The following is a 51,376-nucleotide window of genomic DNA, read 5'->3' on the forward strand; positions in this document are numbered from 1 at the left end:
AACAAATATATGCTGTTTGTTGGATAAATAATGGACTCGGTGAAGCGTTAGCTGTAGTAGCATTTGAGAAAGTAATACTTGAACATCCTCAAATAAGAAAGTTCTTGTATCTCCTGGTGTTAATGTAATTATTACAATTCTACATGCCTAATAAGGAAAAGGTATACCGTATACTTTATACAGTTGGCTATTGTCAGGAATCATTTTGCACGAAAGAAAAGACACTCTATATGAGTGTCTTTTCCAATAGTTTTTAGCAGAAGCAAGAAGCTCCAACGATGATTAATAAAATGAATAACACAACTAATAAAGCAAAGCCTCCAGAAAAGCCACAACCGCCACAACTACCACCATAACCCATAATAGTTCCTCCTTTAGATAAGAAGGGAAAACTAAGGTTCACTCATGTATTTTAATGGATTCGTTTCATCTTATGTTTTTCCGCATTGATTGAGCAGGTCCTTTCGAAAACTATTCACATATTAACTATATTTTTAAAAATGAATAATTTAACTATAACAATAAATAGATAAATTAATATAATGTATTTATTCTAAAAGAAGGGAGGAATAGCCATGCAATTAGTTTGTTTTAAAATAGTAAGTGGTCAGTATTTCTTGTTTGTAGAAGGTATTCAAATTCCTGTACCAATTCCAGCAGTTGCTGCAGCTTTATTAATTGGTTTAGGAGTAATTCCACTTTGTTCTTAATGTAAAGAATTCGGATCATTCCTAACTTTCAATTGGAAAAGCCTCAAGTATATGAATACTTGAGGCTTTCTTTATATCAAAGAAAAAACACCTTATAGCGCTTGAAGACCTCCTGATTTAATTAATGCGGCCGTTACATCATCACCGAAAGTATTGAGACAGAATACTTGCTCGTCTACCTTATCCATCACTGTAGCTTCACCTATCACGCCACCTTGAAGTTTAATAAAATAGTTATGTTCTTCTACAATTTTACTAAAATCTCTATTTGCCCATCTTTCAGTAATTGCTAATAGCTCTTCTTTGTTCTTGAAATTGTTTCCGTTTAGAATATTTCTTACTTTCTCTGCATTCTTTTTGGACATAGGGGTTGCTCCCTTTCCTTCACACGCTTTTACTTTTTGATGAGTCATGCTATGCATAGCTGAAATAACTTCTTCTTCAGTAGAAGTTACTGTAATGTGAAGTTGTGCATTTGAACCTTTCACTTCTGCTTCATTCGATAGTATGTCTTCTTTATTAACCTCTGCAAAAACATGGTCCTCACTCCCCATTGGGACTTCAGCAAACTGTAATATTCCATAAGTCATACCAGTTGCAAGTACTACTACCCCTATAATAGATGCTAGCCAATACGTTAGCTTCTTGTCCATCTTCATTTCCCCTGTCTTCGTTTAAATATCTTAACTAAATAATACCATATTTAATTCCTTTTTATTGAAGAGTCTCTAATTTCTACTATTTAAAAATATTCTCATCGTCTAATGCAATACGATATAATCATTTTATAATACAAAAAAATCATATTCTCATTCCCTATTTTTTTGGAGGTGATTGTCTTGAATAAAAACATCAATCTACTTCTTCAAATAATAATTGGAATTATAATCATGATCGCACCTATTCTCATAACAGGATCTATATACGATGTCACTAAATCATTTGGTGAACTATTAGTGGCAGAACTTATTATAAGAACACTTTCTCTCATTATTGGACTTTTAGTTATTAGTACGGCTTTGCATCGTTATTCTCAATAATTATTCATGTTCAAAAAATACAAATATTTTACATACCAATTCTTATGTATAAAGACACCCAAAACAAGTGTTACGAAAAAAATATAAAAAAGACATCTTTTCTAGGGAAAGATGTCTTTTTTATATAAACCTTAATGTTCGTTCTGTAAAACCCTCGCTGCCTTTACTCCTTCTTTCTCTTCTTTTAAGAATAACGATACGATAAATGCAACAATAATAAAGATTAACCCAAGTGCAAATGCACCTTGGAACCCTGACGTTAAACCGTTTAACTTCTCTACTGGATCCAGTGGATTTGCGGAGCTTTCCATATAGCTAGTTGTTCCTGAAGACATTTTCGATATGAATATAGCTGTACCAATTGCGCCAGCTACTTGTTGCAACGTACTAAATAGTGCTGTTCCGTGCGGATATAAATCTGGTGTTAATTGATTTAAACCGTATGTTTGTGCTGTCATGACAAACATGAGTCCAACCATTAATACGCTATGCATGACAATAATTTGTACCATTGATGTATCAGGAGTAATGCCTTTAAATAAGAACATTGCAATTCCTACTAAGACAATGCCGGGAACGATAATAACTTTCGGACTAAATTTATCAAATAGTTTACCTGCGATTGGTCCCATTATGGCGCTAATAACACTTCCCGGAAGCATGATAATTCCTGATTTAAAAGCTGTAACGAGTAAAACGGTTTGCAGGAACATCGGTAATAAAGTCATCGTTGAAAATAGCGACATCATCACAATGACAATTAATCCAACTGATAATGTAAACATCGGAACTTTAAATGCTCGTAATTCTAAAATTGGATTCTCAACTTTCAATTGTCGAACGGCAAAAATACATAATGAGATAAGCCCAACAATTAAAGTGCCATACACTTTTGCATCGGACCATCCTAAATCACCCGATGCACTAAAGCTATACACAAGCCCGCCAAATCCTAATGTCGATAAAAGGATAGATGGGTAATCTACTTTTGGCCTTGTTAACTCTGAAACATTTTGAATGTACTTCATCCCAATCATAATGGAAATGATCACGATAGGAATAACAATATAGAATAACCAGCGCCAATTTAATGAATCCACAATTACTCCAGATAATGTAGGACCAATTGCCGGAGCTGCCATCATCACAAGTGCGATTAATCCCATTGTCGCACCACGTTTTTCAGGCGGACAAATAATTAAAATCGTATTCATTAATAACGGTGTAATTAATCCCGTCGCTACAGCTTGGACGATACGGCCGACTAATAAAACGGAAAATGTCGGTGCGAATCCCGCAATTAATGTACCGACTAAAAACGTTACCATAGCAATCAAAAACATTTGTCTCGTTGTGAGCCATTGCTGAAGTAACGCTGTAATTGGGACTAAAACCCCAACTACTAACATGTAAGCTGTAGAAAGCCATTGAATCGTTGAAGCTGTTACACCAAATTCTTTCATTAATACTGTTAACGCATTACCAAGTAACGTTTCGTTTAATAATGCAACCATTGCCCCTAAAAGTAATGCAATTAAAATGGGGGTATGTTTCATATTAGAAGTATCAACTTTGCTACTTGCTGGGCTCTTAGTTGTCATATTCATTTGCAAATTCTCCTCCTGTTTCTTACTAAAAACTTTAAATACACCAGAACACATGTAATATAATATACATATGTAGATTAAAAAGGGAGAATCAATTTTCAGCCACTGTATATTTAATCTACAAAAAAGGAGAATTGTAGATGAACGATAATGAAAAACAAATTGATTTACGTATTAGACGTACACATAAATTACTATGGAATTCCTTATTTGAATTAATGACACAATCAAAACAGAAATATAGTACGATCACAATTAACCAAATATGTGACCGCGCGATGGTACACCGAACAACCTTTTATAAACACTTTGAAGATAAAGATGCTTTATTAGCATTTGGATTTAAACGATACAGTAAGATGATTGCTGAAATACCCGTTTCAGATCGATTAAGTAAACCATTTCAAGTAATGGAACAATTTCTACACCATGAAGAAATCGGTAAAATATTAGAAACGCAAATGTCTGATGAACAATTTATTAACCGGACACAGTATTTAAGTCACGAAACGAGAAAACAAGAAATAGAAGCGTTACATCAACTGCGCAAAAATCATACGATGCCAAACGATTTAATCATTGAATTTTATTCAGGGGCAATCACCTCATTAAGCACATGGTGGTTTAAAAATGAAAGAAGCGTTTCTGCTGCTGAAATGGATAGGTATCTTCACCAACTCATTAACCGGGATATTTTTCAGTTTGAAGAGGAATAAGACTACACCTTTTCAATCATGCAATCAAATTGACCACAAAATAGGAATATGATATATTTTCCGTAGAATACTATATAAGTGTGACAGCGAATAAATTGGCATATAATAAAAAGAAGAGATGCGCTAACATCTCTTCCTTAACTGCTACCGTATAGGGTGGTGGTTATTATACGTTATTATTTTTTTACGAAACCCACCCTTTTGCTTCCTACGGCGCGGAGTGGTTTTTTGTTGTCCTTACCCAGAAGTTGCTTCCGCAAAAAATACGCTGAAACTTCACGTACAGTCGCTTTCAGAAACTCTTTTACAAGATTAATCAAAAACTCCATATTATCACCCCCTTTCCTTCCAAATGGAAAGAAGGGATAACCACCCACCCTCACAATATGCAGTTACATATATTTTATCAAATGATTGTAAAGATATTATGTAAACAAAACAAATGAAGTTTTACATAGAAAAATATGAGTTTATATTATTTTCATTCTCTTCAATTAGATTTTCTTTTTAGATGCTATCTTCAAATAAGGTAGCATCTAAAAAACGTTAAAAGGAATTTTCTCCCTAGTGTCTTCTTATATTTTATGTAATCTGCGTATTTAACCTTTTCTACGTTCTTTAATTACTTACTGAATATAGTCATACAGATTTTTCGCTAACAATAAACAAGTTACTGTAATGAAAAGAGCACGAACATACCCGCTTCCTTTTTTTATAGCGAATTTGGAGCCAACAATCCCTCCAGCAATTTGAGCAATCCCCATTATAAAACCATACACATAGTTTACTTGCCCTACATACATAAACATCAACAATGCACCAACGTTACTTCCTAAATTAAGAAACTTCGCAGTACCTGCTGCTTTTAAAAAATCATACCCAATAAATAAAAGAGAAAACATTAAAAATGAACCTGTACCAGGACCTAAAAAGCCATCATAAAAACCAATAGCAAAAATAAAAAAGGTAAAAATAATGACGTGTCGACCAGACAATTTCTTATGAGTGGAAATACTTCCCCAATCCTTCTTGAATATCGTATAAATAGCGACCACACCAAGCATGATCAGCATTAATGGCTTCAGTACTTCTGGGTTCATTAAATGAACGGTCCATGCCCCTATTATGGAACCTATAAAAGTGATTGGAAATAATTTAAACGCCGATTTCAAATCAAGATTACCAGAACGATAAAACACAATATTACTAGTTGCACTTCCCATTGTCGATGCTAGTTTATTCGTAGCTACTGCACTTGCTGGATTCAGTCCTGTAAATAATAAAGCTGGTAAAGCAATGAGTCCACCACCACCTACAACTGAATCAATAAATGCAGCTACAAATCCAAAAACAATCAAAATCATTAATACGGATGGGTCTAAATAAAAATCCATACTAGTAGCCTCCCCTTTAGTCACTATTCGAATAGTAACTAATAATTTGCTAAATGTAAACAGTTATTGTAACGTTAAAATATAAAAGCAAACATCGGAGGACGAAAAAAGTGGACTACATAGTGCAACAACTAATAACTAATAATTTGCTAAATGTAAACAGTTATTGTAACGTTAAAATATAAAAGCAAACATCGGAGGACGAAAAAAGTGGACTACATAGTGCAACAGCTTAAAAAAATTGGTTTCAATGAATATGAAGCTAAATCTTATGTATCTCTTGTTAAACAAGGGCCTGTCACAGCCTACCAAGTGAGTAAAGATTCGGGTGTCCCAAGAGCGCGAATTTACGAGATTTTAGGTAACCTTGTAGAAAAAGGAATTGTCATGAAGGAAGAAATAAATGACACCACTCGCTATTCACCTCTACCTGTTGAAATCTTTTTACAGAAAGCTCAATCAGAATGGCATTCTACTTATGAAGGAATCAGTGATTCATTAAAAAAACTCGAAACTTCCGAGGAAAAAACGGATAATCGAGTGATTACTTTAAAAGACAATCAAACAATCATTAGCTATTGTCAGGCATTAATAAAAAAAGCAGAACAACGTATTGTCATTTCAATGTGGGATGAGATGTATGAAGCGTTAAAAGAGGAACTATGTGAGGTAGCTGATAAAGTTTCAGTACAAGGTATTACCTTACATGTTGAAAATCCAATTAAAAATCTAGAAGCTCATCGTATCACACCTTATACAGAAACCCTCTCTACAGAACATTGGTTTATTGTATCGATAGATTCTAAAGAGATGATTTATGGACCATCAATTGAAGAGCGTAATATTGCTTTTTATACAGATGACCCCGTTCATATATACTTACTTGAGGATTATGTATGGCATGACGTTTTAGTAAATCGACTTGTCCGACGTAGCCAAGATGACTTGCAGCAGTGGATTACTGCAGAGAGAAAGTCTTTCTTTATGGGGAAATGAGGAACATATTCAAGAGCAAACCAAAAGATTTGCGTATTAAACCTAACAACTTCTCCGTACAAAAATAGCCGACTATTATATAATAAATATTCGGCTATTTTTGTATAAATTTATACAGACGCTGCCATTACCCCAGCGATTAATGAGATAAACGCTTCTCCCACTCTTTCACCTTTTCAATTGTTACATCTAATTTTTTAGCTATTTCTTCTACACTCATTCCTTTAAAGAGCATTCCAGCTGCCGAAAGTGCTTTATCAATTTCTTCTTGCTTCTCCTGTTCATATAAACGACCCACTTTTGTCATCCGTAACCACTCCTTTACTTTTTTCGCGTAGTCTTCATCAATAAATTTATCTGTAGCTACAAGAATTCCGGCAATAACTTGAATTTGTTCTTGCTCATCGGAGATACATTTTGCTACTTCTATCGTCTTCTCAATTAAAATTTGTCTTTTTTCTCTGCTATGCATAAGTGGTACAAGTATCAATTTCATGGTTTCTTCATCCGTCAAAGATTTTCCTTCTTCCATTTTTTTAATAACCTTTTGAAGGATAGCATCACCATTATATTCGCTTAGTAAAACCGCTTTGGAATTTAAACGTATACTAGATACATCTATTTTTTCTATTGGATTCATTACCTCACTTGTATAAATAACCACGATTCGAATATCCGGTAACTCTTTATTCTTATTATAATAACGATACATAATTTGATTTGCATAATCCATATACTTCAAATGGTTTTCAAGGAAACGGGTATTACTTTCATACTCTAACATTAAAATTGAACCATCTTCCATTTCAAATAAAGTATCTGAGCGCCTTTGATCTGCACGAACTCTCGAGAATTCATTTAATAACAGCTCTTTTATTTTTGGAAAGCCTTTTAATCCATATGCTTCAAGCCCTTTATCCCTATAACATTCACTTAAAAACTTCATAAGAATATCTTTATTATGATAAGAAATATCATTCCCTGCCAATAGCTAATCCCCCTTAACTATTAGTTACCATTTTCTTTATTATATAACTTATGAAATTAGCATTACAACTTTGGTTCACATGCAGATACTATTTTCAAAACAACTTGCCCTTTCACTACTTTATCCCCTCCACAAACTGCCCAAACTCCTTCAAAAACCTCAATTTAAAACTCCCCACAGGCCCATTCCGATGCTTTGCCACATGAATCTCCGTCATCTCTTTCTGCACCGTTTCCTTATCATAATAATCCTCGCGATACATAAGCATAATAACATCCGCATCTTGCTCAATTTGTCCTGTCTCTCTTAAATCAGATAAAAGAGGGCGCTTATCTTGCCGTGCTTCTACCGAACGAGATAATTGTGACAATGCTACTACACAAACATTTAATTCCCGCGCTAATAACTTAAGCTTACGAGAAATCTCACTAATCTCTTGAAATCGATTTCCCTTATGCTTCGGATCACCCGTAATAAGCTGCAAGTAATCTACAATAACTAAAACCTTCTTATCACCGTGCTTCCTCTTTAACTTACGAGTTTGCATCCAAATATCTTGCACCGTAACACCTGCGTTATCGTAAATCTCAAATGGTAATTCCCCGATTTCCGCAAACGCCTTACTCACCTTTTCCCAGTCCTCTATCGCAAAACGATGCTTCGGATTTTTTAGCCTACCTCCTGACACTTCACCTATGCAAGAAGCCATCCTTTTTAACAATTGCTTACTACTCATCTCTAACGAAAACAATCCAACCGCCGCTCCAGACTTCGCCGCATGCAGTCCAACATCTAGTGCAAACGCAGTCTTCCCCATAGAAGGACGCGCACCAAGAACGACAAAATCACCTTCCTGCAATCCGCACGTCATTTTATTTAACGATGTATAACCAGACTCAATACCAGTAATCTCTTTCACATCTTGATGAAGCTCTTCATATAAATCAACTAACGCATCCTTCAAATCAAACTCACATACACAGTCCTTCTCCTCTAACTCACAAAGTGCCGTAATCGTCTCACCAATAATTTTCTCATTCTTCTCCGCAATAAGACGCTCCCCCATCTTGTGCCCGAGAACACCCGCCTGATACATTTTCCAGGCACCTCGAACAAGCCCCTCATAATAAGAGAAGTTGGCAGTCGTAGGCACACCATCCATTAACCCTATAAAATACTCCATTCCCCCGATCCCCTCTAAAAACTTCGGATCTACCCTAGAAATGAACGTCACAAGATCAATCGGTTGCCCCTCTTCTTCCATTTTTCGCATTAACTGAAATATAGACTTATGCACTGACAGAGAAAAATACTGCTCCGTCAAACGGCACTCCTTAATAAGCTCTCCATCAAGTAATAGAGAACCTAACACCGTCTTTTCCGCCTCCACATTTTGAATACTCATGGACGCCACCCGCGCTCCGCTAAAAAGCGCTGCAACTCTTCCTCAGACGGCGCATTCTTCTCCCACTCCTCACACCTCGCCAAAAACTCCTCCGTCTCCCCCGTACTAACAGCCGACTCCTTTTTCCTAAAGCTCGCCGTATCCGCCTCAACCTCAGAAACTTTCGTAAATCCTTTCCCGTGCCATCCTCTCAAAATGCCCTTCACATAAGCAACCGTCCGCTTATTATTCTCAAACGCAATTTGAAGAGCCTTCAGCACAAGCTCCTCTGACAAATCTTCCATCCACGCACTCAATTCCTCCACCGTATGAGGGGACAAACTACCAAAATGCTGCTCATAAAAAGAAAACACGCGACTCCCCGTCTCTTCCTCTATAACCTCTTCTTCCTCTGTCTCCTCACAAACTGGCTCAACATCATCCACAGCCAAATCACTCGGCATACCGAAATGCGCTAAAAGCATCGGAACATTCAGCTCCTCCTCTACGCACTTCTGAAGAAACATATGTACAAACTCCTTATTCTTCACACCCTTCAGCTCACGAAGCACACACTTCTCCACATTCGTATTCGTCACTGGATTATAACGAAGCCAATTTAAAACGAATAACTCCCGTGTCTCCGCATCATAAAGAATCTTCCCATAATCAACAAAGCGCTGCACAAGCTTATCAACAGTCTCCCGATTATAACCCGTCTCCATCTCAGCTAATCGCTTCGGAAAAGGAAAAATCCCACACTGCGTCGTCTTCGAACAAGTCAACAAGTACACATAAAAATACCGCTCCTCCGGCGTCAAATCCAAAACAAAATCATCCTGCCAAAAATTCACCTGCACAGTACGATACACCGCCATCCCAATTCCTCCCGTCCTAATTCAAAAATGAAAATTTCCTCTTTGTACTATATATAGGAAGGAGGGCCGGGTTTTTGGCGTGTTATTTCAAAATTTTTTTCGACTCCTACTACGGTGTTTGTTGGTGTTTTTGTTTTGTTGTGTTTTTTCTTAGTGATTTATTACTTGGTAGGGGCTTGCAAGGGGCTTAGGAGGGGTTAGTTATCGGTTACTTTGATTAGAAACACTCGATCTGAGAAGCCACCTCGTTCTTCTGCTTTCTTTTTACGGATGTTGTTGATTTCTTCTAGAGTTGTGCCTTCATGTTCGGCTAGGGCGTTTATTAGTTCTAGTAGGTCGGATAGTTCTTCGAGTTTATCGGTTTTGTTTTTGCTTCGATTTATTCTGTTAGTTCTTCTTGTGTTTTCTTGCAGAGTTCCTCTATGTATTCATCTTCGTTTAGGATTCTTGTTGTGGGTGTTTTTCCGTTAGCTTTTATTATTTGTTGGATTTTATTTCGGATTAGTTTGTTGTAGGTTAGCATGTGGGTTTCCTCCGGTTGGTTTTTCTTCTATTATAATGGAAAAGCAGTTTAACTAGGTGTTAAACTGCTGCATTGCTTTTTTTATATAGTTTTCTTCTTTGGTTGTGAATTCGGATAGTGGCCAAATTTTCTAAACCCTTTCTAAAACCATCTGTATCCTCATAATTTCCTCTATCAGCAAGTATGGAAATTTTACTATTAGCAACTATCCAACAAATTTAGTAGACTATGTTATCATAATTCATATATTATTCACTTCATGTAAAAACGATAAAGTACTCTCCAGTAAGTAAATAAATAAATTTTTTACTCACCCTCTATTATCAAGTATTTGGATCAATTTTTTCAATTCATTATCGATAACTTTAAAATTATTATTTACATTTTCTTTCATAATCCTAAATCTTTCTTCCATCACTTCATCAGACTTCAACATTTCCAAGCTTTTCAATAATCCTTTTTCTTCAAACAACTTATTAGTATTTAGTTCTGAAATCGGAATAAACTCTTTAGTTTCTTTGTGTAATAAAATACCTTTTATTTTAAACATTCTAATCAAATCTTTTAATTTTTTATCGTGTGATAAGAAAAAAGGAACAAAGAAAGTTTTTTCTTTATTTACATTAATTTGAAATTCCATAACTCTCGGAACCAAAAAATCCCATGCGATATTTTCAATTTTTTCTAATAGTCTTTTCTGATTACTACCTTTGTTAATTTTATTCAACATACCGACAGACTTAGCATCTTCAAAGTACTTTAATGCAATAATTAGTTCTCTTTCGTAATAAACCCCTACCTTGGTTCTTACAAAATCAAATAATTTTTTCATTTTATTTTTAGCATTAGCTTTACTACTAAACTTTATTTGCCAAATACCGATTAAAAGTAATGTAATATTTTGATGCATATCAATAAAAATCCGAAGTCCATCTTTATTAATATTATTATAAATAATATTAATTAATTCATCTGTTTTTTGTTTAGCTTCATTCTCACTAATCATAAACTCTATTTTATTGCTATTAATATATTCTTTATGATTAATACTTTTAAATAACTCCAGATAATATAAGTTTTCGTATAATGCAATATGACTAGAGTCAGATATTGTGAATTTTTTCTCCCCAGAAGAAAACAAATTTTTATAGTTTTCAATCAAGTAGTAAGTATAATCATAATTAAATTTATTTCTTAACAAAGTATCTAACGTTTTATAAATACTCCCCTCAGAAAAGTTAGGTTTATTAAAATCCTTTAAAAAAGTTTCAATGTAACTAGTATAATTTGTATCTAACATAATTGAATAGTCATATTGAATCTGTACACTTGAATTTTGTAACATCGATTGTATGATAGTAGTATCTAAGAAAAATAATTTTTCCGACATAAAGTATGGGACAAAATCAGTATCTTTTTGATTTAAAATATTTACAAGACCCTTTGGGTATACAGCGTCCTTATCGTATTCTTTAGATACAGCAATTAATCTGTAATCCTTCGTAATTCGATTATACATTCCCCATTGCAAAATATATTCTGATGGCTTTTCAGAATGAACTAAATTATAAAGAAACTCTCCTAACTCCATATTAACACCTCTAAATAATATAATGTAAAATTCAACACTTTTATTATGGACGTATTTTACCCTACTAATTGGCTGACATTAAATTTTATAAAAAACCACTTTTTTAATTGCTAATGTTGCTTAACTCTAATACTTACTTGAAGCAACACTACACTTTCTGCAATTCTTTTGTTTCAATTTCAACACTAAAACCAATTCTTCTTAACTTAACAATCAATTCCTCTGAGAAACCTTCAATCTTAGATTTATCAACAAAAATAGATAAGTTGCTCCTTGCTCTTGAACAACCTACATAAAAAAGTTTATAAGCCGAAAGAACACCATACACAGTACTTTCTTTAAAACACTTTTTAATATTTGTAACATTGGGATTGAGAATATATTTACTATAAGATTCTTCACATAAATCCTTAAATATAAAATCAGCCTCAAAATGCTTGCATAATTGCTCTACCCTTGTTTTTAAATAAATCTTATGTTCATTGTGACTTTCTTTATTTAAATCCGATATTTTACATCCCAAGTGGCTAATTGTATCTTCAATCCATTTATTATAATCATAATAAAAAGATTCCAAAGAATCTAACGTTAATTCCTTAATAGTCCATAATTTTAAGAATTTATGCATATGAACTATTGGCGTCCTAAAAGAATCTTCTGCAATAAAGAATACAGTATTATGACTCTCTCCTTTTACCCCGTGCTGTGTTGAGACTGCTGGATTTCGCAAATAATTTGATAGTGCTTTAAATTCATTTAATTTCACTTTTAAAACTTCCAAATATTCATCGCCCATGTTATCTATATAGCTGCTTTTAAATAGATTACATCCCCTCAATAAAGTTAAAAATTCACTTATCGAGATTTCTTTATGATAATCTTCATACAGCTGTTTTAACAGTTTGGTCAAATCAATTCTATCCCGATGACTAGTAATTGTACCAATCCCCATGTCAAATAATTTACGATTCGCTTTAAAAATTTGAATTATACTTCCAACATTAGACTTTTTATAATAATCTACCACTTCTCCGACTATAAAAAGTAGTTTTAAAAGAGGATCTGTATTTTCACTAGTATTATCAGATAAAACATCCGTGGCACTTAATTGTTTTGCATGTGAATATCTCTCCAAGTGACTAAATTGTTTATATAATTCTCTTGCACCAATTGAAGCAAATTTTTGTTGATTTAATAAAAATAGCAATAAAGCATCGGGATAAATTGAACACTCTCTTTTTAGCCTTTCTTGAATGTTATCACACATTATTATTCTTGGTGGATGGTCTGGTTTAATATCAAGATTTTTTTTAGACGGGTTCTGTTTAAACCCCTTATCATTATATATATTATTTAGCACAGAAACGATATCTGGTATTGAACGGTGATTAATATCTAATTTAATATCGGTATTCAAAGTTTTTAATTCTTCTTCAAATGATCCATCATAGTTCTTATATATTTGTTGCATCTTGTCACCAAGAAAATAGAGGTTTGATTTTGTATTAAGACATGCCTTATAAAACATTCTTAATACACTAGCAGCCGAATCTTGATACTCATCAATGAAGATTGATTGATACTTTTGCGTTAGTCTCATTTTAATCTTCGGAAACTTATCAAACACCTTTTCTGCGAATAACAATAAACTATCATGGGCTAATCCCCCTGTGTAAAGATGATTGTTCGAAGACTCATTATAATAAATAGCATCTATATTCGCTTTGATACTCTCTACCGATAAACAACCATGCTTTTCAATATACTTTTGGTTTCTTGTAACTATATGTTCTTTTTCCTCTTTATTCTCTATACTTTCTTTGATTAAGTCCTCAAACATTTCAAAATATAAATCCTTCATTTCAGTCTTACAAAAATATATTTTTAAAAATTTATGAAGAAATGAATGAATTGTACTTATATGAATCCCTTCTTCATTAAAATCTTTGTTAAGCTCTTCCGCAGCTCTCTTTGTATAGGTTATACAAAGTATATTATCTATTGGATGTTTTATCTTATGATTTACAATCATTGATTTTATTTTTGTTGTTTTACCACTACCTGCTGGCGCATTAACACAAAACATATTCTCCACTATTTCTGTAGCCAATCCAATCCCTCCTCAATATAACTAGGAAGCATCTTTTCTATTAAACCATTTAAAATCAATGAGTACATAAAATCAGTCTTTCGATTTTCTGTATGTTTAACAATATCCCTAATACTATATTTGTTATCTGGATTTGGATTATCTTCATTTGGTTTAACAGGGTTCGGAACAGTATATTTAAGTTTATCAATATCCCTTCTTTGAATCCAAAAAGCTCTATCTTTTTTTCTAATACATTAAAATTATAAAACTTTGATAACATAGCCTCTTCTAAGGTACGAGCGTACTGTTCAGCTTGTCCTTGATAACTGAGTAAAGCTAGTCCTCCGAACATGTTATTTTCACCGTTCTCTTTCCATTTATACAGATCAAGTACTGTTGGAAGATCCGTCCCTTTTGAATCATTATAGTAGCTATTGATTGTTGCATTTGTTGTGTTAGATTCCTTTACTGCTTCTACAGTTACTGCTCCTTTTTTATAATCTAAATCCGTTAGAATAAGTGTTTTTATTTTCAGGAAATCGATTACCTTACTATACTTGTGCGCATAAGCACCACCTACCTGAACATACGCTATGTACTTTTGATTAAGCTCTTCATATGCATCTAAAGTCAATAACTTTCTTATAAGCAGTCGTTCTGTATCACCCTCATAAAGAATAACTCTGTCTGCAAAAACAATTTCTGAAAATCCAATTTCATAAAACCAATCATAGAACGTATCCAAAGTAATATCGCCACTCAAGCTCTCCTTAAAAATCGAAAAATCATAAATTTTACTTTCTAAATGATTTAGTGGTCTTGAGACTCTAAGGTTTTTCATTTCAGTTAGACGCACCATTTCTCCAGAATGAGTCGTTATTAATCCTTGTATTTTTTTTTGAAGATAGTATTTTTTTAAATGTTTCCCAAAGATTCTTTGCATTTGAGGATGCATATGTGATTCTGGTTCCTCTATAACAAATAAATTCACTACTAATGGGTCTATTTTTCTTTGATATGTTTCTAACTGAAGAAGTATATAAATCATATTACTATAACCTAACCCTTGAGAAGCTTCATCAAGAATATAACCTTCATACTGATATTTAGTGTTAGTTATTTGATTAAGGAGAGAAGTTATTGTTTCCTCATTAATGTCTATATCAAGAATCATGCTGCCCGTATTTCCTCCACTTGCTTTAGAAATCGTTTTAACTGTATTACTAAGATTTCTAACCGAAGCACTCCTTACCTCTTCAATAATTCTTGCATCTTGTATAGGACTGAGTATTTGATCTGGCAACTCCTCTAGTAAGGTATTTAAATTACTGTTATGCGTTGCAAGTTCAATCATATTTTTACTAAGACTTTTAAAATTACCATTACTTTGATCATCAAGTGGTCTACCCGCATTGATATATTTATAATTAAATAATCTTCTAAAAATCGAAACATCAATCTCTACTTTATCTATATAATTCCTATCACTAAAGTAACACTTTTCAATAATACTAGCTTCATATATCGATAATATAATTTCTTTAAATTGCTGGACCTTTGAAGATGAACCTTCTAAGGATTTTATTTTCTTATATCTTGCATACAATTTGTTATAATTATCCTCCAATGCTTCTCTAAAGGATTTCCTAGTTGGTTGGAACAAATATTCAAAATAGAAGTTTTTATTATCCGGATCTAAATCCATAATAAAATCAGCAAATTTTCTAATATCATCAGTTTCCGTATATTCTATTTTAAAACGTATTAGTGTTGCAGGTATTATTAAATCACCTTTTAAACTAGATAATTCATCACCAAATAGTTCATGTACAATCATTTCAACTGTAGATAAAACATCTTCATCAAAACACCTTACAAATATTTCATATACTTCATCGACCCATTTTTTTGATAATTTTACTGGAATGTCCGAAATACAAAAGGGGGTTTTACCACTTTGCATTATTGATCCCATTAAATTAATCATGGACGTCTTACCACTATTGTTTGCCCCAGCAAGCAAGGTGATATCATCAGCCATTGAGAACGATTCATTTTTAAATTTTCTATAATTTTTTATAATTATTTCTTTTAAAAGCATCTCAAAACTCCTAACTATATAATTACTATCTATATTTCAATTCTTAGTATAAAATCTATAGTGATTCCAGTGTGATAATTAATATATTTTAAAAATATTATTCATTAAATGAAAATAGGAATTTTTTAGAGCCCTTAAAAAATACATGTACTTAAAACTTCATAATCACTCAAATTTAATTTAGATATACATTTTTTTATTTATAGTAATTAAGTAATTCACTCTTATTTATGGTTATACCACAATTATTTAATCTATTAATTCTAGCATCATATAACTTTTTTATTAACGGTTCTATCACTTTATATTCAGCATGATGTAATTTTTTATGGCAGTAGGCACATAATGAAATTATGTTCGCTTCCACATCTATACTTTTTTGAAAATCATCTTGAAATCCCATTGGAATTAAGTGATGCGCCTCTACATAATTTCTCTTTGTAACTTTTGAAATAAAGTACTCATGATTCAAATCAATTTCACACTTATAATTCGCTAAAACAATTGCGTTTTTTGCTGTTTTAAAATCTCTTTTATAAGCTCCACTACCCTCTCCCTTAGATTTAGACGGTACATTTTTAGGGATATCCTCTATTATTACGCTACCAACATTCTCTTGCTCTACCTGATATTGATAATTTGCCTCAGGGTTTCTAAGTATTTCAATTATTAAATCTCGTAAACTTTCACTAATATTAGTAAGAAAAATACTTCTTGGATTAGTAACATTAAGTACCTTTTCTCCAGTACTTTCCACTATTATTTCATTAACTAACTTACTATTAATCTTTACTAATGTACTCATATCAACAAATACACTTATTTTTTCAGCAGAGGTACCCACTGTTTCTGAATAATAGGCTGGAATAAATTCTTTTAATGGACTAGTGGCAGTAATTTCTTTTTTATCATATAACCTATTTATTTTTCCAACAAATAATTCTCTTTCTTTTCTATTATTCATTAAAAAGAAGGCAAAAGAACCTATACCAGCATTCACCTGATTAGTAATTCTCTCTCTATTTGTATTTGACACCCTCCCAGTCCCATTGGAGAACTGACCCCATATCAATCTATTTTTTTCTTCAAGAACTGTTTTATGTTCTCTAATTGTATTAATTATACAATCGGAAGTGTTAACTTCTCCTTTGAATTTAAAAAATAAATGTAAATGCTTTGTCATTTTAATACCTCTCAATTCAATTTTATATCGCAATGCTTAGAGACTAAAAAACATAAATTTCATATATACGGAAATATAGTAATATTTTACTATATTGATCACCCCAGAAACAGACTAAATAGAAATAAACCCCAAATGTTCACAATCTATATTAAAACCTCCTATTTTAACAAAAAAATTATCTTTCATATATAATCGATGCCCCAGTCTAATTGCTCAACTTTCATAAATTAATTTTGTTATAATACTAAACCGTAATTTTCAATATTAAAACCATTGAGTAAATAAATATTGATCCAAAACATATTATCGCCTACTTTTTCCAATACATACTTATTTAAATAACGAAATTCAAATACAATACCAATATGATTAATTCCGTATTACTTTCCAAGCAACATTGATTATTAGAACTACCTATAAAAATATAATCCTAAATAAAAATCATTAATAAGCGAGCTAAGATTAGATACTATTAGTTCTAGTTAATAATTATTCTCCTTTTTTTCAAAAGTAATGTTTGTATACTTTATTTTTACGTAACAATATAATGTACATGAATAGTCATGACAAAATTCCTATTGCTGCTAACAATAACAAGCATGATGACATTTCTTTTTTAGGATTTTCATGAACCGTTTTGTCTTCTTTTAGTATTAGAGCGGACATTTTAAGAGGAACAAAAGGTAATTTTTATTTTAAATTTACAAAAAAACAGTAATGCTTATTTCAGCATTACTGTCCGTCAAAATCTTTTATCATACACCAATCTATAAACCTAAATATTCCATTCTGATTTTTTTAGAGTATATTTCCCCTACCTCTTTAAAAATACTTATTAACTCATTATATGTATTTTCACAATCACCAATCTTATTCCACATAGCTGCACCAATCAAAACACTTGGATCATTATCCATGTTAAATAACTTATACGGAACACTATGCGCTTGTTTATATACATTACCTTCCCCTGCTGGATTAAAAGGCAATGCAAAATACGGATCGCATTCTGGGTTCCCAGCCTTTAAATATAACATATCACGCTTAGCAGTCTCTGTTTGATCCAAATTAGGCTTCACTGTTTTAAAACTGTAATATTCTTGCCTTCCGTCCTGTCTGTGTACATATAAATCACTTTTCACTGTAATTTCTTCAAAACGCTGATTCTCTAACAATAATATTTCTTGTACTTCTTCAACCCAATTTGCTGTTTTTTTATTCTTCCCTTTTCCTCTTTGAGATTTTAAAACCTCTTCAATTCTTTCGATTCTCCATGTATTAATTGTCATGGTAGTATCATGTTGATTAATAGCAATAGCACCCGTTCCTTCTGCAATTATTTTACCTAACTGTTCTAAAATCCCTTGACCTAGACTTGTTACAAACGAACGTTCAAATTTAGCTCCTTTCCATACTTCAATTGGGACTAAATAATATCCAAATGGATTATTTCTTTCAATGTCACTCTCTAAAAAAGGCTCATCGATTGTTCTTTTTTTCACAAGACGTTCCATGACTTTAGACAAATGCTCGCGTACACGTTGTTTAGTTTGTTCATTCATTTTTTCTCTCTCCCTATCATCCAAAAATTACATAATTCTATTATTCCATAACACAAAAGAAAAAAGCCATAATAAATTATGACTTTTCCCATCTTTTCTATGCCTCTAAAGTTTTACGAATCGCATCACCTAAAACTTCTGCTAATCGAACAGGTACTGCATTTCCAATCTGCGTATACTGTTTCATTAAAGTGCCTGCTACATGATAATTTCCAGGAAACTCTTGGATAGCTAAATATTCTTCAATACTTAAAGGCCGATTTTCAAATGGGTGCCCTAAATTGGTACTTTTTTGAGCTGGAGATGTTAATAATGTTGGAGATGGTTTCTCTACATTTAATCGACGGAAAAAACCCACCTTTCCTCCACCACTTGTATAAGCTCCCCCCATTGCAGTTTGTACCACATCTTTAGGTAGATTGCGCCAGTTTCCACCTCCAGTTGGGATCATCTTCATATATTTTAAACGTTCTGGAGAATATGTTTGAAAATGGTGTTCCTCTACTTTTAGATTTTTTAGAACTTCTCCTACTGTAACCCACGACTCTTTCCCATCCGATCCTAACTCATTGTGTGTTGGTTCAGGAAACTCGAATGTTTTTTTCAAATCTTGACGAATTCCTATAATAAATACACGCTCACGCTTTTGAGGAACTCCATAGTTAGCTGCATTTAGTATTGTAGGCTTTTGAATATTGTACCCTGCAAATTGCTCTAACAAATATGATAGTGCACTTCCTGGCTGTTCTTCTGCAGTTAAAGGCAAAGCATCCTTTCCACGTTCGCTTAATGGACGATGTTTTAAAGCTGCAGATAATAGTCCTCGTACATTCTCAATCATAAAAGCTTTTGGACGAATTTCACGTACAAGTTCTGCGAATTTTAACATAGCCTGTCCACGTGGATCTGAAAAAGCTTGACGTTTCCCTGCTGTACTAAATGATTGACATGGACTCCCACCAATCATTAGATCCACTTCGCCTTCTTTCAAATTAGCTTGTTCAAGCACTTTCTCTTTGTTATACATCATAATATCGCCTTCCACCACATTCCAATCTGGGTGGTTCATTCTTAATGTTTCACAGTATACCGATTCAATTTCCACTGAAACCCTTACATCGAATCCAGCTTTGTGAATTCCCATATCCAGTCCACCTGCACCTGCAAAAAAGCTAATACAGTTCATATGTCTAACCTCCGTGTCTAAAATCCTAGAGGTAGTATAACACAGAACATAGAATCGGTCCAGTAGTAAAACTTACTAAAGTTATATTATAAATCCGAAAAAACTTTAATTATTCTCACCATATATAACTTCCAAAATACGCTTTCCTTATTAATCCAAACCTACAAATCCGTCCAAATCAATTAATCAAATTAAAAACTACAAAATTTAGGTATTAAGAGATAAAACATGGGTTTTTTTTGATAAAATTATGTGATACATAGATTTTTAAGGAGGAATTTTTATGACTGCAGATATCATCCCCTCAACTCTCGATGAATTGAAGGAAACACAAGTCCAAGTAATTCAAGCTACTCATAAAGGAGACTGGACTCCCACAGGTACAGATATAAAAATTGAGTGCTATGTACTAGAAAATGGAGAACGTGTTTTCTCCCTCAGGGGAACTGCTAGAACCATGGGACTAAAAGGTGGAGGCGCACTTGCTTTACCAAGAATGCTAAGTGCAAATTACCTACAAAAATATTTAAGTGATGATCTAAAAAAATGGTTAAGTGAAACCAACGAAGGTAAGGTTCAAAAAATTACACCTCCAGAAGGGGGAAATCCTTTTCATGCTTTCAAAGCTTCATTATTAGTGGATCTCTCTGATGCTTTTTATAGAGCAAAAAACAATGGTGATTTCGCTAAAATGCCTTACCAAAATGAATTGGCAGAACGACTTTATAACATTACATTGGCTTTCTCTAAAGTAGGAATAGATGCTTTTATAGATGAAATTACAGGTTACCAAGAAACACGCGAAAAAGACGCCTTACAAAAATTACTAAACCTTTATGTAGAGGAAATTTTTCATCCTTGGAAACGCAGATTTCCGGAAAGTTTCTATCGAGAAATCTATCGCCTAAAAAACTGGGAGTATACAGGAAACAGTCAAAGACCACATCTAGTCGCAAAAATAACAAATGAATTTATCTACAGCTTTTTACCTGAAGATGTTATGAGTGAAGTACGTGAACGTAAAAAAGGGAAAGAAAAATTACATCAATGGCTTACATCCGAAACAGGCTTGATTCATTTAGAGAAACAAATCGTTTCCACCACTACTTTAATGCGTGCAAGCGATTCTTGGGAAGAATTTGAAAAACTATTTAATCGCTCATTCAATAGAAAAACATCCGAACAACTAAGTTTATTTTGATTTTTTAAGAGGAGGAGACCCTCCTCTTAAAGCTACACAACATACTATACAAAACTAAAATTGTTTAAAATCCTCAAAAATAAATAATAATAATCACACGAAACTTTTTTATAACAATAAAATACGCAACTTACAGTCCTAATCCCTAACAAATTCCAAGCAAGAAAGCATATTCATTCCCAAACAAATATGGTAAAAAACCAATTAGTAGCCATTCTTTTTTCGTATAATACTTTTCATCTCCTTAATACTGTACGCAGGTTTTCTTTTATGTAAAATGGCATGACAATTGGGACATACAGGCCTTAAATCTTCAATTGGATCTACTTCATACTGTTCATTAATTTCCCTTAATTCAATAAGATGATGAACGTGAATAAATTCTTTACCCACACTCCCATATATTTCTTCAAAATTAAAACCACAAATTATGCAATTTACTCCATAATGTTCAATACATTTCATTCTTGCAACAGAATTGCGTTCGTAAACATTTACATTTATTTGTTTAGTAGCGCCTTCAATATATTTTTCAGGATCTATTATTTTTTCTGGTAATTTCAGCAAATTCATTTCATTTTCGATATTAATCTTCCATAAAATCCTTACCGGCTTTGTATCATCGTACTCCTTTACATCCCCTGTGCCTCGGTATGTAAAAAATATGTTCTCATTACTTTCACGCGTAAATATATATATTCTTCCTTTTGGATTCAGCATAGCTTGAATTGTAGGCGCATTTAATGAATGTGTATTTTTACTGAACCATTGCAAATCATTACCGATAAACCGATTATCATAATCATGCCCAGTTCTCCCTGCTGAATTTACGTTAACGAATATATATATATCTTTATTAAAAGTAGTATATCCCGTATTCCAAATCCCTCCCTGTTTTTCTTTTGGAACGTTTTTAATTATATATATATCTTTGCGAGAATATATATTTCCTATAATAAAAGACAATATCCAAACTCCCCTTCTCATCCTACCTTTAACCCTTTTATTTTACTTCCTAACATTTGTTGATACATTTATTTAAATATGAACACCCTCTTCAGCGATATCCATTAATATTTGAATAATATTTTGACAGTCCGTATCATTAAACAACTCGTTCATAGCCTGTATAACAATGTCTTCATCTGACCAATTACTTATATTACTTGTATTTGTGTAAATTCTTGTATACGATGCTTCTGGCCTTTTCGCCGCCGTACTTATTTTTCTTCCTTTACTTTCAAGCCTTGTTAATAGCGTTAATCTCTTTTGTGATTCTAGTGGTCCGATTTCTAGCGTCAGTTTCAATCTATTATCTTTCAAACGTTCGAACCACATAATCGCACAGTTATTTAACCACCAATTCCATTTTGGTGTTCCAAATTGTTCTTCTAGTTTGCGAAACTCCGGCATAATAAATGATGGTAGCCGGTGATGAATATTGTAAAAACCTTCTTGGAACTTTTGTTCATGGACGAATAATTGAAAAGCGTTAGCTAAAGTATCCACATCTGTTTGACTGTTTTCTACCGCAACAATTTCAGAAGAAGAATCCTCTTCTCCGTATACAAGCCCTTTTATAGTATCTCCTATAGCTGCAACCACTTGATTAAAATCAGCATTGTTATACATATCATTCATCACACGGAGAATTTCATCTTGATCTGCCCAATCACTTATATTTTCATATCCAGCATAAATTCTTGTATACATGGATCCAGCTTCTTTTGATTTTTCTTTAATAGTAATTCCATTTTCCTCTAACTTGCATAATAACTTTAATCTCTGCTTGTATCCCAACGGCCCAACTTCAACAATAAGTTTCATACGCCCATCTATTTTTCTTTCGAACCAAGTTATAAGAGCATTGTTTAGCCACCACTCATGATTGGGAACTCCAACAATCTCATCAAGCTGTTTCCATTCTTCGAAAATGAAAGATGGAATGCGAATATGTTCATGGTAACAATCTTCTGGCATTTGATTTTTCTCTACAAATTGTAAAAATGCCTCTCTCATAACGCTATTTCCAGCTCCATGTATAAAGTGAAGCGTTTCAGCATACTTCTTATAAATTTTGCGAAGATCTTCCTTTTCTTCAGCGTTCAACTTCTTCACAGCACTTAACAACTCTTTATTCACAAACTTTCCAACTACTTTTCCGTTACCATTTAAACATAGAAAATCAACAGCGGCCTTATGGCTCTTGTACACTGTTAACGCTAGCTCAATGTCTTCCTCATCACGAACAAGTTCTCCTTCTAATATATCAATATAGTAGGAAAGGAAATCTTTTATCGTACTAGACGTATACTCACTATAAATCTCCAATTGCCCTTTTAGAATATTTAATATATCCCCGTAATCTAAAGTAAGATACGATTTATGACTTGGAACGCTACCATCTAAACTTAAAAAAATTGGAATGATCGTATACCCTTCATATTTCTCACTAACAAAGTTTATGTAATTTTGTAATTGTCCATCTGACTCAGATGACTTATATTTATTTTCAATCAAAATAGCAACCTTTTGCGCCTCTGATATTGCCAAAATGTCAATTCGTTTATTATTTTTCGTCTGTACTTCGCGGAAAACTTCCAAATCTTGAAGAGACTGCTTATGTAATTTAATAAAATTATATTGACTAATTAACTCCTCATTCTCTGCTTTGACAAACGTTTTAGAAAGCAACTTATTTACAAACATAGAACCTAGATGATGATTCTCCGTCGGCTCTAGTAACCAAGCAATCATATTAGAGTGCCGAATCTCAAACTTATCCACCTTTAATATTTTAAAAGGATTAAAACGAGTAAACTTACTATGTAACTTCTCAAACTCAATTGAATTATCTAAAAGTGATAAAATCTCAAAATTATAATCCATTCCCCACACCACCGTTTATAAATTTGTGAATCAATTCTCTTGAATAATCATTTTAATAAATTGTTATAAATAAATTACAACTTATAATGTGGCATTATTTATGTCACATATCCTATTTCTTACAAATGAACATTCATCAATCACTAAATTTCACCATCCCCCCATACCACCCACTACTCTCCTCCAAAAACCCCCTACTCTCCCCACTCCCCTTATAAAAACTCTCCCAACCCCGCTCCCTCAAAATCCCCTTCCAACTATCACTCTCAACCATCTTCTTAATAATACCATCCCAATAAGCAACCTCTTCCTCCGTCATATCTTTCGGGCCCATAATTCCTTTCCAGTGCTGGAAGATGACGTTGATTCCTTGTTCTTTCCATGTTGGGATTTCGGGTAGGCGGTCTAAGCGTTTTGGTGCGGATACGGCTAGTATTTTTATTTTGCCGGCTTTGTATTGTTTTTCGGCTTCGGATAGGGTCATGGTTGCGGCGCTGATTTGTTTGTTCGTTAGAGCGTTTATGATTTTTTCTTTGTTTTCATAGACGAAGAATTGTAGTTCGGCAGGGTTTATGCCGAATGCTTTGCTTACTTGTACGAAGGATAGGTGATCGTCGTTTCCTAGGCCTGGGGCAACTCCGATTTTGAAGCTTTTCTTGTTTTGTTTTAGTTGTTCCATTAGTTGTTTTGCGTTTTCTATGTTTGATTCTTTTGATACGACAACAACTTCCCAGTCCGATGCCAGTGTCGCAAGCGGCGTGAAGTCTTTGTATGTTAGTTTACTGTGACCTAGTAGGTTGTTCGTTATGAGTAAGCTTGAGTTAATCGCCAGTACGTGACCGCCTTTTTGTTTCGTATATTTCCACCCGACATCACCGCTGCCACCTGCTTTGTTTGTGACAGTGATTGGTTTTGTGAAGATTTTTTCTTCTGTTAGCGTTTTTTGCATCGCCCGCGCTGTTAAGTCCCACCCTGCTCCTTGAACGTTTGGCGCAACGATTTCTACTTTGTCGATGTTCACTGTATTCGTATGGGATTTTTCCGAAGAACAACCAGCTATTACTCCTGTCATGATCCATATACATAGTAAGAATCGTTTTTTCATAGTCCTCGTCCTATGCGATATTTTCGTTCTGGTCGTCCGATAATACCGTATGTGTATTCTACTGTGCATTCGTTTGTCGCTACTAAATATTCTAAGTACCTTCTTGCGGTTGTTCTGGAGGCCCCCATTTGTTCTCCCATTTCTTCTATTGTAATGCCCTCTTCGAATCCTTTTATAATGCCTTTCACTTTTTGCAGTGTTAACGGATCTACACCTGTCGGTAAGTTTTTTATGTCTTGTGTTTGCGAAATGCCGAAGAAGTTATCGATGAGTGCTTGATTCACTTCATTGTTACTATGTAATAATTGCTTCTTTCTTTTATAGTCTTCAATTGTGCGAACGAATTTTTCTAACGTGACCGGTTTTATAAGGTAGTTACTTACGCCGTTTCGAATTGCCTTTTCTAGCATATGGTTTTCATTTGCCGCAGTAACCATAATGACGTCAACGTTTGGGAAGTCTGCATGAATTTTCGGTAATAAGTCTGTGCCAATTCCGTCTGGTAAATAATTATCTAATAGAAGCAAATCGATTTCTTCCCTTTGTAGTAGTTCCATCGTTTCTTTCGCATTCAATGCTTTTCCAATCACTTTTACGTCCTTTATTTTTAATAAAAACTCTTCCTGAATTTGTGCGACGCGAAAATCATCTTCTGCAATTGCAACCTTCAACATATGCCCATCCCCCTGTTTGTCATGTACTTTCTCTCAATGTTTTCGGAAGGTAAATTGTAAAAATTGCTCCCCCATTTTTCTCGTTTTGAATTTCAATTGTTCCCCCTAGTACATCTACCATTTCTTTCACGTTTGCTAGTCCGTAACCACGATCATTTCCTTTCGTTGAAAACCCTTTTTGAAAAATGGTCGTGATTTTTTCTGCCGGTATCCCTGCTCCACTATCTATCACTTCAAACACAATGTCGTGTCCAATATCCGTAACGAAGAAGGAAACACTCTTTTCCTCTCGTTCACTCACCGCATCAAATGCATTATCGATTATGTTTCCAAGGATCGTAATAAGGTGTGAAACTTTTATATGGTCTGGTAACGGATGAAGCGCACTATCTCCTTCAATATGAAAATCAATTTTCTTCTCGGATGCTGTTCCGATTTTTCCTAATAAAATAGCTTGTACTTTTGCATCATGAATTTGATGGAATAAAATATGGTTTTGACTTTGATGAATATTAGATTCTTGCTGAATAAATTCAATTGCTTCTTTGTAATGTCCTAGCTGAAGTAATCCCGATAAGACGAAAAGCTTATTTGTAAATTCATGTGTTTGAGCGCGTAAGTCCTCAGAATACTTTCTTACCTCAGATATTGTATTAACAAGGTTTTGCAGTTCTGTTTTATCTCTAAAACTACATACAACGCCTACCGTACTGTTATTTTCAAGTATCGGTGTCATGTTTAAAATAAACACTTTATCTTGAAACGCGATTTCTTGATCGCTTTCTAACACTCTCTCCATATTAAATTCCGATAAAACTTTTGAAATGTGTTGCTGCATATAATCATCATGTACATGAAGCATTTCTTCTGCTGATGTGTTCATCATCGTAATAAAACCGTTTTGATCAATAGCGATAATTCCTTCTTTTATAGATAGTAGTATGGCGCTTCGTTCCCTGTATAGCGCTGCGATTTCATTCGGCTCTAAACCGAGTGTATCTTTACGAATACTACGTGCTAAAAGGATGCCACCAACAATGCCGGCTAATAATACTGCTACGGAAAAGAGGATAATTTCTTTCGTTCTGCTCAGTATGTTAGATTCAATACCTTTTATTAAAAACTCTACTGTTACAACGCCTACGACTTGATCGTAGTCTCCGTTATGAACAATAATGGGCGCCTTCGCCATTAAAGCAGGACCACTTTCACCATTTCCTTCAAGCGTATAATAGCCACCAAAAGTGAGTGCTTCATAGTTATATGGATTGTTACGCTTTGTACCAATTAACTCCGAATTAGAATGGGAATACATAACCCCAAAGCGATCTTCTATAATGACAGTATCTGCGCCAGCTTGCTCACGAACTTGTTCCGCAATGGATTGAATCGTACTTTTATGCTCGTTATTTTGAAAAGCATCTTTTATAGCAGGCATAAAAGAAAGCGACTTCGCTGTTTGTAGCGCTAACTGCTCCACTTGGCGCTTCGTATCAACGGACTGAATGTAAACAAATATTCCCGCTAATAGGAGAACAACAAATAAAATTAACGCGATAATTAAGCTTACTATTTTCGTTTGTAATGACACTTTGCGTGATTTCTTCATGCTTCATATCCTTTGATAAAATATTCAAAACTATCAATCTCCTTTTTCTATTATTATGACAAAACGAATAAGGAAGCAACTATTAAAACTCTCCATGTACATAAAGTACAAAAAGAATAAAATTGTCACAATATTGAGATTTAATTCTGTAGACAGTACAATTCAACTATAATGAACACGCTTTCATATATACCTTTTATTACTAAGCAAGAGGAGGAATTAGTATGGCTCAAGTAAAATCAAACCGAGTCGCCGGCAATATTTTCAAAGGTTCTGTCGGCAATTTAATTGAATGGTACGACTGGTACGTTTACTCTGCTTTCGCTGTTTACTTCTCAGCAGAGTTCTTTCCTAAAGGAGATCCAACGAGTCAGTTACTGAACACGGCAGCTATTTTCGCAGTTGGGTTTTTAATGCGCCCTATCGGAAGTTTATTAATGGGACGCTATGCAGATCGGCACGGACGCCGGGCAGCATTAACACTTTCGATTACGGTTATGGCCGGTGGTTCTTTAATTATCGCCTGTACACCTAGTTACGAAAGTATCGGTATTATGGCACCAATTATTTTAGTTCTTGCCCGTTTACTACAAGGGTTATCACTCGGGGGAGAGTATGGAACTTCTGCCACATATTTATCTGAAATGGCTAGTAGTGGTCGCCGCGGCTTTTATTCAAGTTTCCAATATGTAACGCTCGTTGCTGGGCAAATGGTTGCGTTAGGCGTTCAAATTGTTCTTCAGCAATTACTAAGCGAACCAGATATGAAAGCTTGGGGATGGCGTATTCCGTTCATTATTGGAGCGATGGGCGCAGTAGCTGTATTATGGCTTCGCCGCACGATGGATGAGTCGGAGCAATTCGCAAACATAAAATCACAAAAACGCGAAAGCGCAGGAACCGTTCGCGCGCTTATGAAACACCCGAAAGCAGTATTAACAGTAGTCGGCCTAACATTAGGAGGTACTGTCGCATTTTATACGTACACAACATATTTACAAAAGTTCATGGTAAACACAGTCGGTCTTCCGAAAGAAGTTGTAAGCTGGATTAACTTTGTCGCACTACTTATTTTCGTTGTACTTCAACCAATTGCGGGGCTATTATCCGATAAAATTGGACGTCGCCCACTATTAATGGCATTCGGTATTCTCGGAACGTTACTAACAGCACCAATCTTCTTCTTCATGGAAAAAACGACAGAACCAATCGTAGCGTTCTTACTTATGATGGTCGGTCTCATTATCGTTACTGGTTACACTTCCATTAACGCCATTGTAAAAGCAGAACTCTTCCCAACTGAAATTCGCGCACTAGGCGTAGGTTTACCATATGCACTAACCGTTGCGATATTCAGCGGAACAGCTGAGTTCATCGCATTATGGCTAAAGAGTATCGGAATGGAATCACTATTCTACTTCTACGTAGCTGGATGTATCGCGATCAGCTTTATTACGTATTGGCGCATGGATGAGTCATCGAAGACTTCGCAGATTGAGGCGGAGCTTGGTGGTGGGGATACATTAGTTAATAATAAGTCTAGTTAAAATTATGTATTCTATGTTTTTCGTTAATCTGAACTCGATTTACTTTATCTAAAAAAGCATAATTCATTAAGATATAATTTAAAAACCTCTACTTATATGTAGGGGTTTTTGTATGACGAAAAAACACGTATTATCGATAATTGCAAAAAGCCGGAGATTTTGCCAATGTAGAATCCATTGGTACTCACACCATGCGAAAAACCTTCGGCTATTGGTTCTATAAACAAACAAAAGATGTTGCTATGTTACAAGAAATTCTTAACCATAGCACACCACACATCCCCCTGAAATATATTGGAATTAATAAAGAAGAAAAAGATAATATTCTTGATACATTTCAAATTTAATTCACTTAAAATTACTATTTCAATCATCATAAAAAAGACCTTTTATTTTAAAATAAAAGGTCTTTTTTTATAAACATATATGTATTAAGATTTATATTTTTTTACTGTACAAGGAATAGTTACAATGTACAAATCTATAGCATAGATTGTAACCCAGATACCTTTACCTTCAGCTTCTAACTTTTTATCTAGTTGAGACAAATGCTCTGAAACTTTTCTTTTTCCCCATCTTCTAGGAAACCATTGAAAAACCTTAGGAACATTATATTTTTTATTATACCAAGTATTCAATCTCCAAAAAATGAAAAAAATCAAAACAATAATTATGATACGAAAAATATCAGAATATGAAATTCCTAAAACCATATTATATTTTCTCCATTTCCACTAAAACTCAGATAATTTACTTCTTAATTCTAATTCATCCTCTGTTTCGAAACCCTTAAATAATAAATGAATTATTTGATTATGATTAAAAAACACATTATATTCTTTTGATAAATTACCATGAGGATATGGACAAGAAACATAATCGCATAATTTATTATCAGCTTGTTGTTGCTTTCTTCCATAAATCATAAGAGGTTGATTAATTTCTTCTATAAGAGCTACAGAACCAATTGGTAATAATTAGCCTCCAATTGGAAAATAAGGGACAAACAAGGACAATCTACTCAGCTACCCTAAGATTTTAATGGTTTAATATTTTGATTTTCAAGTTTGCCTTCACAAATTCCTGTTAACACTGATAATAAGAAAAACAGGCCGTAACGAGCGATCAATTTGATCATAAAGGTCATACGCTTCGCCAAGTGGAACATCCGAATCATGTGGCTGTTCACCCTGTAACAATTACTAACAGCAAGTAGAAAACGTTTGGATAAATAAAAAGCAAATAAATTATTAAAAGATTGTAACCCCTACTATAAGAAATACTATTATTACTAAAGGAAGAATGATAATCATAAAGGATATTATTATTGTTAATAATGCTTTCCATGCTGAAAATTGGTGTGCTTCCCCTAAACATTTTAAGGAAATAATGATTGTCCAAATTCCAATAACTATATCAATTATGGCAAAAATAAGAAACAAAATCGTTAAAGTTATGCTACTATCCATTTCCGGTGTCTCACTCGTAAAGTTTTCTATCCCAAACAAGAAAAATGAAGGCACCCAAACTAATATAAGAGAATAAACGTAAGGGATATAAGAATAGGCAACTGAGTAACGTGTTTTTTCAAATGTACCTTGTCCACCAAGTTTTTTTGCCACCCAATTAAATAACGCTGGTAGCAAAAAATAATAAATTAAGAAAGCAACGAAGGTACCGAATATAACCATTGAGATTATTGAAACTGGACTACTTATTGAATCCCCCACATTTTTAGAAGATGCTCGATCTAAAGTCTGTACGAATGAGCCTAGTAAAATGAGTAAAAACACATTCTTAGGTTTGGATATAAAAATTTCTTTCATTGTATCACGTGGTTTTATCCAAATGGAGAACCAAGGATTAAGTGCACGTTTAAATTGATTTTCTGGAGTTTCCATATAAAAAACATTCCCCTTTCTTAAAACATATTAAATGCAAATCCCTAATTATCCCAATTGTGTACATATAAATATTAAAGCATAAATAGTCGATTATTTAATTTCATCTGAAACTTAGGGGGAGTGCTTCTTAGCAATTACCTCTATATTTTCTTACATTTTTAACTATGGGCTGATTAGTTACTTTCATTTTTGAGTACCTCACATTCTTTAATACACGGGATAAACAGCTATAATCTTATCATCAATAAGAACAAACCTAATTTCCATTCCTTCAGATGTTTTACCAGAATATAATCTTCCACTTATACATCTTTTATTGCTATAAGCCTCGTGAATGGCTTCCATAAGAAGAATGCAATTATACACTTGAAATGCAACAAATCCTCTTTAAAAGCCTATACGTATTTTCCCTCCATCTTCTATATGCTTACGTAAATAATAATACTTATGGAGTTCTATAATCATATAAAACAAAGCAAACGAAAACACTGTGCATGCAGACATAAATACAATTGCCCCCATCTGTTGTGTTGCAATGCTAAGAATTATATTAGCAATTAACTGCCCCAATCCCGCTGCAATAGCTGCTACTTTTACACCACCAGTTCCTTTCGATGATTTTGATTTTTTTCTTGGTTCCTGAAGTTTTTCAATATGATTTTTATAAAAATGATACAAAGCGAAACTATACAAACCAAATGAAAGAATAAAATAGATGGGAGTTTGTAATTGCAACACTTCATAGGCAAGTTTTTGCGTTATAACCAATAATCCGACTGAACATATGGTGCCATATACTCCTCGAAATAGAGTGTATTGTAATTGTCGTTTCCGAGGATTGATAGCAATCCATATCGCCCACAAATTTAAAAAAACAACTGGAGGAGTTACTATATATACATAGAGTAATTGAAAAGGATTCGCGAATGCAGGCAAAAGAACAAACACGTCTGCCCCCAAAAGGACAAGAACAATTACGTGGACTCTTATTTCATTTACAGGATAAAGAGCCATATAATGTGCAAAAGCTTTCTTATTAAAATTTAGACTTTTTTTCATGTTAATTAAACCACCCCGCTACTGTTGACCAAGTTTTTTTCATTTCCCTTTTAATACATAATGAGTAAAATATGAATCGGTTAATTTTACTAAACATATTACGAGATTTTGTCGCGAATTTTCAAACATCAAATCTTTTTATTGAATATTAGCATATAATCAATTCTAATCATGAAACATTCTACCTTTTATAATGATTTTGGATAAGTTATAAATAGTCTCTACCTATTAATATTGTATAATTCAATAAATTTGTTAAGACCGTCTTCTAATCTCTTAATTGTGTTTGGATACTTTTTTGAATAACCCTCGCACATTTTTTTAAAATAATGATAAAGTGTTTGATAATTAATTATTACCTCATCACCACTGTATAATACAAATTCTACCCCTTCAAATGAATCTCCATTGGCAATATCATACTCATCCAAATCTCCTGGAAAAGTACATGCGCCATATTCCTCTCCAAATCCTACTCCTTCACAAACTGAATTGATTACCTTTAAAAATCTTTCATCATCTACCATATTAAACACTGCTTGTATAGGAAAATGGGTTAAATCTAGTAAATCCTCATCTTTTAATCTAAATTCTCTTTGCATACATATCTCTCCTCGTATATCTTTAATTTATTCTGGAAAAAAAGAAGAGATTTCTCCACCTTTATGGTATCCTCTCCAAGTTATTTCTTTACCGTCAACACCTGCCCCTTCTCTCGAAAGAACTCCATCACTGGTTTTTAATTTAGCGTCATTAGCTGCTTCAATTCCACGGTTAATAAATTCCTTATCACTTATAATTTTAGGATCATAAATGTTGTTTGTGAATACTTTATTTCCATACTCTCCTGTAGGGGTGCCATCCATATTTAACTTAGGCATATTGTATTCTACTGTTTTTACACCTAGAATTTTTGAAGGTGATTCACTGACTATTTTTAATATTGTTTTTAAAGAACTCTTCACTGTTGTGTGCTCCATCAATACCTCTCCTTCTTGGAACAGAGGGATCTATATTTTTAATATGATTTTCTAATTTAGGAGTCGCTTTAAACTTTCAAGTGATTTAATGGTGAATATTTTTGATACTTTTTACCTATTATGGACATTAAAAAAGCTTATGCAGGTTATACATAAGCTTTTTTACTCATGATTAGATATTTTTCAAATGCTACACCTTAATGCAAGTCTTAAAAAGATTAAATATAATAGTCAGGATTTTCATCCATTTTAATTAAAAATTCTTCTAAAGAATCCGCTATTTTCTCATCTTCAGAGTAAGTAGGACATTGACCTAATTCATTTTCCTCTTTAAATTTAATTATTAAAAAGTTAAGTTCTGTTACTTCAAAAAACACTAATGAATCATCATCTAGGTTTGGATTATATTCATAAATATCTTGCCTTAAACGGAAATCTGCAACTGAAATCGGGTCCATAAATCTGTTGAAAAACGTTCTTGTATCAGACTTAAAAAAACCACAACCTATTTCTTGATAAAAGCGTTTCAGTTCTTTTGGAAGTTCCATTTGTAATAAGCTTTCTGCCTCATCTATCTCATCTTGATATATAGGATAGAAAATAGGTTTTTGTTTAGAACGGACACTTCTGTCTGCTACAACATATTCTTTCAAAAAATTAAACATAATTTTTACTACCCCCTATTAAAGAAGGGTTATTTTTAACGCTTCCTCAAGCATTGTATTAAAATCATTATATGTGTTCATTACCGTACCTGATGGTTTATCAAGTTCTAGATAAGTACCGTCTGATAAGTTTTTGCAAAACCACGCAATATTTGAATCCCCAAAGAAAAGATACTCTTTTTGAAATTCATTTTCATACCAAATCTCATTCGTATCTATAAAGCCGCAAATATGTTCATGTTCATCTTTTTCTGTTTCTAGTAAAGGAGAATCGACTCCGTAAAGTACCAATCCATCAAAGTCTAAACCATTTACAGTTTTAAGAAACTCTTCGTATTCACTCGGTAAATCAACATTAAATTTCTCTTTTGCATGTTCTCTTAATCTCTGAACTTCAGTATCCGTTGCGGGTGTATTCAGCTTATAATTAACACTTTTCAGTATATCTCCAATTTCCAAAATCATATTTTTCCACATATAAAAACCTCTTTCTAAATTTATTCCCCTTTAGGGTAGATATTGTATTTTGGTATAGGCCAGCTTATGTCTACACTATCTCCAGGTTGTAAGCCTTTAGTTAATGTACGTTGTGTATTAGTTATAGCTTTATGATATGGGTGATTTTGTATTAAAGTTAAATTTTCAAATGCATTTGTCCCTCCATCATCTAATGGAAGATTATGATGTACTTGCCACCCTATTGGAGGCTTTCCTCTTTTCATCAATTCTATATCCCCATCTGATATACCAGCATTCTTAAGTTCAGCAAGCTTAGCAGGGTCATTAACTAAGGATTTAAGAAAATCTTTTCTCACACTCTTTCGAAGTTGTTCAGCTTCTTCTCGAGTTCTCTTAGAGTAAGTAATTTCATCAACTTTAACATCTTTAAGAATCACATCTTCTCCATTAACACTCATACTAATGGTGCCTTACATTTCACATAGTACATATTAATTACTATAAAAACTTCTTCTTAACTTTGGGTTAATATTAAAAAGACTTATGCGTAATTCACATAAGTCTTACTTTTGTTACTCATAATTAATTATTCGTCCTCGTCTTCAAACTCATATAAGCTATCAAGTAATTCTGCAAAAGATGAGCAAACAGGATAGATGGATTCTTCCATTTCTTCTTCCTCATGGTCCCAAAATACGACTGTTGGTGACTGAGGATTATTTCGGTAATCAAAGCATAGAAGGTTACCAAACGGGTCTCTAGCAAAAGGATATACTTTATCTACCAATCTATCTTTTATACTATTATATGTTTGCAGCATAGAAATTTTTCTCTCAGAGTCTAAGGTTAAAAGATTATTAAGTGAATCTTCATCCTGATTAGGAATATTGAATGTATCTGGAGTAGGATAGCCACCATCATATTTCTTTACACACTCAATAAAATCATTAGGAAATTTAATACCAAAGTACTGTTCTAATTGTTCAATTTGTTCATCTGTAACTTTTTTCTCACTTACATTAATCCATGTAATGTTGTTCATAATTATAAACCTCCCTATTTATCACTATCTTTTCCCCAAATTTTATATCCACCTGTATGACCAGTATCGTGATGTATTTGATAATCTACAAGTTGCATTCGACCAGGTTCCTGATGATGATGCCATGTATAATTTTCTGGTGTTTTCCCTATTCTAAATAGTTCAATCTCTTCTTTCGTGAATTTTGAAGCTAATTTAGGGTCTTCCATTATTTGTTTGTATAGGTCCTTATTGCATCTTCTAAAATGTGTTGTTCTAGTTTTTTTGAAGTCTGTCTCTTTTAAGGTTACCTCGCCCTTAGATTTAAAAATAGGAAATCCATCAGCATCATAAGGTATACCTGTAACTGGATGTTTATCTCCTGCTAATTCACCCATTCTTAACCTGATTGTTTTTGGACCATTCGGGCCTTCATAGGTATAATTAGCTGCTTTTTGTAAATATTGCTGTGTTCCACCTGCAAATGCAAAATCACTTTCAAATTTCCCTGTGTAATTATTAAATACGTTTAGTGTGTTTCTATATGTAACAGAATTAGTTACTCTGGACATACCTTTTGTTAGATTTGCAGTAGTTGCTACCTTCGATACTTTACTTAATCCTTTATCACCAATAAGTCCTAATCCAACTTGTGTTAAAGCATAACTTCCCCATTTAGCACGACTGACTTTCAGCATCTCCATTTATTACATCATCAATAAATGAATCTGACAATACATTATACATCGTACTGAGGGTATCAATAGGGTGCAAAGCAGCGTTCCCCATGTTTTCCCACGTTTCCCAATCTCCTAAAGCTTTTATTCCGTCTATTGTATCGCTAACTGCTTGTCCCGTACCATCTACAATACCGTCCCAAATTTTTTCACCAGTAGATTTTTCAGGTAGCTTACCACACATTTCACCTTCTTCAATTGAATTGGCAGCTTGTCGTGCCCTCTCTTCTGTAATCGCTTGAATTGAAGTTGTCCATTCCATATTCAACCCTTGCGTACTAAATGTACCACTTGCAGGACTAAACCCTTTCCCACTTTGAACTTCCGCAAGACCTGCAGCAATACTAGCTGCTAATTGAAGTGCTGTACTATAATTATTACTAGAGGTCTGATTGAATTGATACAAATAATCCAGCTTTTCTTGCAGTTTTTTCCTCATAACAGTAAAAAGATTCGCCATAGCGTCCATACCTGGGATTGGCATAGCTTGACTGATGGCTTCCATACTTGCTTTCATTCGGTCAATTTCTCGAATTTGTTCTAATATTTCTTGTTCAATTACATCTGTGGAAGCGACTTGTGATTGAAATTGACTTGGAAAAGCATCGTTCTGGCGAATTAACTCTTCACACAGATAAATGATTCCTTGCGCTAAAGGACGAAAGGTTTGTACAAAAAATGATTTTGCACTGCTATAAGTTTGTCCTTGTAGAACAGTATCAATTGCAAAGGCATCAATTGACTGAATGACTTGTTCCATACCTTGAATAGTAGCGTTACATACAGCATTCATGCTTTGAGTTTGGCTTCGTACCTCTCCCAAATACATATTTAAACTCATGCATTGACCTCCCTTGTTAATTGTTGTTGTTGATAGGAAAGGGCGTTTTCTAAATCATTAAGGTCTCGTCTTTCTTTAAGCAACGTTTCTTTTTTGTTTTCCAATTCAAATGTGACTTTTCGTTCAATATGTTGTGCATCTTGATACGTATTCATAAAAAACTGGGACATTTCTCTATCACCATGCCAAGTTCCTAAAATCCGATCAAACAAACGACGATTTCGACTTCTACATTCATAAAAATCTGCTTCCGCTTGTTCTTGAGCTTGAATCGCAGATTGATTTCGGTCTTGTTCTTCAAATACACTTCGTAACTTTTGATTTACTTGATTAATTTGTTTTTCAATATCTTGACTCATCTTTTTCCTCCTACTATTTTACTTTACGTAGGTTGTCACATTAGCGAAAAGTATTGTGAAGTTCGTTATCCATTCTCTCAAATTCATTAGATACCGAATGAATATTATCAACCGCTTGTTGAAAGGCAGCGGAAAATTGTTTCGTCAAGTCTAACATTTGTTGATTCGCTTCTTGTGCTTTGAAGTTAACAGATAATGTTGTACGCGTCGCCTTTGTTATAGAACGAGTTGTTACACTTTGAATCCTATCAGAGGCTGATTCCATTTTCGTAGCAATTTGCGTTGCTGTTTGTAAATTACTTTGAAATTGTCCCATTCTTTCAAACCCTTTCTATAAGTTTTCCAAACGCATCAAAGAAATCTCATAAAATATATATCCCTATCAATATCACTCGCTCTAGGCATGCAATCAAATGAGCCATACAATATAAGCTGTATGGCTCATTTGAAATGCTTGTTATATAGATTATGACAATTTTTATTTCAAACCGAAATTACGTGATAATTCTTCATCATGAGAAGCAACAGCTTCTGCAGTTTTATTCAGCTGCATATTAATTTCTTGTAATAGCTGTGCAAAGTTTTGTACTTTTGGCTTTAATTCATTGAACTGTTGATCAAAACCTTCGAAAGCACGACCTTCCCATTCTCCTCTTAATTCATTTTGCAAGTTTTGTAGTTGACTTAAAATGTCCTCAATTTGATTTGCACCTTGTCCATATCGAGCCGCTTTTGATTTAAGCTCCTCTGGTGACATACGAATTTGTCCAGCCATTTTCATTTCCCCTTTAATACATAATAAGCAAAATATATTTTGGTTAATTTTACTAAATAGATTATAATGTATTATTTTGAACTTTTAAACACTTTATCTTTCTATTGAATATTAGAATATTAATATTCTACTTTTTCTTGCTTTACAAGATTTTATGCAAAAAAGACCACCAAAAGGCAGTCCCTCAAAACTCAATCCCATCCCTGAACTGACCCCATAAAGTTAGACAGGTCGTTTCATTAGGCAGCCTTTAGGGCATGAGTTCGATATTGTACCGGACTCATGCCTTTTAGTTTTGCCTTAATTCTTTTGTGATTATAATAATCGATATATTTTTCAAATTCTTGTTTAAAGTGTTCTATGCTTTCAAAATCTTTTAGATAAAGAAATTCAGTTTTCATAATACCAAAGAAACTTTCAATAACCGCATTATCGTAACAGTTCCCTTTACGAGATATACTTTGCGTAATCTTGCGTTCCTTTAGGGCGTGACGATACTTCTTCATTTGATAATGCCAGCCTTGATCAGAGTGAATAAGGAGTTCGTCTTCTTCTGTCAATTGTTGAAAAGACTTCTCCAACATCTTCGATACAAGTGAATAGGTTGGTCTTGAATCAATTGTATAAGCGATTATCTCTCCATTAAATAGATCTAACATCGGTGATAAGTAGAGCTTCTCGCCACATAATTTAAATTCTGTTATGTCTGTAACCCATTTTTCGTTCGGCTTTTCAGCTTTAAAATTACGTTCTAAAATATTTGGCGCAATCTTACCTACTTGTCCTTTATACGAGCGATATTTTTTCATACGAACTAGACTCTTTAAACCTAATTTTATGGTTGATTTTGTGTCCTTGGTTCATTAACTCATCGCGAATACGGCGATATCCATAACGACCTTGGTGTTCATCGTAAATGTTTTGAATTAAGGATCTTTAGCTCTTTATCTTTATCTGGTCGATTAGAATTCTGTATCCAGTAATAATATGTACTTCGTGGGAGTTCTGCTAATTTTAAAAGTGCCTGCACCGGAAATGCTTTCCTTAGTTCATAGATTACTTGCGCCTTATCTTGTTTGGTGATTTTTCCTTGTTTTGAACTAAGGCATTCAACTTTTTTAAATAAGCATTCTCCATACGCAAACGCTCCAATTCAGCTTGTAATGTTTCTACTGACTCTTCTGTTTGTGTTTGTTTCTTAATTGATTTTTGATTGTCCTTAGTCATAGATTGACGCCCCTTTTTCTTCGATTTAAGGGCGTCTACTCCTTTTTGATGTAGCTGAATACGCCATTTTCTAATAAGTCCAGGTGAAGAAATATTAAAAATGACTGCCGTTTCGTTTGGAGACGTCCCATTTTCGAACATATAATTTAGTACGTCTAGTTTATACTGTGCAGAATACGTTGTATAGCCTTTTTCAAAGGCCAGGATTCCATGATATTCAAATTGTTTTATCCACATGCGAACCACTTCGTGATTCGCTCCCAATGATTTCGCAATATCTTTTATACTCTCACTTCCATCTTGATAATGTATTACTGCATTCATTTTGTCTTCTGAAGTAAATTTAGTCATAAAAAAACTACACCTCCAATTGTTAGACTGTGTCTAACAATTGGGGTGCAGTTTTTTTATTGTTTCTTGCAAGTAAATTATTTATATTCCTGTCTATATAATTTAAACGAATAAATAGCTCCAATAAAAAATACAAAAGCTTCAAATAATATAAAGATTTGACGGAAATTCTCAATATCTTTACCAACTAAAGAAATAAATATAGCATTCATTAGAATTTGAGTAGTAAACATACGAGAAGTAATTTTTAAATAAATAGCATTTGTGCTTTCATCTGGTTTACCAATTTTTTTGTAAATAATAATAAGTGCAATTACTGAACCCAAAAATAGAAGTGCTGTAATTCCTACAACGATATTGAAATTGCCTGTACTTTCTAACATCCATTTATTTAATAGATCAATCATTATTATCTTCCTTTCCTACATAAGAGAATATTTCGTCCTTCTTTTTCACTATAATAAAAAAAGAAAAAGGAAAACATCGAACTTTCTTACAAACATTCGTGTATTCTTACAGTTTTGTCATTTTGTAAATGTATTCATCGCCTTGCCTTTCACTATTTTCTTTAGAAAACATAGTGAATTACGAGAAAGAGCGCTACAAGATCAACTTCCAAGGAGTAGTGCACTAAAACTCTTAATTAATGCAATTAGTTTGTTTTAAAGTAGTAAGTGGACAATACTTCTTAGTTGTAGAAAGTATCGAGATCCCTGTGCCAATTCCAGCGTTTGCTGCAGCTCTATTAATTGGTTTAGGAATAATCCTGCTTTGTTCTTAATTTAAGGAACTCCAAACAGCCCTACCTTTCAATTGATAAACCCTCAAGTGTATGAATGCTTGGAGGTTTCTTATAAAAAAAAGACGCCATAAGGCGCCCCCACAATTGGGTAGATAAGACTTTAGTTTTCCAATCTAAAGAAGTTTTGTATCAGCTCTTTGAGAGTATATCATAATATTCGGTTCATTTATTATGTATTTTTACATACCTATAAAAATCCCTCTATTTTCCACTTAATAAAATGAATTACCAATATTAATAAGATTCAAATAAACTTTTCTACAAATTCAAAACATTTACAAAATAAGAAAAGTGATATATTTAAGGTGCAAGTTATAAAAAATATTAAGGGGGATTTATTATGTTCAAGAAATTAGTAGTTGGAGCATTAGCAACTGGTATTAGCTTAATTGTTAGTGCATTTGGAACACCGTTTAATAATAGGATGCAGGTGTTAGCCATGTTACATAGTAAATTCGTTGAAGATTCGGTTCTGGTGCAAAAATGTTAGTTGAAAACATAGAATAGCAATTTTCTCTTCATTTCTATCTTATGAAGCTAAGCCAAACCATTTAGGAATAAATTCTTTCTGATTTTGGACAGACTTATCCGGTAAAACAAGTTGCCCGTTTTTTATCATATGCATAGATTCGACACCACTCAATATAGAGATTGCTGTTTTAAATGACTTGAATCTCTACAGGATAGGCAGGGTTCTTATCTACTGTTATCACACGAGGTTTAGAAACATGCGAAAAAGCCAAGGCTTTCTTGAAAAAGCGCTTGACTGCTGGTTTATCTCTTGATTTACTTAGATAAAAATCAATTGTATTACCCTCTGAATCAACTGCACAATATAACTATATCCATTGACCTTTTACTTTTCTTTCAACTTAGGTCTTATATCTTTCTGTAACGTTTGTGAGGGATTTAAGTGTCAATTCTTTGTACGATAAATTTCAATGTTAAAATCCGCTTTTTTCTTTTTTCTTTTCTTCAGACCCTCTTATTGATTCTTCTAAACACTTCAATAATACGTCTTCACTTTTGCATCGAATAGCTTCATAAATTTTAGGTCCAATGTTCTCAGGCAATTGCCTAACTGCAACATAGAATCCACTAAACAACATTTCTAATTCACTTGCTGTAAACTCATACTTCTTTAACTCGCCTTCCGATTTGCGTACAGATTCATTCACCAGAGCATTCTGTGTTATATCTAACAAACATATTAAATAATCGTATAAACTTGCATTTTCTTATATATATTCAATAACTTGCAAACGTTCATTAGGAAATCTTCTCAACGCTTCCATTTTTATCTGTCTATAACTCGGAGTGTGCTCATGAATATCTGTTAAAAACTCTTCAGTGCTCATAACTCTTCCCCCTACATACTCATGTTATATATTTTAACATGTATAACTTGTCAGAAATAGAAACATTTATTTAGAATGCTAACGGATAACCATTTTTAATTTAATCCCATAGATGAGGTCTTTTTAAACCTAAAGCCCTCATATCTCTTAATAATTGCCCTGTATGTACGGCTTCATGATACGCCATTCTCATTAACATATCTCCAAGGTTTCTAGTATATCCTACATCTGAGCGATCTATTTTTATATTTTCAAGATCTTCCTCATTTAATCCCATTATAAAATCTAAGAAATTTTTTCGATAAGGTTTTGCAAAATCAACCTCATCTTGAATGGTTGTAAAATCGCGTGTATTGAAAGGATTTGGTTCATCATCGCTATAGGGCAAACTTTTTCTAGTCTTTAAAATTTCAAGATATAAATATTCAGCTTCTAAAACATGCCGTACTTGTTCTAATATAGTCATTGAAGATGAATCAACCCTATGAAATAAAACCTCACTGGGAATAGAACTCCATAAATTTAAACTTCTCCGGCGTACTTCATTAGAATTCATAATTATTAGTTCAATTTTGTTCATAAAATAACTCCCTTTACACTTAACTAATTACAATGCTGTATCATTTTGAATCTTATCTAATCTTTTTCTATCAAATAAACCAAGACTTACACCTACGATTGATGATACTATCGCGAAAGCACCTGCAACTAAGAAGATTGACAAAACATTTATTGACTCAGCCAAAAAGCCAGCTATCATAGCACTAAAAGGTAAAGCTAAAAATGCTACCATTCTAGTAGAACTGATAACTCTTCCGAGCAACTTGCTAGGTACAGTCTCTTGTCGCAATGTAAACCAATTAATAGCTAATAAAGTAACTGATCCTTTAATAAAAATTTGACAGAATACTAAAATTACTAAGCTGAATTGAGAGAAGTACAGGAGCATCTGGGCAAGTCCTATAACAATCCCTGAATAAATAATAACATTTCCTCTTGGAATATGTTTAAATTTACTTGCAAAATAAACAGCCAAAATTGGTCCAATTGCCTGTAATGAAAAAATTAATCCAATATTTATAGGACTCAAGCCTAGATAATCTTTCAAGTAATACATAAAAAGAGATTCTACAGCTCCAAATCCTATATTAATACCAAAAATAACTAGAGAACCAACTAAGATAATTTTCGTTCCAAAGACATATCTTAGTCCTTCAACAATAGGTTTTACTAATTCAGGGCGTTTCTTCTCTTCTTCAGCAAAATCTCTAAATTTTAAAAATAAAAATATTGTTCCTGATAAAAAGAAGGCCACACTTGTTATTAATAAAACATTCGAATTCCCAAAAAGCGCTATTGCAATCCCCGCTACGGCGGGTCCCAAGAATGTGATAATCGTTTCGCTTAGTCTAAAGAATGAGTTACCTTGAATAAGATCCTCTTTAGATAAGATTTCAGGAACTGCAGATTCAAAACTAGGATGATGAAAAGCTGCTAAAGCAGATAAGGTAAAAGCGGCAATATATATAACTATTATGCTGTTATAACCACTTAAAAAAAGTATAGGAACTACGAGTACAAAAAGCGCTGAAGCATAGTCTCCTATTATCATTATCTTCTTTTTAGACATTTGGTCTGCTAATGCCCCACCTATTAAACTAAAAATAACTTGGGCTCCAAGCTCTAATGCTAGTACGAAGGCCATTTTACTTGGAGAATGGGTTAAATCATAAACAATTAATGGAATTGCTATAGTGAAGAACCACATTCCTAATTTACTTATTGTCATCCCAGAAAAAAGTATTACATAACTCTTATTTAAAAAAACTTTAGGTAGCATATCAAATCACTTCACTTCACTTTTAACTTCACTTCACTTTTAACTACTTGACCACAGAGAGGACAATCTAACATTTTTTCCCACGAAGAAACAGTATTAGTTTCTAGGGTTAAAAAGTCCACTTCCATAACTTTCCCTAAAGAAATAGGTTGTGCAATCTGCGTTAAAATTTTTAATGCTTCATTAACAATTGTTCCAGCTACAATAGCTACGTTTGGACTTATAGCAGCATTGTTTCTAGTAAACTCCATGTTATTCATAGCTTCTAATTGCTCGTCTTGTTTATCGTTTAATTGTCTTGCATAATTAATGTGACATTGTACACAACCTGTCTTAGAAGGAATCATAGAAAAGAATCTACCACGAGTATTTAATACTCCACCATAAACCATTGGCAGATTACATTTAACCACACCTTCGTTTACCCAGTTTGCAATATGTAATGTTGGCTTATCTGCAACACATATCACAAGCTCAGTTCCTTCAATATGTTCAATCACATCTTGAGGTGACTCTATTTTCTTATTTATAATTTGAAGATCCACATTAGGGTTGAATTGGGATATTCGCTTTTTAGCCATTTCAACCTTACTATTCCCTATATCTGATTCCGAATAAAGCAACTGTCTATTAAAATTACTTAATTCAATATTATCAAAGTCCAGAGCTTTTATATTATGAAATCCTAATGCTGCCAAATGATACAGTACTTGTGTTCCAAGTCCTCCTACACCAAGAAGTGCAATAGGCGTTTCTAAAATCTTTTCTTGAATTTTATATTTATCTTCTCCGAATTTCGTGAATAGTGAAAAATAATTTATATTCGCTTTATATCTTTCTAAGATGTAATCATTGAGTTCTGGTACAATTGAATTATCTTCTAAATAACCTTCATTTCCTAAAACTTTTATAGCCTCAATAATTTCATTTGAACTAATATTAGGAAATTCTTTTTGTACTTCTTGAACGATGTTTGGAATGTTTCTCTGGCCATCTAATTTATTTATTAGAAATGAGATGCTACCAGTAGGGTCTGGAATTATACCTGCTAAACCTTCTTCTTCACCAATTTGAATTTCTTTATTTAGGAAAAAATAAGGGATAGTTTCTTTAAATTTTGGTTTCATTTTATAACATCTCCTTAATTAATTGATTAATTAAAAAATTAAGAAGAACCGGAAATCCGGTTCTTCTTAATGACTTAACCTGGTACATTAGTAAGTGCATTAGCAGCAACTACTTTTTTAGAAGCTTTTTTTACTTTAACAATCATATGTAATCACCTCCTACATTTGATAAATCTAGCATAACACACAAAAAAGAGAAATTACATAATAGTCTGATAGTTTCGGGTTGAGAAACTTTTTTTTGAAAATTATAGAAATAACTATTTTTAGTAGTTTATTCACCTGTAAAAAATCAATCCATAAGCAAGTTTAAGTCTTGATAGGTTAAGTTTCCATTTGAATGTAATAATTTCCCCTGTTTAAAGGTGCTGCTTATCTTATCAAGGTTTGTTAGAATATTCCTAAAAGCTGAAGATCCAAGACTCACTCTCTCAATTTTTAATGTCTTTATGTTTTGCATGGAATTTAAGTTTTCACTTTGAAGCAAATTTATAGGTAACTCTATATTTTCTCTAAGTACTTTTATTGTCTCAATATCCTTAACTCCAGGAATAAAAATACAATCTGCTCCGGATTTTTTATATTCTTCTGCACGAACGATTACATCCTTAATACGATCTTTTAAATCGCCAATATCTAGCCAAAAACTATCAATTCTTGCATTTATGAAAAGATGAGGCGAATAAGCTTTAATAAAGTCTAAAATGACCTTTTGCTCATTAATTTCTCTTAAATACGTACCTCTCCCATCCTCTATATTTATACCTACCACTTCAAATTTTTCTAACTCATTTAATATTTTTCGTAAATCAAAAATATTAGCGGCATATCCTCCTTCAATATCAGCTGAAACAGGAAGTTTGGTATTTTTCGAGATATTACTAATGGAATTTAACATTAACTCTAAAGGAATCTTCTCGCCATCTGGATAACCTAAGGTTGCTGCGATACCAGCACTAGTAGTCCCAATCGCTTGAAAATCGTTTCTCTCAAAAATCTTAGCACTTGATGCATCCCATGCATTTGGAAGCATTAATGGATTGTTTTGATCATGTAACGTTCGAAATAACTTAATTTTCTCTTTAAATTCCAATTTAAACACCCTTTAGTAAATTATTTTTTTAGTTTTACACTTGACTTTTTTTGCACCTACTAGTTATGTTGTTTTACATAACGGATTAAATTAGATCTTGCAGAAAGGATAGGTGTGAGTATATGAAAATTGCGATAGTAGGTTTAGGACCAAGAGGTATATCAGTATTTGAAAGAATAGTCTCTAATATTTTATCTGAATTAAAATCAGAATCTTATGAAATTTCCTTGGTTGATCCACATCCTCCAGGTGGAGCTGTATGGAGAACAGACCAGTCACCTCAACTTTTAATGAATACAGTGGCTTCGCAAATAACTTTATTTACTGATGATAGCGTCCAGTGTCGGGGTCCTATCGTTAATGGGCCTAGTCTATTAGAATGGGCAAATGAATTAAGGGATAAAATTGACACTTTGGATATGCCCACCGTTATTACAGAAGAAATTTATTCCTTAGAACCTAACTCTTACCCTACAAGAGCTCTATACGGCTATTATCTTAAAGATTCATTTAATACTATTCTTGAAGAATTACCCTCAAATATTAAGATTAACTTAATTCAAGACACATTAATTGATCTCTATCCGAACAATGAAGATTATACTTTATTTCTTAATAAGTCTTTAACACCAATTAAAGCTGAAAAGGTTATCTTTACAACTGGGCACTCAGATCAGAAATTAACTTCAGCTGAAGAACATTTCTTTGAGTTTGCTAATAGTAACAACCTAAATTACTTCCCACCATCCAATCCAGCAGATGTTAATTTAGATTCAATAGAACCTAAAACTCCCGTAATAATAAGGGGATTAGGCCTTAATTTTTTTGATTACATGTCACTTTTAACAAGTGGGAGAGATGGAAAGTTTGAAGAAATTAATGACAAATTAAATTACATTCCCTCTGGTAAAGAACCTTTATTAATTGCAGGTTCTAGGCGAGGCTTACCTTATCACTCTAGGGGACAAAATCAAAAAGGTTCTTCAGAAAGACATATCCCACTATTTCTAAAAAATGAAGTTATCGAGCAGTTAAAACATAAAAATAACCTAAGCTTTAAAAAAGAGATATGGCCTTTCGTAAAATTGGAAGTTGAAAGTATCTATTATACAACTTTAATTCGCAATCTCTATGGAATAGAAAAATCTTGTCAGTTCCTTTACGAGTTTGTTAATTGTGCCATAGAATACCATAAGGATCTTTTAATCAACTTTGGAGTAAAATCAGAACTATTTTTTGATTGGCACAAAATTAGTTGTCCTTATGGTGATAAAAAATTTAATTCAATAACAGACTTTCATAATTGGTTAGATACTTACTTACATAATGATATTAACGAAGCAAACCTGGGTAATAAAAACAGTCCACTAAAAGCCGCATTAGATGTTTTAAGGGATATCCGAAACGAAATAAGAATACTTGTTGATCATGGAGGAATAAATGCTGAGTCTTATAAAGAAGAGTTACGCAATTGGTATACACCTTTAAACGCATTTCTTTCAATTGGCCCTCCTGTTCAAAGAATCAAAGAATTGAGGGCATTAATAAGAGCCGGAATTTTAGTTTTAGTTGGACCTGAAGCAACTGTAGCTACTTCACCTATAAATAAAGATTTTAAAATTAGCTCTAACCGTGTTAAGGATTCGATATTTCATGCAAAGAACCTAATTGATGCTAGACTACCCTCAGTTAATATAAATCAAAGTAAAAATATTTTAATCTCAAATATGTTAAAAGCAGGTCTAGCCTCAGAATTTAAGATTGCAACGAACAATAATTATATTTTTGAAAGTGGAGGTTTAGCAGTGACTCCCCCCCCAAATAGATTAATAGATAAAAACGGTAAAGTTAATCCTAATTTATACTCCTTTGGAATTCCAACAGAAGGCGTTCATTGGGTAACTGCTGCGGGAGCGCGACCAGGGGTTAATTCTGTAACACTCCTTGAATCCGATTCAATTGCAAGAGATGTTCTAGGCTGCAATATTACAATTAATAATGTGTATAAGCAGACCATTAGCTGAGGAATTATTCCTCAGCTAATGGTCTTAAATTGGTTTTATGTATAACTCAACCACTTGTTATAAACATCATCAACAAACTTTTCACTCAACCCTGTGTATGATTCTGGATTAGTAAGGGAATTTATCTCTTCATCGCTAAAATACTTCTTAATTTCATTGTCTTCTAATAAAATATCTTTTAAATCTTTGTCTTCTTCAAAAGCTCTCATTGTTAATTCGTACAATAAATCATGGGCAGTAGTTCTACCAATTATCTTCCCCAATTCTAACATTACGTTCTCAGATACTATTAAACCTTTGGTAAGAAAAAGATTCTTTTTCATTTGTTCTTCATTTACTATTAAGTTTGTTAAGACATTTTTAAGTTGTTCTAATGCGCCGCTTAAAGTTATGCAAATTTCCGAAATATAAGACCATTCAGATTGCCAAAATGTAACATCTCTTTCGTGTTTCTGAATCATACTGTCAATAGCTAAAGTTGATTTTCTATTGACTATTTTAGTTAATCCCACAATATAAGAGCAAGTCATAGGATTTCTTTTATGCGGCATAGTGCTACTTCCTACTTTACCAGAATGGTACCCCTCTTCTACTTCTCTAATCTCTGTTCCTTGAAGGCTTATTATTTCTTCTGCAACTTTAGCTGTAGTTGCTCCTATCATATTTAAAATCATGCTAAATTCTGCAAATCGGTCTCTAGACGTGTGCCAAGATACTAAGGGTTCAATTAGGTTTAAATTTTTTACATACTCTTTTCTAACAGCTAACCCTTGCGCTCCTAATGAAGCTAAAGTACCAACTGCACCTCCCAGTTGCCCCACTAAATATCGGTCTGCACCTTGTTGTAACCTTTCTAAGTGACGACCAAGTTCATCTGACCATATAGATATCTTATATCCAAAAGTAATCGGTAAGGCATGCTGACCTAACGTTCTGCCTGGCATTACTGTTGACTTATATTGCTGGCTTAATCTCAAACATATCTTTAATATTTCTTGAGTTTGATTATAAATAAGTTCATGAGCACCTTTAATTTGCAGGGTAAGTCCCGTGTCAATTATATCTTGTGTTGTTGCTCCCCAATGAATGTACTTACGTGATTCTTCATCACATAAACTCTCGAACTCATGTAGGAATGCTACAAAGGGGTGTCCAGTTTTTTTCATTCCTTCTCTAATCTTATTAAAATCAAGTTTATTTTGGTCAGCTGCATTTGCAATATTAGTCGCTGCATTTTGAGGTATAATACCTAATTTAGCTTCAGCTTTTGCTAAGGCAACTTCTGAATTAAGCCACAATTGTATTAAATTCTCGTCTGAAAAATTTGTTCTCATTTGTTTTGTACCAAACTGGTCCTTAAAGATTTCAGAATCAATTGGTGTCGAATTCATTAGTATCACCTTTCTTTTTCATTAATTTAAGATAAAATATCTACTATTGATATTAGCATATTAATGTAAGTAATTTGTCTTAAAATTGATTTTATATATTTTTGAAACCTAAAATGAAAAGGAATACGGGAACAAAAGAACAAAAAAACACAACAGATAAAAGATTCTTTTCGTAACAAACGAAGGGATCTTTTATCTGTTGTAAGAACCATGGGTTCCCAAGAATCCTTCACCTATCATTTATTCATTTCCTGTTCCCAATTATCAACTTAAATATCCGCTACTCCCTGTTCCAATGGCTACACATCTCCTTTTGTTACTGTAGCTTGTTCATATAACGTGTTTAACGATGTTATTCCCCATAAAGAAAAAGATAATCCACTTAAAATTGTAATCTCGATGACAGTTTTCCCCTTACCTTATATAACGTAGAAAGCTGAAAAAGTACTTGTTATATTGTTATTATTCCTTCATACTCGTCTCTACATAGTCTAAATTCAATTCATTAAATTCTTCTAATGTATCTAACGCTCTAACGTATTCTATGGGGGTATTTCCTTCTTTGTTGGATAATAGCTTGTTGTATTTTCCCATCTGTTTGCAATTTTTCGACAGCAATGTCTCATACGATATGAAAAACTCTACTAGGGTGTCTTTTACCCAATATTCAAAAGGTTACATGTGTTTGCTGACTAAAAATTATTTCCTTATAAAGGATAGAATCACAATAATTATGCATATAATTCCGCCTAAAAGCTTGTCCTATTTCAGTGATTTTGTCTAAAAAATTTTGCGTATTTTTTTAACTGTGTTCCTTTAAAATTTCTCATTTCTCATGAGTCTGTTCAGTTTTTTAAAGTGTAACTTTGTTTAAAAAGCTTTGCAACAGAATTACTACCAGTAACACTCGTCATATAATTAATAATTTGTTGTATATATTCAATATTAATAATAGGCCATTGAATACCTAATAATTTTAGTGTTTTTTGAGTTTCAGTCGAATCAAGATTTATTGGTTTATAACAATTATCTTTTGGTTCTTCAAATGTCATGAGGTTTTGAATATCTTCCTGTTTCTTTTTATCTTTAGAAAGTTCTAAAATAAATTGTTGATACTCTGTTTCAGAAATTACTTTAATTGGATATCCCATTGAATTTAGTAATTTTACAAGTACATTTAAATTTAACGTAAGATGATTGTATATATGATTTACGCAATTTTTGCTATTTTCATGTATTTCATTTGAAGTTACAAACCCTGTGATAATTTTGCTGCAATAATCTACAGGTGTAAACTCAACTTCACTTGATAATAATACATCTGTCACGATACCATATTGTAATATAAATTTTAATTTGCTCATAAATGCATTTTCGGTGAAGTTATATTGATGTTGTCCATCAATATATCTATTTGTAAGATTTCCTACTCTATAAATAGTAGCATCTGTTCCCGTTAATATTGCCTTGAATATTTCATATTCCGCCAAAAATTTACTTTTCACATACACATTATCTTTGTAATTTTGTTTTACATAAAAATCGCTTTCTTTAAATATTGTTTCCGTTTCATTTAATACAAATTGTCCGGCTACACCAGTTGTAGATATATGATGTAAATCCTTAGTATCACCAACAAATGCAAGAAGTTCTTTTACCGCCTGGACATTTGCTCTTTCAAATTCACTATACTCGCCAAAATGTTTTGTTAAAGCTGCAGCATGAATAACAGTTGATATTTGTTGATGAAGCTCCTTATATAATTCGTTTTCTAATCCCATATTTTGTTTAGCTAAATCACCTTGTACAATAAAGATACGTTGATTTACTAAAGATTGATAGCTTACAAATTTATTTTTAAAATAAAATTTTAACATGTGTAATAAACGATTATTTGCCTCTTGTTTATTTTCCCCACGAACTAAACAATATATCTTACATTCTGTAGTATCCAATAGTTGTTCTAGTAGGTGAATACCTAAGAATCCTGTAGCACCTGTTAAAAGTATTTTGCTATTATTACTAAATTCGTGTCTTTTTGTTTTCTTTAGCTTCTTTGGAGGAGTTGTCAATTTAATATCTAATGTATCTGAATGTGAATTTACTTTATATCCATATTGAATTTTTTTAGCTATATTATTAATTGTTTTTAATTCAAAGTAATCTTTAATAGTTACATTCCAACCTTCAGAAAATGTTTTTACTAAAGTACTCATAATTTTTAAAGAGTGCCCACCTAGATCAAAAAAATTATCATTTATCCCAATGACAGAGGAGTCAATCCCTAATACCTCTGACCAAATTTCTACCATTTTTTGCTCTACTCTATTCCGAGGTGCTATATATCCATCGTTCGTTTGTATAATAGAGGCCCATGCAGGTAA

Annotated in this window: 48 protein-coding genes and 7 pseudogenes; 9 read left to right on the top strand and 46 right to left on the bottom strand. The window is 33.1% G+C overall.

Going from position 1 to position 51,376, the window contains the following annotated elements:
* Positions 1-253: 253 nt before the first annotated feature.
* Positions 254-361 carry a YjcZ family sporulation protein gene (locus tag ASE54_RS34830; RefSeq protein WP_000540375.1) on the bottom strand — a complete coding sequence of 36 codons (108 nt, stop codon included), beginning with the start codon at positions 359-361 and terminating at the stop codon, positions 254-256.
* 214 nt (positions 362-575) lie between these two features.
* Between ASE54_RS34830 and ASE54_RS37405 the strand changes: the two genes are divergently transcribed.
* Positions 576-710, top strand: coding sequence for a hypothetical protein (locus ASE54_RS37405; protein ID WP_001177693.1), 135 nt, complete (start codon positions 576-578; stop codon positions 708-710).
* A 92-nt stretch (positions 711-802) separates the two neighbouring features.
* Here ASE54_RS37405 and ASE54_RS18845 read toward each other — a convergent pair whose 3' ends face one another.
* Complete coding sequence (locus tag ASE54_RS18845; RefSeq protein WP_000358713.1) at positions 803-1,363, bottom strand: PRK06770 family protein; 561 nt, start codon at positions 1,361-1,363, stop codon at positions 803-805.
* A 186-nt stretch (positions 1,364-1,549) separates the two neighbouring features.
* Here ASE54_RS18845 and ASE54_RS36435 point away from each other — a divergent pair, with 186 nt between their 5' ends.
* The gene (locus ASE54_RS36435; RefSeq protein WP_001038824.1) at positions 1,550-1,750 is read left to right on the top strand and encodes a hypothetical protein; all 201 of its coding nucleotides are present in this window, start codon (positions 1,550-1,552) and stop codon (positions 1,748-1,750) included.
* A 131-nt stretch (positions 1,751-1,881) separates the two neighbouring features.
* Here the strand turns inward: ASE54_RS36435 and ASE54_RS18855 are convergent, their stop codons facing one another.
* Complete coding sequence (locus ASE54_RS18855) at positions 1,882-3,357, bottom strand: MDR family MFS transporter (RefSeq protein ID WP_001057552.1); 1,476 nt, start codon at positions 3,355-3,357, stop codon at positions 1,882-1,884.
* Between the two features lie 140 nt (positions 3,358-3,497).
* Here ASE54_RS18855 and ASE54_RS18860 point away from each other — a divergent pair, with 140 nt between their 5' ends.
* Entirely contained in the window at positions 3,498-4,073 is a 576-nt protein-coding gene (locus tag ASE54_RS18860) for a TetR/AcrR family transcriptional regulator (RefSeq protein ID WP_000999291.1), read from the top strand.
* 144 nt (positions 4,074-4,217) lie between these two features.
* Here ASE54_RS18860 and ASE54_RS18865 read toward each other — a convergent pair.
* Positions 4,218-4,402 (bottom strand): annotated as a pseudogene (locus tag ASE54_RS18865) (hypothetical protein).
* A 297-nt stretch (positions 4,403-4,699) separates the two neighbouring features.
* Positions 4,700-5,467, bottom strand: a complete 768-nt coding sequence (locus tag ASE54_RS18870; RefSeq protein ID WP_000348437.1) for a TSUP family transporter — start codon at positions 5,465-5,467, stop codon at positions 4,700-4,702.
* A 210-nt stretch (positions 5,468-5,677) separates the two neighbouring features.
* On the opposite strand from ASE54_RS18870, the gene ASE54_RS18875 reads away from it, so the two are divergent.
* Positions 5,678-6,463, top strand: a complete 786-nt coding sequence (locus tag ASE54_RS18875; protein ID WP_000384580.1) for a TrmB family transcriptional regulator — start codon at positions 5,678-5,680, stop codon at positions 6,461-6,463.
* Positions 6,464-6,602: 139 nt separating this feature from the next.
* Here the strand turns inward: ASE54_RS18875 and ASE54_RS35860 are convergent, their stop codons facing one another.
* The 10 genes and pseudogenes from ASE54_RS35860 to ASE54_RS18925 form a co-directional block, all read right to left on the bottom strand.
* The gene (locus ASE54_RS35860; protein ID WP_000908108.1) at positions 6,603-7,451 is read right to left on the bottom strand and encodes a hypothetical protein; all 849 of its coding nucleotides are present in this window, start codon (positions 7,449-7,451) and stop codon (positions 6,603-6,605) included.
* Positions 7,452-7,566: 115 nt separating this feature from the next.
* Positions 7,567-8,856, bottom strand: coding sequence for a replicative DNA helicase (gene dnaB, locus ASE54_RS18885; RefSeq protein ID WP_000027321.1), 1,290 nt, complete (start codon positions 8,854-8,856; stop codon positions 7,567-7,569).
* Positions 8,853-9,713, bottom strand: coding sequence for a DnaD domain protein (locus ASE54_RS18890; protein WP_000312210.1), 861 nt, complete (start codon positions 9,711-9,713; stop codon positions 8,853-8,855). The genes dnaB and ASE54_RS18890 overlap by 4 nt, the downstream gene beginning before the upstream one ends.
* Positions 9,714-9,910: 197 nt before the next feature.
* Positions 9,911-10,236, bottom strand: a pseudogene (locus ASE54_RS35865) (nucleoside triphosphate pyrophosphohydrolase).
* Between the two features lie 310 nt (positions 10,237-10,546).
* Complete coding sequence (locus tag ASE54_RS18900; RefSeq protein WP_000418769.1) at positions 10,547-11,827, bottom strand: hypothetical protein; 1,281 nt, start codon at positions 11,825-11,827, stop codon at positions 10,547-10,549.
* A 148-nt stretch (positions 11,828-11,975) separates the two neighbouring features.
* Positions 11,976-13,937, bottom strand: a complete 1,962-nt coding sequence (locus ASE54_RS18905; protein ID WP_000179887.1) for a UvrD-helicase domain-containing protein — start codon at positions 13,935-13,937, stop codon at positions 11,976-11,978.
* 55 nt (positions 13,938-13,992) lie between these two features.
* Positions 13,993-16,020, bottom strand: a complete 2,028-nt coding sequence (locus ASE54_RS18910; RefSeq protein ID WP_004400769.1) for an AAA family ATPase — start codon at positions 16,018-16,020, stop codon at positions 13,993-13,995.
* A gap of 196 nt (positions 16,021-16,216) precedes the next feature.
* Positions 16,217-17,203, bottom strand: coding sequence for an HNH endonuclease (locus ASE54_RS18915; protein ID WP_000160642.1), 987 nt, complete (start codon positions 17,201-17,203; stop codon positions 16,217-16,219).
* 770 nt (positions 17,204-17,973) lie between these two features.
* Positions 17,974-18,768 carry a TdeIII family type II restriction endonuclease gene (locus tag ASE54_RS18920; RefSeq protein ID WP_001005469.1) on the bottom strand — a complete coding sequence of 265 codons (795 nt, stop codon included), beginning with the start codon at positions 18,766-18,768 and terminating at the stop codon, positions 17,974-17,976.
* A gap of 97 nt (positions 18,769-18,865) precedes the next feature.
* Positions 18,866-19,954, bottom strand: coding sequence for a DNA cytosine methyltransferase (locus ASE54_RS18925; protein ID WP_000995642.1), 1,089 nt, complete (start codon positions 19,952-19,954; stop codon positions 18,866-18,868).
* Positions 19,955-20,237: 283 nt separating this feature from the next.
* Between ASE54_RS18925 and ASE54_RS18930 the strand changes: the two genes are divergently transcribed.
* Positions 20,238-21,155 carry a P63C domain-containing protein gene (locus ASE54_RS18930; protein WP_000123075.1) on the top strand — a complete coding sequence of 306 codons (918 nt, stop codon included), beginning with the start codon at positions 20,238-20,240 and terminating at the stop codon, positions 21,153-21,155.
* Between the two features lie 204 nt (positions 21,156-21,359).
* Here the strand turns inward: ASE54_RS18930 and ASE54_RS18935 are convergent, their stop codons facing one another.
* The 5 genes from ASE54_RS18935 to ASE54_RS18955 form a co-directional block, all read right to left on the bottom strand.
* Positions 21,360-22,142, bottom strand: coding sequence for a DUF3427 domain-containing protein (locus ASE54_RS18935; protein WP_003309148.1), 783 nt, complete (start codon positions 22,140-22,142; stop codon positions 21,360-21,362).
* A 51-nt stretch (positions 22,143-22,193) separates the two neighbouring features.
* Entirely contained in the window at positions 22,194-24,044 is a 1,851-nt protein-coding gene (locus ASE54_RS18940) for a PD-(D/E)XK nuclease family protein (protein ID WP_000386137.1), read from the bottom strand.
* A gap of 136 nt (positions 24,045-24,180) precedes the next feature.
* On the bottom strand, positions 24,181-25,149 hold the full coding sequence (locus tag ASE54_RS18945) for a tripartite tricarboxylate transporter substrate-binding protein (protein ID WP_000745538.1): 969 nt from the start codon (positions 25,147-25,149) through the stop codon (positions 24,181-24,183).
* Positions 25,146-25,823 (bottom strand): response regulator, encoded by a 678-nt coding sequence (locus ASE54_RS18950; protein WP_000921523.1) that lies wholly within the window; start codon positions 25,821-25,823, stop codon positions 25,146-25,148. Before ASE54_RS18950 ends, ASE54_RS18945 begins: the two co-directional genes overlap by 4 nt.
* A gap of 19 nt (positions 25,824-25,842) precedes the next feature.
* On the bottom strand, positions 25,843-27,432 hold the full coding sequence (locus tag ASE54_RS18955; RefSeq protein WP_000749616.1) for a sensor histidine kinase: 1,590 nt from the start codon (positions 27,430-27,432) through the stop codon (positions 25,843-25,845).
* A 224-nt stretch (positions 27,433-27,656) separates the two neighbouring features.
* On the opposite strand from ASE54_RS18955, the gene ASE54_RS18960 reads away from it, so the two are divergent.
* Positions 27,657-28,979, top strand: a complete 1,323-nt coding sequence (locus tag ASE54_RS18960) for an MFS transporter (protein ID WP_000079858.1) — start codon at positions 27,657-27,659, stop codon at positions 28,977-28,979.
* Between the two features lie 131 nt (positions 28,980-29,110).
* Positions 29,111-29,326: pseudogene (locus ASE54_RS18965) on the top strand (integrase); the annotation flags it as partial.
* Positions 29,327-29,410: 84 nt separating this feature from the next.
* Here the strand turns inward: ASE54_RS18965 and ASE54_RS18970 are convergent.
* From ASE54_RS18970 to ASE54_RS19050, 18 genes and pseudogenes are all read right to left on the bottom strand, one after another.
* Positions 29,411-29,692 (bottom strand): hypothetical protein, encoded by a 282-nt coding sequence (locus ASE54_RS18970; RefSeq protein WP_000242738.1) that lies wholly within the window; start codon positions 29,690-29,692, stop codon positions 29,411-29,413.
* A gap of 21 nt (positions 29,693-29,713) precedes the next feature.
* Entirely contained in the window at positions 29,714-29,947 is a 234-nt protein-coding gene (locus ASE54_RS18975; protein WP_073990571.1) for a DUF4176 domain-containing protein, read from the bottom strand.
* Between the two features lie 62 nt (positions 29,948-30,009).
* A complete protein-coding gene (locus ASE54_RS36125) occupies positions 30,010-30,156 on the bottom strand; it encodes a hypothetical protein (RefSeq protein WP_000620647.1) in 147 nt (48 codons plus the stop codon).
* A gap of 73 nt (positions 30,157-30,229) precedes the next feature.
* Positions 30,230-30,880, bottom strand: coding sequence for a Yip1 family protein (locus ASE54_RS18980; protein ID WP_000449709.1), 651 nt, complete (start codon positions 30,878-30,880; stop codon positions 30,230-30,232).
* 390 nt (positions 30,881-31,270) lie between these two features.
* Complete coding sequence (locus tag ASE54_RS18985) at positions 31,271-31,942, bottom strand: hypothetical protein (RefSeq protein WP_000749340.1); 672 nt, start codon at positions 31,940-31,942, stop codon at positions 31,271-31,273.
* Between the two features lie 221 nt (positions 31,943-32,163).
* On the bottom strand, positions 32,164-32,544 hold the full coding sequence (gene cdiI / locus ASE54_RS18990; protein ID WP_001188529.1) for a ribonuclease toxin immunity protein CdiI: 381 nt from the start codon (positions 32,542-32,544) through the stop codon (positions 32,164-32,166).
* 27 nt (positions 32,545-32,571) lie between these two features.
* Positions 32,572-32,922, bottom strand: a complete 351-nt coding sequence (locus ASE54_RS18995) for a CdiA family toxin C-terminal domain-containing protein (RefSeq protein ID WP_001999206.1) — start codon at positions 32,920-32,922, stop codon at positions 32,572-32,574.
* A gap of 218 nt (positions 32,923-33,140) precedes the next feature.
* A complete protein-coding gene (locus ASE54_RS19000; RefSeq protein WP_000481678.1) occupies positions 33,141-33,587 on the bottom strand; it encodes an SMI1/KNR4 family protein in 447 nt (148 codons plus the stop codon).
* 18 nt (positions 33,588-33,605) lie between these two features.
* The gene (locus ASE54_RS19005; protein WP_000265801.1) at positions 33,606-34,064 is read right to left on the bottom strand and encodes a YrhA family protein; all 459 of its coding nucleotides are present in this window, start codon (positions 34,062-34,064) and stop codon (positions 33,606-33,608) included.
* A gap of 20 nt (positions 34,065-34,084) precedes the next feature.
* The gene (locus ASE54_RS19010; RefSeq protein ID WP_000115646.1) at positions 34,085-34,504 is read right to left on the bottom strand and encodes an HNH endonuclease signature motif containing protein; all 420 of its coding nucleotides are present in this window, start codon (positions 34,502-34,504) and stop codon (positions 34,085-34,087) included.
* Positions 34,505-34,632: 128 nt separating this feature from the next.
* On the bottom strand, positions 34,633-35,088 hold the full coding sequence (locus ASE54_RS19015; protein WP_001060034.1) for an SMI1/KNR4 family protein: 456 nt from the start codon (positions 35,086-35,088) through the stop codon (positions 34,633-34,635).
* Positions 35,089-35,102: 14 nt separating this feature from the next.
* A pseudogene (locus tag ASE54_RS19020) lies at positions 35,103-36,645 on the bottom strand (HNH endonuclease).
* Entirely contained in the window at positions 36,642-37,004 is a 363-nt protein-coding gene (locus ASE54_RS19025) for a DUF3958 family protein (RefSeq protein ID WP_000076127.1), read from the bottom strand. Before ASE54_RS19025 ends, ASE54_RS19020 begins: the two are co-directional and overlap by 4 nt.
* Positions 37,005-37,044: 40 nt before the next feature.
* Complete coding sequence (locus ASE54_RS19030; RefSeq protein ID WP_000529661.1) at positions 37,045-37,320, bottom strand: TIGR04197 family type VII secretion effector; 276 nt, start codon at positions 37,318-37,320, stop codon at positions 37,045-37,047.
* Between the two features lie 162 nt (positions 37,321-37,482).
* The gene (locus ASE54_RS19035; RefSeq protein ID WP_000918588.1) at positions 37,483-37,779 is read right to left on the bottom strand and encodes a WXG100 family type VII secretion target; all 297 of its coding nucleotides are present in this window, start codon (positions 37,777-37,779) and stop codon (positions 37,483-37,485) included.
* 111 nt (positions 37,780-37,890) lie between these two features.
* Positions 37,891-37,983 (bottom strand): annotated as a pseudogene (locus ASE54_RS37615) (ornithine cyclodeaminase); the annotation flags it as partial.
* A gap of 35 nt (positions 37,984-38,018) precedes the next feature.
* Positions 38,019-39,357 (bottom strand): annotated as a pseudogene (locus ASE54_RS35875) (IS3 family transposase).
* A gap of 77 nt (positions 39,358-39,434) precedes the next feature.
* The gene (locus tag ASE54_RS19050; RefSeq protein WP_000566275.1) at positions 39,435-39,764 is read right to left on the bottom strand and encodes a hypothetical protein; all 330 of its coding nucleotides are present in this window, start codon (positions 39,762-39,764) and stop codon (positions 39,435-39,437) included.
* Between the two features lie 735 nt (positions 39,765-40,499).
* Here ASE54_RS19050 and ASE54_RS36440 point away from each other — a divergent pair.
* Complete coding sequence (locus ASE54_RS36440; protein WP_000473828.1) at positions 40,500-40,649, top strand: hypothetical protein; 150 nt, start codon at positions 40,500-40,502, stop codon at positions 40,647-40,649.
* Positions 40,650-40,688: 39 nt separating this feature from the next.
* On the opposite strand, the pseudogene ASE54_RS34855 reads toward ASE54_RS36440, so the two are convergent.
* From ASE54_RS34855 to ASE54_RS19080, 6 genes and pseudogenes are all read right to left on the bottom strand, one after another.
* Positions 40,689-41,022 (bottom strand): annotated as a pseudogene (locus tag ASE54_RS34855) (DDE-type integrase/transposase/recombinase); the annotation flags it as partial.
* Between the two features lie 81 nt (positions 41,023-41,103).
* A complete protein-coding gene (locus ASE54_RS19060) occupies positions 41,104-41,337 on the bottom strand; it encodes a hypothetical protein (RefSeq protein WP_001005923.1) in 234 nt (77 codons plus the stop codon).
* A gap of 280 nt (positions 41,338-41,617) precedes the next feature.
* Positions 41,618-42,097, bottom strand: a complete 480-nt coding sequence (locus tag ASE54_RS19065) for a DinB family protein (protein WP_001033113.1) — start codon at positions 42,095-42,097, stop codon at positions 41,618-41,620.
* 27 nt (positions 42,098-42,124) lie between these two features.
* Entirely contained in the window at positions 42,125-43,357 is a 1,233-nt protein-coding gene (locus ASE54_RS19070; protein ID WP_000937090.1) for an MFS transporter, read from the bottom strand.
* Positions 43,358-43,368: 11 nt separating this feature from the next.
* Positions 43,369-44,484: a ThiF family adenylyltransferase gene (locus ASE54_RS19075; RefSeq protein ID WP_000802792.1), complete on the bottom strand. Its 1,116-nt coding sequence runs from the start codon at positions 44,482-44,484 to the stop codon at positions 43,369-43,371.
* A gap of 292 nt (positions 44,485-44,776) precedes the next feature.
* The gene (locus tag ASE54_RS19080) at positions 44,777-45,577 is read right to left on the bottom strand and encodes an isocitrate lyase/phosphoenolpyruvate mutase family protein (protein ID WP_000394562.1); all 801 of its coding nucleotides are present in this window, start codon (positions 45,575-45,577) and stop codon (positions 44,777-44,779) included.
* Between the two features lie 122 nt (positions 45,578-45,699).
* On the opposite strand from ASE54_RS19080, the gene ASE54_RS19085 reads away from it, so the two are divergent.
* Complete coding sequence (locus ASE54_RS19085) at positions 45,700-47,601, top strand: FAD/NAD(P)-binding protein (protein WP_000684559.1); 1,902 nt, start codon at positions 45,700-45,702, stop codon at positions 47,599-47,601.
* Between the two features lie 35 nt (positions 47,602-47,636).
* On the opposite strand, the gene purB is transcribed toward ASE54_RS19085, so the two are convergent.
* On the bottom strand, positions 47,637-48,992 hold the full coding sequence (purB, locus tag ASE54_RS19090) for an adenylosuccinate lyase (RefSeq protein ID WP_001089379.1): 1,356 nt from the start codon (positions 48,990-48,992) through the stop codon (positions 47,637-47,639).
* A gap of 845 nt (positions 48,993-49,837) precedes the next feature.
* Positions 49,838-51,376, bottom strand: a 1,539-nt coding sequence (locus ASE54_RS19095) for a thioester reductase domain-containing protein (protein ID WP_235567852.1), incomplete at its 5' end; no start/stop codon positions are given.

Source organism: Bacillus sp. Root131 (assembly GCF_001429475.1).
In the GTDB taxonomy this organism is placed as follows: Bacteria; Bacillota; Bacilli; order Bacillales; family Bacillaceae_G; genus Bacillus_A; species Bacillus_A thuringiensis_S.

Bases quoted from the DNA above. Each gene is read 5' to 3' on its own strand.
- ASE54_RS18930 (WP_000123075.1), top strand. From the start codon at position 20,238: ATGACTGCAGATATCATCCCCTCAACTCTCGATGAATTGAAGGAAACA.
- ASE54_RS19000 (WP_000481678.1), bottom strand. From the start codon at position 33,587: ATGTTTAATTTTTTGAAAGAATATGTTGTAGCAGACAGAAGTGTCCGT.
- ASE54_RS37405 (WP_001177693.1), top strand. From the start codon at position 576: ATGCAATTAGTTTGTTTTAAAATAGTAAGTGGTCAGTATTTCTTGTTT.
- ASE54_RS18970 (WP_000242738.1), bottom strand. From the start codon at position 29,692: ATGGTTTTAGGAATTTCATATTCTGATATTTTTCGTATCATAATTATT.
- ASE54_RS18995 (WP_001999206.1), bottom strand. From the start codon at position 32,922: ATGGAGCACACAACAGTGAAGAGTTCTTTAAAAACAATATTAAAAATA.
- ASE54_RS19065 (WP_001033113.1), bottom strand. From the start codon at position 42,097: ATGAACAAAATTGAACTAATAATTATGAATTCTAATGAAGTACGCCGG.
- ASE54_RS19005 (WP_000265801.1), bottom strand. From the start codon at position 34,064: ATGTGGAAAAATATGATTTTGGAAATTGGAGATATACTGAAAAGTGTT.
- ASE54_RS19030 (WP_000529661.1), bottom strand. From the start codon at position 37,320: ATGGGACAATTTCAAAGTAATTTACAAACAGCAACGCAAATTGCTACG.
- cdiI (WP_001188529.1), bottom strand. From the start codon at position 32,544: ATGCAAAGAGAATTTAGATTAAAAGATGAGGATTTACTAGATTTAACC.
- ASE54_RS18960 (WP_000079858.1), top strand. From the start codon at position 27,657: ATGGCTCAAGTAAAATCAAACCGAGTCGCCGGCAATATTTTCAAAGGT.
- ASE54_RS19050 (WP_000566275.1), bottom strand. From the start codon at position 39,764: ATGATTGATCTATTAAATAAATGGATGTTAGAAAGTACAGGCAATTTC.
- ASE54_RS18935 (WP_003309148.1), bottom strand. From the start codon at position 22,142: ATGAGAAGGGGAGTTTGGATATTGTCTTTTATTATAGGAAATATATAT.
- ASE54_RS34830 (WP_000540375.1), bottom strand. From the start codon at position 361: ATGGGTTATGGTGGTAGTTGTGGCGGTTGTGGCTTTTCTGGAGGCTTT.
- ASE54_RS19085 (WP_000684559.1), top strand. From the start codon at position 45,700: ATGAAAATTGCGATAGTAGGTTTAGGACCAAGAGGTATATCAGTATTT.
- ASE54_RS18860 (WP_000999291.1), top strand. From the start codon at position 3,498: ATGAACGATAATGAAAAACAAATTGATTTACGTATTAGACGTACACAT.
- ASE54_RS18900 (WP_000418769.1), bottom strand. From the start codon at position 11,827: ATGGAGTTAGGAGAGTTTCTTTATAATTTAGTTCATTCTGAAAAGCCA.
- ASE54_RS18890 (WP_000312210.1), bottom strand. From the start codon at position 9,713: ATGGCGGTGTATCGTACTGTGCAGGTGAATTTTTGGCAGGATGATTTT.
- ASE54_RS18915 (WP_000160642.1), bottom strand. From the start codon at position 17,203: ATGACAAAGCATTTACATTTATTTTTTAAATTCAAAGGAGAAGTTAAC.
- purB (WP_001089379.1), bottom strand. From the start codon at position 48,992: ATGAATTCGACACCAATTGATTCTGAAATCTTTAAGGACCAGTTTGGT.
- ASE54_RS18980 (WP_000449709.1), bottom strand. From the start codon at position 30,880: ATGGAAACTCCAGAAAATCAATTTAAACGTGCACTTAATCCTTGGTTC.
- ASE54_RS18855 (WP_001057552.1), bottom strand. From the start codon at position 3,357: ATGAATATGACAACTAAGAGCCCAGCAAGTAGCAAAGTTGATACTTCT.
- ASE54_RS19035 (WP_000918588.1), bottom strand. From the start codon at position 37,779: ATGGCTGGACAAATTCGTATGTCACCAGAGGAGCTTAAATCAAAAGCG.
- ASE54_RS19010 (WP_000115646.1), bottom strand. From the start codon at position 34,504: ATGAGTGTTAATGGAGAAGATGTGATTCTTAAAGATGTTAAAGTTGAT.
- ASE54_RS18955 (WP_000749616.1), bottom strand. From the start codon at position 27,432: ATGAAGAAATCACGCAAAGTGTCATTACAAACGAAAATAGTAAGCTTA.
- ASE54_RS18870 (WP_000348437.1), bottom strand. From the start codon at position 5,467: ATGGATTTTTATTTAGACCCATCCGTATTAATGATTTTGATTGTTTTT.
- ASE54_RS19015 (WP_001060034.1), bottom strand. From the start codon at position 35,088: ATGAACAACATTACATGGATTAATGTAAGTGAGAAAAAAGTTACAGAT.
- ASE54_RS18920 (WP_001005469.1), bottom strand. From the start codon at position 18,768: ATGAATGAACAAACTAAACAACGTGTACGCGAGCATTTGTCTAAAGTC.
- dnaB (WP_000027321.1), bottom strand. From the start codon at position 8,856: ATGAGTATTCAAAATGTGGAGGCGGAAAAGACGGTGTTAGGTTCTCTA.
- ASE54_RS18950 (WP_000921523.1), bottom strand. From the start codon at position 25,823: ATGTTGAAGGTTGCAATTGCAGAAGATGATTTTCGCGTCGCACAAATT.
- ASE54_RS36125 (WP_000620647.1), bottom strand. From the start codon at position 30,156: ATGATTCGGATGTTCCACTTGGCGAAGCGTATGACCTTTATGATCAAA.
- ASE54_RS18985 (WP_000749340.1), bottom strand. From the start codon at position 31,942: ATGAAAAAAAGTCTAAATTTTAATAAGAAAGCTTTTGCACATTATATG.
- ASE54_RS19075 (WP_000802792.1), bottom strand. From the start codon at position 44,484: ATGAAACCAAAATTTAAAGAAACTATCCCTTATTTTTTCCTAAATAAA.
- ASE54_RS18945 (WP_000745538.1), bottom strand. From the start codon at position 25,149: ATGAAAAAACGATTCTTACTATGTATATGGATCATGACAGGAGTAATA.
- ASE54_RS19025 (WP_000076127.1), bottom strand. From the start codon at position 37,004: ATGAGTCAAGATATTGAAAAACAAATTAATCAAGTAAATCAAAAGTTA.
- ASE54_RS19070 (WP_000937090.1), bottom strand. From the start codon at position 43,357: ATGCTACCTAAAGTTTTTTTAAATAAGAGTTATGTAATACTTTTTTCT.
- ASE54_RS18910 (WP_004400769.1), bottom strand. From the start codon at position 16,020: ATGCTTTTAAAAGAAATAATTATAAAAAATTATAGAAAATTTAAAAAT.
- ASE54_RS18845 (WP_000358713.1), bottom strand. From the start codon at position 1,363: ATGGACAAGAAGCTAACGTATTGGCTAGCATCTATTATAGGGGTAGTA.
- ASE54_RS18940 (WP_000386137.1), bottom strand. From the start codon at position 24,044: ATGGATTATAATTTTGAGATTTTATCACTTTTAGATAATTCAATTGAG.
- ASE54_RS36440 (WP_000473828.1), top strand. From the start codon at position 40,500: ATGTTCAAGAAATTAGTAGTTGGAGCATTAGCAACTGGTATTAGCTTA.
- ASE54_RS18925 (WP_000995642.1), bottom strand. From the start codon at position 19,954: ATGAACTGTATTAGCTTTTTTGCAGGTGCAGGTGGACTGGATATGGGA.